The organism is Parablautia muri (assembly GCF_009917485.1).
GTDB classification, from domain to species: domain Bacteria; phylum Bacillota; class Clostridia; order Lachnospirales; family Lachnospiraceae; genus Suilimivivens; species Suilimivivens muri.
Genome location: NZ_QZDT01000010.1, coordinates 1 through 57,671 on the forward strand (window position 1 = coordinate 1; position 57,671 = coordinate 57,671).

Consider the following 57,671-nt stretch of genomic DNA (forward strand, 5'->3'; position numbering starts at 1 on the left):
ATCTCAGCGGCAAAATCGGTAAGATAATGAAGCTGAATGGACGCATACGCCGTATGGATTCCATGATGATAAAATCCGGTAAGCTTTATAGAGACTATGTAGCCAACCTGGAAGAAACCGTTGGCAAAAATGGCTCTGTAGTGACGGATTATCAGTTTGATAAAAATACACATACAGATAGCTATTTCCTTCAGGAATCGCTTTCACAAATGGAAAAATCCCAAGAAAAAATCATTCTGGTTACAGATGGCGGTTATGATGGCCAGGACAATGCAGCTCTCGCAAAAGAGAAGAATGTCAGGCTGGTAACTACCGCATTGATCGGTAAAGAAGCTCCGGATGCTTTGGCTGATGTGGAATTCAATGAAGATGGCACCCGTCTCTTGAAATGTACTGCAGGACATGAACCTATAAGCCAATCTTATACCAAAACAACAAGACAATGCAGAGTTTCATTTGACCGAAATCATTGTGTCGGCTGTCCATATCAGGATCAGTGCCGTCCCAAGATCTATAAAAAAGTTGCTACGTTTATCACCTCAAAAAATGCATCTAACAGAGCAAAAAGCCAGAGATATATGCAAAGCGAGAAATTCGGCAATTTAGCGAGGTTAAGAAATGGTGTGGAAACCATTCCTGCCAATATCCGAAAGAATTACCATCTTGACAAACTTCCAAGAGCGAAACAACGGGGTAAATTCTTCTTCGGCAGCAAAATAGCAGCTTTAAATTTCAGGAAACTCTTTGGATTCCGAAAGGGTTTAGGGAACTATGCCCAGAATCCGGTATTAGCGTAGATATAAGCCAGAAGTGCGCCAATGATTCTAAGCTAATGAAGCCTCTTATGGCATATATACTGTAAAATATTAAATTTTCAAGGTTCATGTGGAGGTTCAAACATAGAAAACACTATGTTTTGCCCCCAGCATCATGACATTGAGAATACATAGTAACCTGCATCAATATATTCCCCATTCACTTTTGAGTGATGGATAAAATACGTGTTGCTGTCTTCACCACGAATAAACCCAAATCCCCTATCATGGAAATATCTTGTAACCTTACCGTACATCATTTATCATCTCCCTTCGTGATTATGATCTGAAATTTGTTATGGCTATGAAATCGCTGTTTTAAGTTGGATAGGATTGTTGTTATGAGTTGCATTAGAATGCCCCTGTAAGGCTCTGTGAGGCTCATATAGGCGTTTTAGAAGTAGTTGTGCAGATTTATGTGATTATTGCTAAACCACATAAATAAGTCCTTTATCAATCATGTATTAATACGACTGATAAAGGACTTATTTAGATGTCCTAACAACATATTTACTTGTCACGATGTACAGAATTTCTCCTTTCTCCTACGATTTTAAATCGAACCATATGTTAGATTACTTTTTTGATTACTCACATTTAAAAATCCTGTAAAATCAAGACATAAAAACCTGCTAACAAAAGTCAAGACTTTTTAGCAGGTTTTTAAATAAATTTGGGGTATGAATTTTTCCCACGACAATTAGACCGGTGGAAAATCCGGTCTGCCATATCCTCTGTTTTAGTTCTTTTTACTTCTGGTATACTTCCATCACACGTGCATAATAAATCCTAAGGAATTTATTTAATCCCGCTATTTTTGCTGCACGTTTCGATTTTCCTTCTTTTTCTTTCTTCAAGATAAACCTATACACGGCTGCGTCTTCTGGCTCTTTATGTGTTTTCAGGCATCTCATCACTTCATATCCGATCTTTCGCCGGCTGGAAGATCCTCTCTTGGATATTTTCTCTCTGTTCCAATGAACTGCCCTGATTGATATGGGGGCGCGTTGATTCCTGCGTGGGCTATCAGGGCTTTTCCGCTATGGAATCTTCTCACATCCCCAATCTCTGCAATCAATTTGGGCGCAAGGACATTTCCAACACCTCCCATTGCCCTGACAACCGGATATTCCGGCAGACTCTTGGCTAATGCCTGCATCTGTGTTAGAATAGTCATTAGAGTGTTATCGACTTCTCGTAACACCCGTACTGCCTCCTGTACCAGCATTTTGGTCGATGGGGTATCGGAGGATACTGTGGGGATGCCTTCTTTATGCCAGCGCATAAATCTTGACGGCTTTATCCTGGCTCTGGTGGTATCCCTTCTCTTTTGCCCATTTCAGATAGCTCTCTATAAACTGTTCCTCCGGTTTCTTCGTGATATTGTCATAATGCCAGTATTCTTCCGCAAAATCCCCCAGCTTATCTTTCCCATTTGTTTCATTCCAGCCTTTCAGCAGCGTTTTGATCCCAGGCATCGTATAGTCCAGAAGATGAGTCAGTTCCAACACGCTTTCCACACGCATCCGCATAAAGTGACGGTACTGCCTTCCCAAAAGCTTCAGCTCCGCATAGACGCTTTCTTCTGCCTCATAGTTCTTCAGCCTGTACCAATGGTCAATCCCATAGTTAGAGATTGTAATGGCATCCTGCTTATCTGTTTTCACACGCCTTAGTCCCTGGCAACGGTATTCCTTCATTTCAAATGGATTGACCACTGCCACAAACAGCCCCTTTTCTTTCAGATAGCATAATACAGGCAGATGGTAGTTCCCGGTGGCTTCCATAACTACACGAACATCACCATTCAGACGCAGCAGCATAGAAGCCAGTTCGGATAATTCTTTCTCTGTATGATAGACTTCAAAAGGCCTGCTCACGATCTCACCATACGGTTTCAAGATACATATGGTACTTTTTTCTTTTGACACATCAATTCCTACACTTATCATCTGTAACCTCCAAAATAAATCTGTAATTGTCCCATCCACACTTATTACCACTCATTTTAGTTCGTTACACGAAAACACCTTACGGGTTTCAACCTGCTTAAACGACTGCTTATAATAAGGGGTGGTTGACGGTTTTTATGACGGATGTGGTTAATCCAAAAAGCGCCTCGCCAGACCAATTACTCCCTTATCATAAAAAAATAAGTGCAGAAGGTAAAGCACTGATGAAATGCTTTATCCCTTACACTTATATGGTACTAAAAAGCGCGAGACGGGACTCGAACCCTAAAGCGTCTGAAAAAGCCCATAAAATCAAGGAGGAATGCGCGTTGTCTTCAAACTGTCTTCAAAATGAAGACACCTTGAACAGGATATATAAGCCAACCGAGATTGTATGAATAAGACATAGCGTGTCAAGGGGCAAGCGAAGCGATACGCCGTAGGGCAACCCTTGACACAGCGGACGGGGGCAAGCAGAATGGAAAAAGAGGGAATGAAAAGACGCACCATCTTTCATTCCCTCTTGATTATATTTTTATGCCGCCTTGTTGTAATCAATAATCATAACTTCACTGATAATTTTTTCTGCCTGTTTGCTTAATTTTTCAATTTCTTTCATAGTTGCCATTGAAAAAAATTCCTCGCCGCATTGGGAACATTTTTTACATGGAACATTTTTCACAATCAAGATACCGTTTTCTAATTTTTCAACATAGATTGTTGTTGCTTCAATCATATGATTACTGCCACAAGTAAAACAATTCATATTTAACGCCCCTTTCTTGTTTTAAAGTCCGGCTCCCATTCGTCAATGCTTGGATAGTATGCGGTTATTATATGCAGATTGATATTATCGCTTGCAACAACTACATGTAAGTATTTGTCGTTTATTGACATTCCCAATAATAAGCAACTGGGGAACGGTTTATCATCTTCATATTGTTTTATGATTTCGCCTTGCATAATGACTTTTATAATACTGTCTGAATCAATATTTCTTTCCTTACACCGTTTTATAACATGTGCAGTCATTATAATAGTATCGTCTGTACACAGCTTTCTTAAATCGTTGATAAGCAGAGCCACTTTCTCACCTACTTTCTATAAAATATTATATCACATTTAAAATAGGAAAGTAAAAGAAAATTAAAGTCAGGATAAACGGTACAGTTTATTCTATTTGAAAAATATAACCCCTTGCTAATTTTATGCAGGGGCGGTATAATGAATAGCGAGATAGATAATAAAAGGCAGGATGTAGGGAACGCCAATTCCCTACACCCCTATGCAGGAGACCTAACCTCCCACACAGCATATAATGCGCCAAATCCAGTATAGCGAATTTTCCGAACTATTGCAAGGAAAATCTAATGCGTACTTGGGTTCGTGGTGCTGTATTTTCAGCGGTGTAGGAAAGAAAAATCCTGCACCGCTTTCTTATTGTTTATCTCGGCAGATTCACAGAGGGGCGTAAATATATGCCCCCTCTGCTGAACTGTTCGGGTACATGTCTGATCCAAAAACCAATCAGACTCATGCAAAGAATAAGGAGGAATAATGACAGGAAAAGAAAAACGATGAAAATGGCTGCTATGATGATGGCTATGACTATGGTAATGGGAAGTGCAATGACTGTACATGCGAGCGAGGACGGCTGTGCAAGAGATGAAGGCGCATCAGCGTGGGCAGAAAATGAAAGCGTAGGCTTTGACGACACAGATTCCAACGATTCCAGCTCCAGCTCTGACAGTGGCTACAGCGAGCCCAGCGAGTCCTACGACAATGGTTCCTACGACAACGGCTCCAGCGATTCTGGTAGTTACGACAGTGGTTCCAGCGACAACGGTAACAGTTCCAGCAACGGTGGAAACAACTCCGGCGCGTCCTACAGCGCACCTGCAAAGAGAGCTCCCGCCTCCAACACTGGCATGACCGGCAAAGAGCAGTTCAGGGCGCTTGCAAAGAGCGGCAAGGGCTCCTATAAGGTAACGCACAAGGGTCAGACCATCGCAACATTCTGGCTGGTGGACGCCGAGGGCAAGTCCGTGAGCTGCACGGCAGTAGCTTTGAAGCAGAGAACTGACGGCAAGTGGGCTATCGACTTCCAGGTAACCGGGAAAATGGCAGAGGGCACGAAAGCCGCTGACACTACCGGCTTGACCATCGGCGCACCCACAGACAGGACCTACATGTACACCGTGCTCGGCGTAAGCTATGTGACCATCAATGACGCGGTAATCATCGACATCGAAGCAGAAGCGGCGCAACAACAAAAAAGATAGAATAAAAAAAGAGAAGACTCTCACTATTATTAGCAATTTTTTCAACGGTTATCGGAATTTCTATTGCGAACACCGCGCCCAATCTTGGTTTTGCCCGCGCATTAGCAGGGATGATGTACCACATTACATTATTTTTCTTTGTGCTTGGCATACTGGCGGCGTTAGCCGCCCTATGGATAGCTGTAAAGCAGTCGGAAGCGGACAAGATTAGGATAATGATAAGGAAAAGGCTGTTTTCATCCGAATATGGAAATCCTTTGCACTTACAAGAGAGTGAACGGCTCCCGAAAATCAAATGCTGGGAAACCGAACAGGGGATATTTAAAATTACGATAACAACCACATGCTGTACAGCTAATGAAATCCGAGAAATATCTTCAAGCGTCAGCGCGGCATTAAACGGAAAATACGCGCAATATGCTGTGACAGAAACATATGTAGAAACGGCTTTCAATTTGGTTGGTTTCCGTATTGAGAATGTGAAGATTGACCGAAGCATCACTGTACATTCAGCAGATGCACTAAAACCGAATGAGCATACAAAGCTGATTGTACAAAAAGGCACATACATTGACCTTACAACGTCCGGCAGTATGCTTTTTGCGGGAAAAACCCGTTCAGGTAAAACAACGGGTGTTATTTCAATCCCAATGCAAGCCTTGACCGCGGGGCGTGACAATTACGGCTCTCAACTCTGCATTATCGACCCGAAACAGGCAGAATTAAGCCGCCTCCCCCATACGGCAACATTGGACGAAGACGGCGAAGCAAGAGGGATTTTGGAAGCATTGAAACAATTTGCAGATGCGATAAAAGAGCGTCAATGTGTGCTAAATGAATTATCAGAGGAAAAAAGGAGATGCTGTGCATTGGTGGGAAGCAAATTTCCATGTTTCATTCCTCTTTATAGATGAATATGTTGCGCTAAGAAGCATCTTCCCGAAACGTGCGGCAAAAGAGGACGGCGGCTACAATCTTGCTGAATTTGACGCACTAATTAAGCGGATTGTCACAATGGGGGCTTCGGCGGGCTGTTATGCGATTATATCCATAGCGGAAGCATCCGTTGACGAGGGCGGTCTTCCCGCAATGCTCCGCTCCGCTTGCAGTACTAAAATACTGTTTAAGCCCACTTTAAACGAAGGGCGTTTGCTCTGAGATTCCGAAAAGTTAAAGGATTTGCCACAGCGTGTTTATAACGCTGGTGATGCTTGGTTTTCAAGCACAGACGGCATACATGATAATGTGTCCTGTGTGCATTGCCCCCGGATGGACTTCCCTGTCTACCGCGAACTTGGCAGACTTTTAGAGGCATATTATAAAGGGTAGATAACCGCAATGCCCGCCGTATGAAATAAAGGCGGGCATTGCGTACAGTGTCAGTGCCAATTTATCCCCAACCCCTTTATTTTGCCGTGTTTGGGCTTGTTATACCACGGCAAACTGTGAGTGTCACAGTGCCAAAAAATAAAAAGAAACACTCAGAAATCAACAAAAGGAGTAACACCGTTATAAGCAAAAATCAAACCTTGCGTGTGATGTACGAACAACAGCTTGCACATCTGTCCGTAAATTCCATGGATGGGCTGATTAAACTTATCGAAAATAAGTTACGTCCTAAACGGTATGCGGTGATACTGCATGACAAGGACACGGACGAAAAAGGGAAGCCCGCCGAAGCCCATATACATCTGATGCTATCCTTTGAAAATGCCCGAAGCATTAACAGTGTAGCCAAACTCTTAGGCTATAAAGCACAGTATATCGAAGCATGGAAAGGCGATTCCAATAACGGATATGCGTACCTTATTCACGCTACGGATAACGCAAGGACAAAACACCAATATGCCATATCAGAAGTAACTGCAAATTTCGACTACTCCACACTTATGAAAAAAGTAACCGCCGAAGTCAAAAAAGCTGATACATACGGGGATGCTGCTAAAATAAAGACATTTCTTAATCTGCTATACATAGGCGCAATTTCAAAAAGCGAAGTCGAGAAGCAACTTAGCGGAGCACAGTACGCAAAAGCCAAAAAGCAGATAGAGGATGTATATGCAAAATATCTTAAAAACCACGCGGAAGAATGGCGCAAACAAATGATAGAAAGCGGTAAGGCAATTCGCGTCATATGGATGTACGGCAAAACGGGAACGGGAAAAACAAGTTTTGCCAAAGAATATGCTAAAAAAGCGGGTAACGGACAACCATTTTATGTTGCCGGAAGTAGCCGTGATATGTTCCAATCCTACAAAGGCGAACATATCATTATACTTGACGAGCTTCGCGCACAATCCATACCCTACAATGATTTGTTGCGGGTATTAGACCCTTTCGGCATAGGCGCACAGGTATACGCGCCCTCCCGCTTTTACGATAAAGCATTGGCGGCAGATTTGATTATTATTACTACCCCTACAACCCGATTAATTTTTACCATGAAGTTTTTGGGTATAAACCCAACCTTATAGATAGCTTTGACCAGTTACGCCGCCGGATAACACTAACAATCAATATGACAGATACGGAGATACTTGCGGCAACTTATGACAGTAACAAACAATGCTATGTTACAGACCCCACAAGCAGTCGCCCGAACCCATATTCAGAGAAAAACCGCCCGCCTATGGTAATTAGCGCAGAGGATATATATAAATCCATGTTTAAAGGAAAAGTTGTTATCACAAATGCACCCATATAAAATTACAGAGCCAAAGTCAGAAAATGGACGGTGGCAGACGTATTATAAGGATGCAGACGGGGAAAGAAAAATCCTCCGCGCACAAACAAAAGACGCGCTATTGGAAAAACTTATCCCGATTTATTTTCAGGAATCGCACCTTGACAAGTTTACTTTCTCTGATTTGTTTTTGGAATGGTTGGAATACAAGAAAACAGTTACCGACAGCCCTAACACGATTAAGCGGCACGAACAGCACTATAGGCGTTATTTTGAAAAGTCACAACTGCATACTATGCCAATCCGTCAGATTGATACGCTGTTACTGGAATCCGAATGCAACCGTCTTATGAAAGAATACAGTATTTCAAGAAAAGAATGGAACAATGTAAAAACCATTCTGATAGGCTGTTTTGAATATGCAGTTCGGAAAAATACATCACAGACAATCCAATGAATGATGTAAAAATTATCGTAAAGTATCGGCAAGTAGTGAAAAAAACAGGAAAGACCGAAACATATAATACGGAAGAACTGGAAAGCCTGAATAAATATCTTGATAAAATGTATGCGGAAACAGAAGATACGGTTTTCTTAGCCGTCAAAATAAATTTCCTGTTAGGCTTGCGGGTTGGCGAATTAGTAGCCCTCAAATGGGAAGACTGCAAGGAGCAATCACACCTCCATGTTGTTCGCGAAGAAGTCAGGAATCAGGAAACAAATCTTTATGATGTGGTGGAGCATACAAAGACTAACCGTGACCGTTATGTGATACTTGTTCCTAAAGCGGTAGCTATTTTGGAAAAAATACCGAAACAGGGCAGTTATATCTTCATGAGAAACGGGGAACGAATCACAGCAAGGCAGATAGCCTATGTGTTGGAAAAGTTTGCAGAGCGTCAGGGAATGACGACAAAAAGCACTCACAAAATGCGAAAGGCCTACGCAAGCAACCTGAACGCAAACGGAGTACCGCTTGACTGCATCCGTGAGATGCTCGGTCATAGCACTCTTTCAATCACACTTGGATATATATACAACCCGCTTACAGAATCAGAGACATACAACCTCATAACAAAGGCTTTATAGACTGTCTTCAAATTTGCAGACACAAAAAATAACGGAAACGCTGTATTTTCAACGTTCCCGCACTTTTAACAAGAGCGCGAGACGGGACTCGAACCCGCGGCCTCGACCTTGGCAAGGTCGCGCTCCACCAACTGAGCCACTCGCGCATTTATTTATCCGTTCGAACCGGACAAATATTACTATACACTATGCTACATATTTTGTCAACTCATTTTTCAATTTTTTTCAAAAACTTTTTTGACCGTTCAGCCTTCGGCTTCACTGTTATGAAATCTGCCCATTCCAAATCGCCTTCAGCAAGGGCAGATTTCCTCTTGGTCCAATTTACACATTCCATGGAATGTATTCTCACGGGCTTTGCGGCAAATGCAAAGCTCTGGGCCGAACTGTTACAAGACTTTTCTCTTTTTATTCTCCAACCCTGTCTCTGTATTTCACGCGGTAAATTCTTCTAAGCGATTCATTAATCCTTTCCTCTGACAGGGTGTTATCCTTTACCGCATCTAACACGCCATTATAAGCTGTTTCATAATCCTCCGGCATCAGAATCATGTCTACACCTGCCTGCAATGCCATAACTGCCGCCTGATCCGGCGTAAAATAATCTGTGATAGCTGTCATATTCATAGCATCTGTAATGACAATCCCCTGATATCCCAGCTGTCCTCTTAAGAGTTCTGTTACCATCTTTTCCGAAAGGGAAGCCGGCGTGGTATCTCCTGTAACCTGTTCCGCGGATAGGTGGCTAACCATCACAAAATCTGTCCCGGCTGAGATGCCTGCCTGGTACACAGGAAAATCTATCTGCGTGAAATCCTCTAATGTTTTTTCGGTACTGGCCATTCCATCATGGGTATCCTTGCTGGTATCACCCAGCCCCGGAAAATGCTTCAGGCAGGCGCTCACATTTTTACTTTGAAGTCCCTCCACCAAAGCTCCCACCATGGATGCTGTCGTATCCGTATCTGTTCCAAAAGAACGTTTTCCAATCGTTGTATTTCCATCCGTAATCACATCGGCTACCGGAGCAAAATCCATATTAAATCCATATTCTGCAAGATATCCCCCTATTGCCTCCCCGGCCTCCCGCGCTGCCGCCACATCTCCATTGCTTCCAATATCCGCCATATCCCCTACATTATCTGCAAGTCCACTACTCGCAACTCTGCTCACCGTTCCGCCTTCTTCATCCACACCCAAAAAGAGAGGATATGTGCTCCAATTCTTGGTATTTGTCAGCATTTCCGTAAGCTGGTCTGCACTTTGAATATTTTGGGCAAAATAAATAAGTCCTCCCACCGGACGTTCTATAAGCTTTTGCTTCGTGGTATCTCCCGCTTTCAGCACCTTGTTTGTATCTGTAAGGGCTTCCGGTGTGATCATAAAAAGCCCCGCCACCTTATCCTCAAGTGACATTGCAGCAATGCAGTTTTCAACGGTTTCGCTTAAATAATCTGTCTCCGCCTCAGGCTGTGTAAATTCCTCAGGTGCTTCCACCATTGGCTGTTCCTCCTCATCCTGCGCCAAATCTTCTATTTGCTGTTCTTCTTCCGCTTCCTTTTTATCATTGAGAACCGCTATCATTTTCTTTACCCCCAAAACACCTCCCATTACCAGCCCAATTAAGAAAATTGCAAGAACAATATAAGAAATAATCTGGTTTCTGACCCTTCGCTTATGCCTATATATTTTTCTCTCCATTTCTTCACTGCGTACTTCATTCTTTCCCATCTTTATACCCCCTGCATATCGCAAGCGCGGCTTGCGATACTGCCACTAATAAAGAGTTTGGAAGTTTACTTCCGAACTTATCCTGCATATACCGCAAACTACAACTTACAAATTATTCTCTATAAGCACCTAACCCGCGTTGCGTGACTGTGTTTGTTAACTTAAGGTAAGCCCGCACTGCGTACTGACCGTTGTCTCTCTATGATATCTCCGACAGCTTAATACATTTTATTATAATAACTTATTTATATCGCAATTTCTACCCAAATTTTAATAAATTTCCATTAGGGCCAATTATAGGCCTCTGTTCCAATATCCCGTCCGTTTTCTTACTGGCAGCACATGAAAGCGGGCATCAATTCCTCTGAATCAACACCCGCTTCTAAACTGCACTATCCAATGGCCTTTACCTCCTTTAATTTTTGGATAAATACCAATATTCAGTTTTACTTTTTTCTCTTTCGTACTTTTACCTTTTCTCTTTTGTACGGATGTACTGTAACGTCTGTTCTTTCTTCTTTTGAAATTCGCTACTTCTTCTTCTGTACTAAATACGAAATCGAAATTCGCTTTCTTTGGTACTTAACTCTTTTGTACTTTAAAAGCTTAACCTTTCACATTTCTGTTATCTAATTAGATAACACATCTTACGTTTTTGGCGGTCCGTACCTCCTTTTCTTAAGATTATCTATGTGAATTTGTTTTATGAGTTTATTATAGCATGTAATATTTATTTGTCAACACATTTTTTCAAATTTTTATATATTTTTTTATTTTTCTCTTATTAGCGCATTTTTATCTGATTAATTTACATATTTATCCAAATATTCTCATATTTTAACATCCTATGACAATCATTTCCTATTTTCATTTACCTATTCGTCAACAACCGTGTAGGCAACAGGGCATCAAACTTGCAGCGATGCAGAGCACACACTGCAAACGCTACACTGCTGCGGAGTATTCACCTTCGCGGCAGTCGCCAAATATCTATGAGATGCTTCGCATCTCTATAACCACATCTACTTGGCTCGTTGCGCGCGGGAATAAATATAGCTGGTTTCCATCCTTAATAGTAACCAGCCATACTGTACCCTTTCCTGAAAGTACTATTTAATAATTTCAAAATAAACTTTTTAAATCAAAGGATATTTATCTGTCAATTTCCTAACAATTTTTCTTGCTTCCGTAATTTTCTCCTCGCCGCCTTTGACAATCATTGCAATTGCCTCAGCAATCTGATCCATATCCTCCGTATTCATCCCACGGGAAGTCACTGCCGGTGTTCCAAGACGGATCCCGCTGGTTACAAAGGGAGACTTGGGGTCGTTCGGGATTGTATTTTTGTTTGCCGTAATATGTGCTTCGTCCAGCATTTTTTCAACTGCTTTCCCGGTAAGACCGTAGGTTGTAAGATCCATCAACATAAGATGATTATCCGTACCGCCAGAGACAATCTTAATTCCTCTGTTTATCAAGCCATTGCAAAGCGCCTGCGCATTATCAATAATATTTTTCTGATAGTTTTTAAACTCATCTGTAAGCGCCTCCTTAAAGCAGACGGCTTTCGCTGCAATCACATGCATCAAAGGCCCTCCCTGGATGCCTGGAAAGATTGCCTTGTTGAAATTGTACTTATCAGCTGCCTCCTGATTTGCAAGAATCAGGCCGCCTCTTGGTCCTCTTAAGGTTTTGTGGGTTGTTGTGGTAACAACATCTGCATAAGGAATCGGGCTTGGATGAAGGCCTGCTGCCACAAGACCTGCAATATGAGCCATATCCACCATCAGCACTGCCCCCACTGCATCTGCTGTTTCACGGAATTTCTTAAAGTCAATGGTTCTTGCATAAGCGGATGCCCCTGCTATAATCATTTTCGGCTTGCACTCAAGTGCAATTTCCATCAGCTTATCATAATCAATAAACCCATCATCATTCACGCCATAGGGCACAATCTTAAAATATTTACCGGAAATATTCACCGGGCTTCCATGGGTTAAGTGTCCGCCATGGTCTAAATTCATTCCCATAATTGTGTCCCCAGGGTTACAGATTGCAAACTGCACCGCCAAATTTGCCTGGGCCCCTGAGTGAGGCTGTACATTGGCATAGTCACATCCAAAAAGCTCTTTCGCTCTTTCAATAGCAAGGTTTTCCACCACATCAACACACTGGCAGCCTCCGTAATAACGTTTCCCCGGATAGCCTTCCGCATACTTATTTGTAAGTGGGCTTCCCATTGCCGCCATAACCGCTTTGCTTACCCAATTTTCAGATGCAATCAGCTCAATATGGCTGTTTTGCCTCTCCTGCTCCTCCACAATGGCCTGCGCAATCTCTCCGTCTACTTTTTTAACTTCATCAAGTGAATACATCCTTCTCCTCCTTGTATGATATTTCTAACCCTTCCTGTTCACTTTACAACGACATAAATCCGAATCATTATAGCATAGTCTTTAAAGAAATCAAACCTTTAACACCTTTTTTCTAAATCAATCCTATCCGATTCTGAAAAATATCCTAAGTAATCCTTAAGAATTACAAAATCTTGTAAAACTTCTTTACTCTAGCACAAAATACTGATAAAATAGGGAAAGATTTTTGAGGGGTAGAAAACAATGTATTATATTATCGTAAATCCGGCCTCTAAATCTGGTCAGGGTGCTAAAATCTGGTCTGATATTCAACCGATTTTAGAACAAAAAGAAATTGAATACAAGGTTTTCTTTTCAAAGGGAGTTGAACACATCATTAAGCTGGTGCGCGATTTGTCAACTTCCTTATTAAGGGCTGATTCTGATTTCATTTTAAAGCTGATTGTTCTTGGAGGGGATGGAACCTTAAACGAAACCCTTCAGGGAATATCTGATTTTACCCGTGTGCAAATCGGATACATTCCCACCGGATCTAGTAATGATATGGCAAGAGATTTAGGCCTTTGTCAAAATCCTTCCGAAAATCTGGAACGCATTTTATACTGCAATGAACCGCTTTTTATGGACTTAGGCTGTCTAACCTATAACCAGTCCGCCGAACAGTTATCTGACCGGCAATTCGACAAGCAGACTCTAAAACGTTATTTTTCTGTCAGCACCGGTATTGGATTTGATGCTGCTGTGTGTAAGGAAGCCCTTGCCTCTAAATTTAAAAATGTATTAAATAAAATAGGGCTTGGAAAGCTTACCTATCTTTCTATTGCACTCAAGCAGCTTTTACTTGCCAGAAAAATCGCGTGTACCATCACTTTAGATGACCATAAGCAGATTCATTTGCCTAAATTTTTGTTCATTGCCAGCATGATTCACCAATATGAAGGAGGCGGTTTTAAGTTTTGTCCGGGTGCTGATTTCAGTGATGGACAGATAGATATCTGTGCTGTGGGGAATATTCCAAAGTGGCTTATTCTTATAGCACTTCCGACTGCATTTTCCGGCAAGCATTATCGTTTTGAAGGAATTGACCATTATACTGCATCCAAAATTCATCTGGAAACTTCCGTCCCTCTTTGGGTGCACACAGATGGAGAGGTCAGTATGAAAAGCAGTTCCATCACCATAACCTGCGAACCAAAAAAAATACAGTTTTTGTTATAAACAGTTAAGGTTTACGTTAAATATATAATAAGGCAGGAATTAGGAGGGAATTTATTTATGAAAAAATATTATGAAAGGTACAAGCATGCTATACCGCTTATCATTTATGCAGCAATTTACTGCAGTTGGTTTGCCTATCTGGAGAAAAAGGTCGTCATACCTGAAACCATCATTCATATGAAAATGGATGATATCATACCTTTTTGTGAAGTGTTTATAGTACCTTATTTTTTGTGGTTTGCCTATGTATCGATAACCGTAGCGTATTGCTTTTTTAAAAACAAACAGGAATATTTCAAAACATGTGTATTTCTTTTTACCGGAATGACTGTTTTTTTGATTGTTTCCACGCTCTGGCCCAATGGACATCACCTTCGCCCTTACACAATGCCCAGAAACAATATTTTTACAGCTCTTATATCACATTTATATAGAATGGATACGCCTACCAACTTATGGCCCAGTATTCATGTTTATAATTCTATTGGCACCCACTTGGCGGTCATGCACACGCCATCTCTTGCCAGAAATAAAAAAATCCGCATAGGTTCCTTTATCCTGTGCAGTTCCATTATTCTTTCTACAGTATTCATCAAACAGCATTCTGTGTTTGATGTTCTGACTGCTTTTATAATGTCCGGCATTATGTATGTTATCGTATATCAGGCTGACATTGTTGCTGCCTGTCAGGCACACCGTCCAAGCTTAAAGCGTCGCAGAGTTGTTTAGCTGTTACGCTTTGCAGCACCGCAAAATGATACCCCGTTGCTTGCAGCGGTTGTTGACTAAATTACCCCCGCAGTTTTACTGCGGGGGATTTTTACGAAGCAAGATGCTGACCTCCAAAGCGTGGCAGCCTTGATGACACACATCTAATTAAAATTGAAAAAACGGCGGCATATCTTATATCCTTCCACTGAAATCCTCCTGCCGCTTCTGCCAGGCAGATTCATGCAGCTCCCTAAGAGTCCATATCTTAGCTTTCTATATAAAAGCCAATCCTTTTTCTTTAAATAATTCCACAGTTCTTTTTTCTTTTCCAGATTTTCTTTCATGCCCGAGCGTATCAATAATATAGAAGAAACCGTAGTTATAATATCCAGGTAGCTTGCCATATAATGATACATCTTTTTATTGGAGGTAATCTTGCTCTTATTTTCTATCATATAGTCAATCATCAGCTTATTCACCAGAATCTGCTGGTCAATCCTCCCAATCATAACATCCTCATTTACTGACTGGTCTACCCGGCCGATAAAATAGCGGTAAAAATTCACATCCAGATAGTACATATTTCTCACATAAGGCAATGGCTCAAACACATAGAGATTGTCCACATAAAAAGTATGCTCAGGCAGTTTAAGTCCACATTCCTTAAGCAGCTTCGTCCTAAAGATTACGGAATGCATCAAAATATACTGGCCTTTATGAAAGTGCTTGACATCCTCCCAGGTAAACATTTCATTCACCGGCAGTGCATGCTTATAGCGCATTACCTTATGCCTGTTTTGTCCGACCTTTTCATATACAAAATTACTCACAAGCATATCCAGTGTTTTTTCTCCGCCCGCAAGATTTCTAAGAACATCCAAAATCTGCACATAGGCCTCCTCTTTTACCCAATCGTCACTATCCACCACTTTAAAAAACAAGCCCTGCGCATTCTCAATTCCTGCATTGACTGCAGAACCATGTCCGCCATTTTCCTTATGGATTGCACGGATAATGGATGGATATTTTTCTGCATACCCGTCCGCAATTTTAGCTGTTTCATCCGTAGAGCCGTCATCCACAATCATAATCTCCACATCTTCCCCACCCTTTAGCAGTGATTCCACACATTTTTCCATATAAGCTGCTGAATTATAACAGGGCACCGTAAATGATAAAAGTTTCATCTCTTACTCCTTAAAATATAACTGTTCCGACAAGCAAAATCCTGCCTTACAGTTTCTTTTTTACACACATGTCAAAACTATTTCCACCTCCTATCATACCCAATTTACAGGAAAAATCAACTTAAGAAATTGTGAAGATAAACGCGATAGGCAGATGGAATCGGGTACTTGTCCCTTACCTGGTCTGGCTCTGCAAAAATCATACTGTCTTTATGCTTCTTTTCGGCCAGTTCATCCACTCTGACCGCATAACCAATCATATGCCATTCTTTATGTGTAAAAATATGTTTACTTGCCGGCAATTGTTCGATTTTAATAACGGATAAGCCTTCCTTTTTCAAATAAGCAAGTACCTGCTTATCTGAAAGGCAGCCCTCTAAGCAGGGAAATTCATACATACCTGCAAGTAAACCATGCTCCGGACGCTTTACAAGTGCAGCCCTCGTTTCATCTTTGATAATAAGAACCGTCTTTTCCTCCACCACTCTTGGCTTTTTGGGAGTTTTAAATGGAAATTCAAGTTCTCGCCTTTGTACATGCGCTGTGCAAAGCTTCTCCCAGGGACAACTCTCACAATAGGGCATGCCATTGGGGATACAGACAACTGCTCCTAATTCCATAAGTGCCTGATTAAAATCTCCCGGCCGCTCCTTTGGCATACTGCAAAGTAATTCCTGTTCAATCAAAACGCGGACAGCCGGCTGTGAAATATCCCTGTTGTCTCCCCTAAATCTTGACAACACGCGCAGTACATTGCCGTCTACTGCCGGCACCCTTTTGCCATAGGCAATCGAGCTCACTGCCCCAGCCGTATAGCTGCCTATCCCCGGAAGCTTGATTAGTTCGCTGTACTCTGCTGGCATTTCACCATCATATTCCTCCATAATAATACACGCTGCTTTTTTTAGATTCCTGACCCGATTATAATAACCAAGCCCTTCCCAGAGCTTTAAGAGTTCTTCTTCCCCGGCATCAGCCAAATGTGCTATATCAGGCAATGCCTCTATAAATCTGTCATAATAGGGCTTCACAGCTTCCACCCTTGTCTGCTGAAGCATAATTTCCGATATCCACACATGATACGGTGTTGCCTCCTCCCTCCAGGGTAAAACCCGTTTCCCTCTGTCATACCAGCTGATTAAAGGCTCCGCTGCAATTTCAAGCTCCGATAAGCGCACCGGTACCGGATTTTGAATTTCCATAGAATCAGGAGTAACTTTGCAATCATATGCAAGCACCTTGACACCAGCCTGCCTTGCTTCCATAAGAACATCTGCAAATTCTGGCTGGGTCATTCGGTTGGGTGTGAAATATTTAACATTTTCCATCTGAATTGCAAGAATAATACAGGCTCTATATCCTTCTTCAACAGCCTCCATAAGCTCTTTTACGTGCTTAACTGCGCGTTCAGAAGGCGCATCCGGAAACAATACCACATCCTCCTGCTCCAACGTAACGCCCTTGACCTCAATAAATACTTTGTCTTTTGGTGTTTCCACATAAAAATCAAAACGGGAATTATGATATTTTGTTTCTGGTTTAACCGATACAACATCTGGAAACAGACCGCCATCACGCAGCCATTCCTCCACTGCTTTATTGGGCGCCTGGGAATCCATATTAATTATTCTATTTCCTTTTTGGACGGCTACCAAATCATAGGCTGTGCTTCTGTCCGGATTAGGGCTTTTGTTTAAATAAACCTTTGCATCCTTTACCAGAAGCTCTTTACACCGTCCAGTGTTTTTCACATGCACTTTTTCACTTTTGCCACCTATATTTACATATGCTATAAATCTGTTTGGACGGCTCTCGAAGCGTCCTTCCCATATATCATCGTATCTCATTGTTCCCTCATGTTTTGAATTCCATAAAAAAGAAGCTTTTCGGTTGTCACCCTTGGACGCCAATTATTTCTTGCCTGCTCAAATTCAGAATACAGCGTGTACCACTGCCAGGTAATATCATATCCTCCATCTTCCTTTTGAAGCTTGTCTAATACTGCTTTCTCTGCATCTATCAGTGGCGCAATCTCAGGTGTGATAAACTCCAAATAGATGCCTGAGAAAATGTCAGATGGGACTGTTACATATTCGACACCATATTTAGCTATATCTTTGCAGATTATACTTCCAACTCTCTTTCTGATTAATTCCTCCAAATATCCAAGATCTATAATCTCGCCAATATTATTTTGAGTTAGCATCTCATACGCCAGTAAATAGCACTTTAATTCCTCTCCGCTTATATCTTCATGTTCCTCTAAATATTTCAGGCCTTCTTTTATAATATTCTTATACAATGTCGTTTCTTTCCCATAACAAACCATAAATGCAGCTAAGGATATAGTCGGATTAAATCCGCTGATTCCATCAGTATCATTTTTCTCCCACCAAATTGCATGTGGATAGTCCTTATTGCTTTCTATCGCAAACAGCCAGCGCTTTTTATCCTCATCAAAAGAATCATGGGAATCCAGATATTTTACGATTCCTTTTACCATTTCTGAATCTTTTATAAGAGCGCCCACACGAAAAAGAGTGATAATCGCATCATTGGTTGCAATTGGACTTGAATTTGGATTGAGGAAATCTGACTCAAGACCATTTCCGAACCCACCATCTTTATTTTGATAGTTTAATAGTTCAACACTTACCATTTGGTTTGATTGATTTTCAAAGTAATATTGATAGATAGCTAAATCGATCGGACGTGCATTTTGCAAAATAAACTGTTTTGCAGCTTTAATATTCATATCATCCTCCATACTTTTAGCAGCTCACAAATTATATATAAATGTATCTAAATATATATCAATTGCACTTTTATATTTTTAACGAACAGAAAATTATGGGTCCCGCTTATGCTCCTGCCTGTCATTCTGCTTATAAGGTACCCTTGCCGATAACACCACCTCTGAAGCAGGCGTTGTATGTACAGCCTGATCATCAAAAAAGATATGCGCACCAAAGGCCTTTAAAACATTGCGCTTCGTGATGCCTCCTAGGAAGAATGCTTCATCTATCCTCACATTCCACGCACGCAATGTCCTAATCACACGCTCATGGGCAGGCGCACTTCTTGCTGTGACAAGCGCTGTCCGTATAGGGGCCTGCTCCGGCGGAAATTCGTTTTGAATATCGGAGATGGTTTTTAAAAACTTAGCAAAGGGTCCTTGTTTTAATGGATTCTCCGCCTGCAGCCTTTCATTTTCTTCAAAGGCCTCCAAGCCCTTTTCCCTGAAAATCTGCTCTGATTCGTCCGAAAAAAGCACCGCATCCCCATCAAAGGCTATCCGTATCTGGGCAATCTCTTTCTGCTCGTGATAGCTTCTAATCTCATCACAGCAGATAATTCCCGCCGCGATCCCACAGTCAATGGCCGCCTGTACGTCCTCCTCGTCCGCCGATAAGTACAAATCTGTGTGAAAAGCCTCAAGGTAAGGGGTCAGGGATGCCCCGCTGGCTAATACCGCTCTTGAAATATTTAGCCCGTAATGCGCAATTGAATGAAAAACCCGCAGGGAAGTATCCGGACTGTTGTGGGACATAATGATAACCTCCACCCTCTCCTCCTGCCCTGGTATCTTATTGATATTAAGTAATGCTTCTATCAGGCGAAAACCATTCCCAGGCGCTAAAAGCTCTTTTTCGTGCTCCACCTGATATTTGCAGTAGGCTTCCACGCCCTGGGTGCGGAAAATCTCATTTTCCGTGCTCAGGTCAAATAACGCCCGTGAAGATACCCCTATAACCAGCCTGTTTTCTAAATGATATGCCATAATAATCCCCCATTCCTGCCAGCAATCTTCCCCCACAGTACAGGAACCATCATGGTATGTGCCAGTTTTGCTGCTGATAACATTACCGTTATCCAAATACCATTCTTTCATTTAAGAAATTCCGGATAAAGCCTAAATCATCTCAGACGTCTGCCCTCATATCTCTCATGGGTCATAAGGCAGTTTCTCAATTCCTCATAACGCTGCTCCACATCTCCATCTCCTACCTCTAAATCAGAAGCTATGGCCATGGTGGTAATCATTCCGTCTGTAATGCGGTGATGCAGCGCTGAAAGAATATTAAGGCGCTCCCGATAGGTTCCGGCATCCAAAAATTCCAGTACCAGTGGGTCAATATTAAATTCTTCCTGTTCCTCAGTATCATCTGTCACAGCATCCTCCGGCTTGTATACATCTTCTACGTCTTCCGTAACTGCTGTTATCGATTTTGTTTTTGTTTCTCTTTCTACTTCTTCCACTTCCATTGATGGTGTTATCGTTTCTTCTGCCTTTTCTCCTGCATTCCACGTTACTGCTACATTTTTTTCTATTGTTTCTTCTCTTTCCTCCAGAGGCTCGGGTTCAACATTCCCATGCGCAGGCATCCCAAGCAGTTCCTTTTGCAGCTCAAACCGGTATTCCTGCACTACATTCGGATATTGATTCCTGTCTACCTTTTCCACAAACATGGAAAGTGGTCTTACATAAACTTCATAATCTCCGTAAAGTGCCTGATAAACTACCATATTTTCCCCGGTTTCACTGTCTTTTGCCAGCGTTACTATTCTGTAGAGCTGTCCTTTAAAATGCCTGTAAAGCTGTCCAGGTACTGGAATATTCGACATAGTTCCCTCCTATTCTGCCGCACAAATATGTGTGTCTGTAAATGTTTTCTCATTTTGCACAACTATATCAATTATAATCCCAGATTTGCCTGTTGTCATGCTTCTTTTGTAATATCTGTCTAATGAAAATAAACGTTGCAATTTTCTACAAAGGCCCCTATACTCTGACACTCTGCCGCAAGCGCTCTTTTTTCTACATGACCCAAGACCTCTATTTTTTTATGATGAATTGCCACCGTATAACTTCAGACGCCGTCTTCCTGCACAATACTACTCATTGTGACGCCACTGTTGCAATAGCCCTTTTCTTCCAACAGCCCCCTTAACTCACTCTCATATTCCCGTTCCAGGATGCGGTAACTTAATTCCTCTGTTCTGTTTAACTTCTTATCAAGACAACGCACTGTACCGGAAATACAAAAAATTATCATGGCAGCCAACATAACAATAACAGCCGTTGTACCCAAAAATCTCCCTGTATTTTTCAAATGACTTTCCTCCTATCTTTTACTGTACGACCACTCTGCAAGGCTTATCTTTAGTATAAAGAATCATATGTACAATAAAAAGGACTCTGTCAATTCGGAGAATAAAATTATCCGCTCATAGTAACATTTGGGACGATATTCCAAGTTTCGCATCGCAAAAATCGCCCCTCACACCTGAATCACGTTCTCACGGAATGCACAGTAAATGTGCATTCCTGACCCGTGAAAAGTAACCTGAACTGTTGCAAATTGATTCCCGTGACTGCAAATATAATAGATTTTAAATTTTGATTGTGCTATACTGTTTATAACTTAATAACCAATTTCAAAAATGAAAGAGGCACCATTGCCAAACGATGCGGAGCAACATTTTCATATTTTAATCAGCAAGAGGTAAACATGGTACGTGAAGCTGAAAAAGAAGATTTAAAGGAAATATTGGAATTATATTTATGTCTGCATGAGGAATCTATCCCTGAGGAATCCGAACATTTATTTCATACCTGGGAACAAATTATACACGATGAAAACCACCATCTAATTGTTAATATAGTAGATGGCAAAATCGTATCTTCTTGTGTATGTGTGATTATCCCCAATTTAACGAGAAGCGTACGTCCATACGCTTTTATAGAAAATGTGGTTACCCACACTGCGTTCAGAGGACAGGGGCTGGCATCGGAATGTTTAGCGTATGCAAAGTTAATCGCAATTCAAAACAACTGTTATAAAATGATGCTGCTTACAGGGAGCAAGGATGAAAAAACATTAAATTTCTATAAGAATGCAGGATATAACAGCAGTGATAAAACCGCCTTTATTAGATGGCTTAACAAAACTTAACTTGATGGAGGTAATTGCAATGGCTATTACAGTGAATATTTATTATAGTGGTATAAATGGAAATGCAAAAAAATTTGCTAAGGAAATGGTTTCAAGTGGAATTGTTGGTAATATTCTTGCAGAAAATGGAAATCTTAAATATGAATACTTTTTTCCAATGAATGATGAAGAAACAGTGCTTTTAATTGATAGTTGGGAAGATCAACATTCCATTGACGTACACCATGCTTCACCTATGATGGCAAAGATCACTGAGCTTAGAGAAAAATATGATTTACATATGCGCGTAGAACGGTATGTATCTGATGAGGCCGGAATTTCCGAAACTGATAGGTCATTTATAAAGGAATAAATCCATAATTGGCAGGAATGGAGGATATTATGCTGCAAGCTCTACAATATGTACAAGAATATAAAGAAGAATTGATTTACCCCGCTGTCTGCAAGGCGCTGGACGCTCTTGACATTGCGAAGGATATGCGCCCTGACCTTAAAATAGTGATTAAACCCAATCTTATTATGGCCAAAAGTCCTGATTTTCCGGTTACTACACATCCCCTGGTGATCAAAGCCGTTGCCCGCTGGCTGAATGAGCACGGTGTCAAAGATATCACCCTTGCGGAAAGCTCAGGCGGCCTTTATAACGCCGAATACATGAAGAATATTTATCGCGTATGCGGTATGAGGGATTTGGAACCGGAGGTAAAGCTGAATATGGATTTTTCCGCACGGACGGTAAATTGTAAGGACGGCTTTGCCAATCATTCTTTCCATATTATAACACCCGTTTTGGATGCCGACTATGTGATAAATATCTGCAAATTGAAAACCCATTCTATGACCGGTTATTCCGGTGGAATCAAAAATCTTTTTGGGGTCATACCCGGACTTGAAAAGCCTCAAATTCACTATCGCTGGCCGGATATAGAAAATTTTTCCCGTATGCTGCTTGAACTGGCGCAGACCGTCAGTCCTCAGCTCACCATCATTGACGCGATTGATGCCATGGAAGGAAACGGTCCTACTGGAGGCACTTCCCATCCCCTGCATTTGCTTCTGGCGGCAAGAGATTTTTACACTCAGGATTACTTTGCGGCAGGGCTTATGGGACTTGACCCTATGAAGATTGAAATGATTCGGCAGGCTGTGGAAACCGGACTGGCAATTCCCGATACCATCACGGTTGTGGGCGATGCGATCCCCGAAGGCCTTACGCCTTTTCAGGTACCGGATACGAAAAGGCTGGACTTTTCCAGTTTTCTGCCTGGCTTTTTGAGAAAACCTTTTGCTAAAGCAGCAAACCTTCTGTTCAAATCTTATCCTCAGCTCAATAAGGATTTATGTGTAGGCTGCGGAAAATGTGCGGAGAGCTGCCCTTCACATGTAATCACGATTAAAGATAAAAAAGCTGTCTTTAAAAGAAAGGGCTGCATCTCCTGCTTTTGCTGTCAGGAAATGTGCCCTATGAAAGCTATTTCCGTAAAGAAGGCCCTGTAAACAGCATTTTTATGCCCTCCCACTAACAAATTTCCAGATTTTCATAAAGCTTCCATCCGATAAACAGCATTGGGCTGCGTGCTTATGCAGCTCCCAATGCCGTTTATGTTTCTCCAATTTCTTTTTGAAATAATAACTTTTATCACGTATTTGAATGATTCTGCCTTGATTACTTTATTTCTGTTACTTCGTATCCGGCCTCTGTCACTGCCGCCTTCAATGCGTCATCCGTCACCTGTCCGTCTAACACAACCTTCGCACTTTTCTCCTCAAGGCTCATGGTGACCTGTTTCACTCCTGCTACTTCCTCCAGCGCTTTCTGCACCCTTCCGGTACAATGTGCACACATCATACCTTCAATTATCATTGTTTTTTCCATTTTTTCTTCCTCCTTATTTTCCTGCTTTATTATGGTTGAAACTTCCTCTTTTTGAGTTTTCTGAGTTTCCCAACTTTCCTCGCTTATTTCGCCTTCCGCCTTAAAATTCCGCAGCCGCAAGGCATTTCCCACTACAAACAAGCTGCTAAGGCTCATAGCGGCAGCACCAAACATAGGATTTAACCTGATTCCAAATAAAGGATACCACACTCCTGCCGCTAAGGGAATCCCGATTGTGTTATAGAAAAAGGCCCAAAACAGATTTTCTTTGATATTCCTAATCACAGCCCTGCTAAGGCGAATCGCAGTGATAGCATCTGTCAGCCTGCTTTTCATCAAAATAATATCGGCGCTGTCTATGGCCACGTCTGTTCCTGCACCAATGGCAATACCGACATCTGCTGCTGCAAGAGCAGGCGCATCATTGATACCATCGCCAACCATAGCTACCTTTTTGCCCTCTCTTTGTAATCTTCGGATTTCCTTTTCCTTATCCTCTGGCAAAACCTCAGCTACTACCTGATTGATACCAAGCCTTTTTTGAACCGCCTGAGCAGTTCGCTTATTGTCACCGGTTAACATAACTACTTCTATTTTCATATCATGGAGCTCTCTGATTGCTTTCATTGAGGATGCCTTAACTGTATCGGCAACCGCTATCACCGCAGAAAGTTTCCCATCCATAGCAAATAAAAGTGGGGTTTTTCCGTCTTCTGAAAGCGCCTCTATCGCAGTCTGAATCTCCGAAGACAAAGTAATATCATTTTCATTCATAAATCCCACATTACCAGCCATACATTTTTTACCCTCACAAACTCCCATAACGCCTTTTCCAAAAACTGCCTGAAAATCCTCCACGTCAGGAATCAATGTTCCCCTTGCCAAAGCTTCATTCACAATAGCTTCTGCCAGAGGATGTTCGCTGGGCTTTTCAATTGCTGCCGCTATTAATATGATTTCATCTGAATTTAACCCTTTTTCATATACTATAACATCAGTTACTTTTGGTTTTCCTTCCGTAATAGTACCTGTCTTATCCAAAACCACAGTGTTGATATCCCTTGCAGATTGCAAGGCATCCCCGGATTTAATCAGGATACCGTTTTTAGCGCCCACGCCGGTTCCCACCATAATTGCCACCGGTGTAGCAAGACCCAGTGCACAAGGGCAGGAAATAACCAACACCGCGATAGCACTTGACATAGCCGCTTCAAAACCGCCTCCTAAAATCATCCATACCAGGAAGGTAAGTAAAGCAATTCCTATTACTGCCGGTACGAAAACACCTGCAATTTTATCAGCAAGCCTGGCAATAGGCGCTTTAGATGAGGATGCCTCCTCTACCAGACGGATAATCTGGGACAAGGTAGTATCTTCCCCCACCTTCACGGCTTTACAGATCAGGCGTCCCGCCTTATTCATAGTAGCCGACACCACCGCATCGCCGGGCTGTTTCTCCACAGGAATACTTTCTCCGGTAATTGCCGCCTCATTTATACTGGAGGTTCCCTCCACCACAACTCCATCCACCGGCACAAGACTGCCTGGCTTTACCACAAACAAATCATCTCTCATGAGCTGATGGGTAGGAATCTCTTTTTCTTCTCCATTTTCCATAAGAAGAATCGCGGTCTTAGGGGATAAGTCCATCAATTTCTCAATAGCCTGACTGGTTTTGCCCTTTGAACGGGTTTCCAGGTATTTTCCAACTGTAATCAGTGCCAGAATCATACCGGCCGACTCAAAATATAAGTCGGAAGCATAACGGCCAACCAGTGCATCATCTCCATGCCCCAGCCCATAGCCAATCCGATAAATGGCAAAAACCCCATATACAAGAGCTGCCCCGGAGCCAATCGCAATCAAACTGTCCATATTAGGACTTAAGTGGAACAATGTCTTAAAGCCAGTTTGAAAATATTTTCGGTTTACATAAAGGATCGGCAGTGTCAATAGAAACTGGGTAAAAGCAAAGGTTAAAGCATTCTCATTTCCGTGGAACAATTTTATAAAAAGCTCCGGCATTGGCAGGTGAAGCCACATAAAAAACATATGATGCATGGATACAATCATCAACAAAACCATAAAAACAATGGAAATGGTTAATCTTGTTTTCATTTCTTTATTTTCTTTTTTCCCTTTTAAGGCTTCCCTGCCGGCAATATCCCTGTTTTCAAAATCTCTGCCGGCAATCCCTCCATTATCGCCTTGCTGTCCCTTTAAATCCCTTTCGCTGCCTGCTTCCCTTCGGTCTGCTGCCCGCATGCTTCCCCTTCCTGCACCTTCAATGGTCATAGGACTGGCGCCATATCCCGCACGCTCCACCGCCTCTACAATTTTATTTTCATCGCAGACCGCTTCATCGTATTCTACCTGCATGCTGTTTGTCAAAAGATTTACTGTAACATCACCCATTCCCTGTAATTTTCTCACACTCTTTTCTACATGGGAGGAGCAGGCAGAACAGGTCATACCTGTTACCGCATATTTTTGTTTTTTCATAATGTTCAATTCCTCTCACTTTCTAATATAAAAAATTAGCTATTTCAATTTTTTAACCAGCTCAATAGCCTCCTCCATAATCTGTTCATTTCCATTTTTGATTTCTTCAACCACGCAGGTTTCCAAATGTTCCTTGAGAATAATATACCCAAATCCCTGCAATGCACTCTCCACAGCTGCAATTTGTGTCAAGATATCACCGCAATAACGATTCTCCTCCAACATTCTGCTGATACCATTTAACTGCCCAATCATACGGTTCAATCGATTCTGAAGCTGTTTTTCCTGTCCTTCGCTTCTTGGCGTATGTTTCGTTCTGCAACAATTACACATGTTTTCTTCTATGTTTTCTTCCACATTTTTTTCTATACTGCTTTTCTTATTATCTTCCATCTCCTACCTCATTTCCATACAAATTTTGCGGCTGTTCATTCTCCCGCCAGGCTGTTACCGGATTTTTATATTTTCCACGCCAAAATACCCATATGGGGTATCTGTTTTTGTTTTATATTATACCCCTATAGGGTATTTGTCAAGGATAAATTATGATGCAAAACAAAAAACTGCCGTCATTCTATTTTCAGACAACAGTTTTTATCGTTTTTTTATTTATTATATATGTTATTTTATATATCCAGGGCTGTGCCCCTTCTTGCATTTAAGTCAAGTTCCCTTCCATCAAGCACTGCCTGGATAAGAGCATAATTTTTGTCATAGCAAAGCTTTAAGGAAAAAAAGGGCGCCTTCTTTTGAATCAGTTCAAAAAATATAAAATCGCCTTCCCATAAGTTAAGGTTTCCTATCTTATCCTTATCCACCCATTCCAGCGTTCCTTCATCGCACTCTGCCAGTTCCCCCAAAAAACCATCTGCGGTATAAAGGCACATATATTCCGCGGGATAATTCTCAAAGCAAAAGGTGACGATTCCTCTAAACTGATAAGAAGTAAGGGTAAGTCCGCTCTCCTCCTTTACTTCACGCAGCAGACATTCTTCAGGACTTTCATTCTCCTCGAAATGCCCCCCTATCCCAATCCATTTATCCTTATTTACATCATTCTTTTTAGAAATCCTGTGTAACATCAGATATTGATTGTCCTTCTCAATGTAACACAAGGTTGTTAATTTACTTTTCATAATTTCTTATTTTTCAGTCTCTCCTTTAACTGCTGTAATTCACAATCAGCATCTCAACACTAATGCTATCGTTCATTTTCCCTGTCTTAACCGCTTCCTCCGCTTCCACGCAGGCCTCCACAGCCTCCCGTATCTTTTCTGTTTCAAAACGGGATGCCTGGGTTACATATTTGCCGGCAATAAATCCCGGCAGCCCTACCTTCTCCCCAATCGCTTTATTCTGGTATCCCTTTCCCCGAAGCTCCTTTACCTGCAAAAGCAAATTAAACTGTCTGGCAATCAAAAACAAAATCCTCATAGGCGGTTCCTTTTGCGCTAGCAGCTCATAATAAAGAGTCAGCGCCTGCTTTTGCTTTTTGTCTGCAATCGCGCTTACCATGTCGAATATATGATTGCCTATCCTTCTGGTACAAATATCCTCAATATCCTTTTCCGTGATGACTTCCTTTTCAAGGCAGTAGCAAAAAAGCTTCTCCGTTTCCCTGCGGATGTTTTCCATATCGGCGCCTGTTTTTTCTAAAAGGAAATCAAGAGCGGCACCTGATATATTCTTATTTTCTTTCTTGATCATTCCCAGAATCCATTTCTTTAAGGTAGCTTCATCCTGAATGGCAAACTCCACCGCACATCCCTTTGAAGATACTGTCTTATAAAGCCGGTTCCTTTTATCCACCTGGGCTTCTACAAACACAAAGCACACCGTATCCGCAGGATGCGCAAGGTAAGCTGCAAGTTCTTCTCCACCCCCCTTAAAAAAGCCACTGTTTTCCAAAACAATCAGTCGCCTTTCTGCAAAAAAAGGAAGCGTTTCCGCCTGGTCAATGACCGCCCCTATTGAGATGTCTTTTCCTTCATAATAATGATAATTCATATTATCATCACCAATCATGGCCTCCTTTAACTTGTCCCTGTACTGCTTTCTTAAATATCCTTCTTCGCCGTACAGAAGATAAATCCGGCCAAACTGCCCTGTCTTTATATCTTGAACCAAACGCTGCATTTTTCCCTGCCTCACCCCCTTGCAGATAAAGTATACCACAAACCGGGCGATTATTCATTTAAAAATTTTCTAAGCTTTACCTTTCTTCCATCCGTAGTAAAAGTGACAGCCCCGGTTTCATAAGTTATCAGTATTTTCGTCTCCTGTTTCCCAAGCCTTTCCATAAGCTCCCTGTGCGGATGCCCGTAAGAATTATTTTCCCCACAGGATATTACCGTGTACATCGGACTGGTACAATCCAGAAAATCCTCCGGTGTGGAATTTCTTGAGCCATGGTGCGCCGCCTTAAGCACCGTAATCTTATCTGTCTCCTGTTCCTCTTGCCAAAAACCTACCATCTCCTGTTCTCCTTCTCCTTCCACATCCCCCGTCAGCATTGCGATGAAATTTCCGTAAGTCAATTCAAGAACAATAGAATATGCATTGGCGTCCCCCGCCTGATACCCCCTGGAAGGATGAAGGCAGGTCAGCATAAGTCTGCCATCTGAAATCTTTTGCCCTCTGCTTATGTACGATACCACAATGCCAGCCGCACCGGCCGCCTGCTCTAACTCCTTGTAGCTTCCACCCCTTCCTTCTTTTGCGATATCCGGCAAAACCAGATGCTTTACCTTAATTCCCTGCAAAGCCCCTTCCTTTAGCAGTTCCATTATTCCGTTGCAATGATCTTCATCCGGGTGGGTCACAAACACAGCCTCCAGTTCACTAACTCCCTGGGATTTAAGAAAGGGAATTATTCGATATAATCCAACACTACTCACCGATGAGCTCCCCCCATCCACCAAATAACTACTTCTTCCTTCGTTTTCAATATAAATGCTATCCCCTTGCCCTACATCCAAAAAAATAACCTTTAGCCCTGCCCTTGGATGCAGTGTCAAGATCACCACAGCCACCGCCACAATTCCCCATTTCACCGCCATATGCAATTTCTTTTTATACATCACAAGAAATACCAGCACCATTACGTACACTACAACCTGCCACACCGCAGGTCTGCCCGTTGTCAGAAGCCGTCCCGGCAAATTATCGCACCCTCCACATGCTCCCTCATACAACATCAAAATAATCTTTATCACAAATCTAAAAGGCATAACCCCAAAAGGCCACAAAATCCCCAGCGCCAAAACAAAAAGCCCTGCTCCCATCAAAAAGCTCATAAGCGGAATTACCAATAGATTCAAAACCACGGAGTATACAGGAAACTGATAATAAAACCACAGATAAATAGGCAAAGTAATGACCACCACTCCCAGGCCGCCTGCAATCTCCTTTATCACCGGTTTCTTCACAAACTCTCCCTCCTCTATAAGGGAGGGAAGCACAAGACCGATTCCCAGCACACATCCAAAAGAAAACACAAAGCCGCTGTGATACAAATAAAGAGGCTGACTGAGCAAAATCAAAACCGCTGCTATCCCCAATGCTGTTAACATATCATAAGTACGCTTTGCTAATACTGCCGCCATCTGCAGACAAAACATCAAAACTGCCCTCACTGCCGACACAGAAAAACCCGTCATCACACAATAAAAAACCATTAACGCCATGGACACCGCCGCAGCCAGCTTCATAGGCACACCACATTTCCTAAGCAGCTTATACAGCCCCATTCCAAGCATAGATATATGCAGGCCGGAAATTGCCAATATATGGACAATCCCATTCCTCTGATAAAGAGCCTTAAGATCCCTGTCCAACCCTTCTTTTTCTCCAAGCAGTATCGTCTGCATCACAGAAGCCTCCTTCTCGGGAAGATTTTCTTCTAACACATGAGAAAGCAAGCGCCTGAGTCTGTAGACACCTTCCATAAACCCATTATATTTGGTTGTTTTTGCAAGAACTATCGCCTGATTGAGGCGGTAAGAAATTCCAGAAATCTGATAATAAGAATACGCGTCAAATTGACCCGGATTAGATGCCCTTTCAAAACATGCCATTTTTCCCTTAAGCTGCACCACACTGCCGATTTCCGGCTCCTGTTCCCCAGCTCTTAGGTAACATATCACTCTCTCCCCCGGCGGCCCGGTATCCGCTGCCTGTACGGCATCATCTTTCCCCGGTGAAAAGAGCTTCAAATATAAAACCAACGACTCCTTTGCTTTTTGCTCCCTAATCTCCTTCCTGTAAACCCTCCCCATCACAGTCACATTTTTCTTCTGAAAAACACTATAATCTGTGAAGGGTACAGGTTTTATGTGCACCAGCACAAACAAAAAGGCTGTAACCGCCAGACAACAAACCCCAAGCGGCCTTCTTCCCATACAACCCCTCCATTCTCATCAATCCTTTATCTTCATACCTATTCCACCAGCTCCAAATTTCTCTCAAACACAGTAGAAAGACTTGTATTCTCCTTGTAATTCACCGTACTGTCCCCATTAATGGACAACTGTACCTTATTCACATTAGAAAGCTCCACCAGCGAATTTGTGATAGAATAAATCGTCACATCAGAGGTCACATTATAAATCTGCGTCAAAAAAGTATTATCCAAATCCACGTAACAAATTCCATCCTTCACATTCACGCTGATAATCTTCGTATCTGGATTAATCGTAGGGAACGCCTTATCTCCCTCCGCCGGCCCTGCAATCAGCTGCTCCAGCACCAACCTTTCCATAGAAATATTACTACTGTAAACCACAGACCTGCTCACCGCCTTTAGTCCGTCTCCCTTTTCATTCGCCAGATATAAGTTAAGCTTCACCCTCTCATAGGTATTAATTTCATTCCCTGCATTGTCAAGAAATAAGTCCGCGCTCATGATACCTATCACGTTTCCGGACATATCCATTAAAGGCTCGGTCCTGATTTGAAAGGACACATACTGTATTCCCTCTATCTGAGTAAGCGTCCTGACAATTGCCGCTCGTATCAGCACCTCCGTGGTAACCGGAAGATGCCTGTAATTATCGTCAAAATTTAATGTAAGCTGATCTTCCGCAATGCTGTAATCCAGCAAAGTAATATTATCAGATAAAGGCGCCTTATATTCCAGCTTTTCGGAAACAGCCTGTAGCTGCTCCAAAAGCTCCGCAAGCAGCTGTTCCGTATCCGTACTTTCCGTATCCGTCACATATTCCTGGGGATAAATACCAGTCTCACCATAATTGATATAATATACCGCATATTGATTTCCCTGCTCCTGCTCAGCCTGATGGCTGCAGGCACAAGCTACAAATATGAGAAGCAACAGCAGGAAAAAGCCTTTTCCTTCTCTTCTTAAAATCATTCCTATTACCCCCTAATCGTAACAGGCAGCCTTAGACTTCCCTGTTACGGATTTACAGCAGCATACAAGTTCCTCTCTACTGTTACCTCTAATACCAGGCTTTAAACTAAAACCCTTGTAAGTGGTATTTTAACTGTAAATGTACTTCCTTCTCCCTCAATGCTTTCCAGTCTGATAGAACCACGATGCCGCAAAACAGCGCTTCTTGTAATGGCAAGTCCAAGGCCCGTGCCGCCGATTTCCCTGGAGTGAGACTTGTCCACCCGATAAAACCGTTCATAAATCTGCTCAAAGGATTCCTCCGGAATGCCGATTCCCGTATCCGCCACCTCTATCGTAAAAAACTGATGATCCGCATCTAATGTCACATCTACTTTGCCCTGTTCTTTGTTGTACTTGATTGCATTCTCTACCAGATTTGTCAGAATCAGCGACATTTTTACTTCATCAACCTCCGCCAGTACTTCACGTTTACTGATCAATGTCACTTCCACATTTTTCTTTCTTGCTATGGGACGGATTCTCTTTAAAATCGTTTCCGCCAATGTATTAATATCCACCACGCTGATATTCAGCTCTGTTGCCGGCTTATCCAGCTTAACCAGCGCCAGCAGATCATTGATAATTTTATTTTCCCGCTCAATCTCCTCCGCAATATCCACCATAAATTCACGATAAAGCTCCGCCGGCACATCCTGCTGGGCCAGCAGGGAATCTGCCAAAACCTTAACAGATGTCATAGGTGTTTTAAGCTCATGGGACACATTTGCCACAAATTCCTGCCTGGAGTCATCCAAAGTTTTCATCCTCACAAGAAGACTGTTAAAAGCGTTCACAATATGCTCTGTTTCCAGATAATCAGGCACCGAAATAGGCTCATTCGTATATCCTTCCTTCACTTCGCCGATGGCTTTGGATATCCTGTCAAAGGGACGAATCAAAACCTGTGCCAGTACAAGGGCAATGGCAAAAATACAAAATACCATGATAATTTCTACAATCTGCGCCTTCCGGTTTAAGATATTCATGGTCATAACAATACTGTCCGTAGAAACGCTGGTAAGCATTACCCCCCTTACAATCTCCGTCCCCTCCGGCATATCCTCCGTTGCCATCTGGGCTGAAACCGTCTCTACAATGGGAACCGTCATTTCAATAAATCCGTTTACCGCATCATAATTTACAGTATTGGTACCCTTCAGGCAGCGAATGACTTCCTCTGAGATAATCACCTTCCCCTCACTGATGCCGTAAGTATCCTTCACCACCTTTAAATTTCCATTAATAATAAGAACGCGTCCATTGTACAGATTCGAAAGCTGCTCTAACTCCGCCCCAATCATCTCCGATGAAGTGTCCTGCAAATAATTGTATGTAATAAGGTGATTTGCTATAATTCTGAGCTGGGTCTGCACATCGGAAGTACGCACATCCACCGCACGGCTTTCATAGTTTTCCAAAATGCCAACCCGCATAAAGATACTGGGAATCACACCCACAAGAAACATAATGATAAACAGGCGGACTTTAAGGCTCCGCCATATTTTCAGCTTTTTCAGATTTGTTTTTATCCCGTAAGCCATGCTCCGCACTGCCTTTCTCCAAATTAAGCTTCCTGCTATGCTCCGCATGCTTATGCTTTCAGATAAACCACACGGATATCATAACATGCAGGCGGCCTAAAGCAGCGTGCATAATTCATGCATAAAGCTGCGTTCGGCCAGCCATCCATACAGGCAGCCATCTATTATGCAAAATAATATCCGACTCCCCACTTTGTGTGCACGTACTTTGGCTCCGATGGATTTTTCTCTATTTTTTCCCGTAATCTTCTAATGTGAACGTCTACTGTCCGTACATCTCCCGGGTAATCATTACCCCACACCAGCTTTAAAAGCTTCTCTCTGCCATATACTTTATTGGCATTCACCACAAGCAGCTCTAAAAGCTCAAATTCCTTGGCTGTCAAATTGATTTCCTTTCCTGCCACATAAACTCTCCTGCCCTCGCAGTCAAGCTTCATATCTCCACTTTCAATCACCTTTGCCGCTTCCTTGGGCTTAGGAGAAGTACGTCTTATGATGGCTTTCAGCCTTGCTTTTACCTCCAAAATATTAAAAGGCTTGATAATGTAATCATCTGCACCGTATTCCAGACCTAAAATTTTATCCATATCCTCCCCTTTCGCCGTCAGCATAACGATAGGGACACTTGAAAATTCTCTTACCTGCTGGCAGACCTCAAAACCTGTAAGCTTAGGAAGCATCACATCCAGAAGAATGATATCATAGGTTTTATTCCTAATCATCTCCAGCGCTTCCTCCCCATCATAGGCGCAGTCCACTTCCATTCCATCCTGTTCTAAACTAAACCGGATTCCTTTTACAATCAGTTTTTCATCGTCCACTACCAGCACTTTCTTTGCCATATCAAAACACGTCCTCTCCCTGACCTGAAATTATAATCCCTCATGTTCTACTTCTACACCTTGACCGCAAATACACTCTAAGTGTCAAATACATCTTATTTTTCTAATAGTCCCCGGAATTTCTATACTGTAATCCCGTCCTTTATTTTCTGAAATAACCCGTCCTTTATCCCTTCCACATGCATGATATCTTCAATCTTTTGGAAGAATCCGTTCTTTTCACGATATGCAATGATACTCTTTGCCTTACTGCTCCCTATTCCCGGAAGCGTACACAAAAGCTCCTCGCTTGCAGTATTAATATTTATCAGGGAAGTATCCATCTTTTCATTTGTACTACCGCTGTTACCAGCCTGATTGGCGTTTTCGCCTGCCTCCTGCCACTTTGGCAGACCGCCTGCCTCCTCAACCTCCGCTTTGGTAGGCACGTATATTTTCATTCCATCCGAAAGAAAGTCCGCCTGATTTAAAAAATCCGCATCAGCATCCTCCATAAACCCACCAGACCTCTCAATCGCCTGATAAACCCTGCTCTCCCCTTCTAAGGTATAAACCCCCGGACGGGTCACCGCACCGCAGATATGTACAACGCACTCCTTCAGCCCCTGTCCTTCATCCTGCCCGGTTTCTTCTGTCGCCTGTTCCTCTCTTTGTGCACCTTCACCCTCTGCACCCTCCGTTAATAGAAACGAGACTTCTAAATCATTCACAGCCCCTTCTTCCCCAGACAAAGCATCCATCTCTGCATCTTCTACAGGCAAAAGCAGTTCCTCCTGCTCTTTCCCCAAATATCTCCCACACCCTGAGAAAATACCGGAAATCAAAGCAAGAATCCCTGCTATTATTTTTAATTTTTCTTTCATCGTTATCTCCTTTCTGCCAAAAACAGAAAGCCCCTTATAACGATACTATTTCATTTTAAATGAAATTTCCCCTATTGACAAGCCAGAAGTTCCCGTTTTATTTTGTATGAAAATCCGCAAAATGAATCCCCCGAATTATATTTTACAAAAATACGCCGCACGCGCTTACTCCCATTTAAAAAGAACAATCCCTACAATTGCCACTCCCATCCCAATCACTTTCTTCCACTGCAATGGCTGCTTTTCCACCCCGAATAGTCCTAACAGCTCTATCACATAAGCCACAAGCAGCTGCGCCACTACAATCAGCATTGCCGCTCTGGCCGGCCCTAAAAGTTCCATGCCCTTTATCACAGTATAAGTAATAAATGCCCCGATTGCCCCTCCTAACAGCATATACTTAGGCTCCACTTTAAATAAAGCCCCAAAAGACGATCTGTCCGCAAAAAACCACGCTGCCAGACAAACCAAAAGCGCCGTAAACTGCACAAACGCATTGGCCACCCAAATGCTGGAAGATTTCGTTACCTGTGTGTTAAACACTCCCTGAATACTCATAAGCGCACCGGAAATCAGCGCAATAAAAAATCCAATCATATGGATCCTCCTTAACAATTTTTGTAAGAAACAGTTTCATAGTGAACCATTCCTGTTAAAACACTTTACTAATATGTTTATTCATCATACCCATATGATTGGAAATTTATTCATTTGTATTTTAATCCTGCTGTTCGTCTAAAGTCTCCTGGATGTCATATTCTTCGTCCAAAAACTCATCATCTTCTTCCTGGGGCATTTCTTCCTCAATATACTGCTCCTCATAAGGACTGCCCGTCACCCGGCTCATAACCTGCTCCGATAGCAGCTTTAGCATTTCATTTGCATCCGCCCCATTCCATACCTGTGAAAACATGGATTCCAAACCCAGCCAAAAACCGCTGGTCTCAATCATTTTAGGCATGGATATGGATCTTTCATACTCCTGTGCAAAGCGGCTGAGAGGCTCATAGTCATAGGCCGTTCCCTTTGCCGCCGATACCTTACCGGCTCTCGCATACAAAATATCATTGTACTGGGAGGTCAAAAAATATGCAAAATCATTTGCCTCTCCTTTATTTCCCGAATAACCATTTACCACCACGCAGTTTGTCATAGAAAGAGACCGGCCTGTTTGGTTTTCGCTCACATCAGGCGCAAGGGTGACATCATATTCATAGTCAAAAAGCCCCTCCTCCTTCGCCTGTTCCAATCTAGAAACCGCATCGGTCGTTGCAATGGTAAAAACCATTTTTCCTTTTATAAATTCATCCAGAATGGTATCATAATCAATTTCATCGGTGTCAATGGAAAAGAACTGGTTCAAATCCTGATAAACCCGCATACTTTCAATGGCGTCCCGATTATAAATATCAACCTGCGAGGTATCCCATCCAGCCTCTCCGCCTATTTTGATTGAATTTCCCACAAAAAAATAGTTATAAAAAATATCGGTAACATCCCATTTAAAGACGCCCTCCACCTGTTCCGGCGCATCATAATTATCTGCAAAGGTCTCGATATCTTCTATAGTAGAAGGCAAAAGCTCCTGCAGTTTTTCGGCAATCTCCCCCTCGGTAAAGCTGCTTTCTTTGCTATTGGCTTCTTCTCCTTCCGCCTCCTGATCGCCTTCACCTTTCGAATTTTCTTCCTCCGCCATAAGTCTTTCTGCTTCCAGCCTGCCAGAAGCCATATCCTTTAAATAAGTCTTATTATAAAGAAGGGCGCTTGTCTCAAAATAAAAAGGATAGCCGATTACCTTGTCCTTATAAGTCGCTGCGTTAAGGCCAGTTCCTATATAGCCATCCTCCATCTGAACACCCTCGGGCGGCTTCACCTCGCTCGCAAGACCTGCCAGATACGCCTTTCCCAGTAAGTCATGGCTTAAAACATACAAATCTGCTCCGTTTTCCTCCGTAAGGGACGCGCTGTTGATCTCCTCCAGATACTCAAGCCCTGATTCCAGCACCGGTACCACCCGCACATCATGGGTCTCATTGTAGGTCACCGCAGCGCCGTTTAAATAAGAAGTAAGCGCTTCATCCGTATACCACAGATAAAGCGTTTCCTTCCTTCCTGAAAAAACCGTATCCTCCTGTTTATCTGTAATCACCTTGCCCGATTTGGCAATGCCAAATGTAATCAGCGCCGCCGCTGCAAGTACGCCTGCCGCTATTAGTCTTCCTTTCAGACTCATTTTTTACCCCATTTCTATTTCATCCAGACATGAACGCAGGATTGCCGCCATGTCATCTACATTTTCTTTTCTGATTATAAGCGGCGGTACAAAGCGAATCACATTGGCGCCTGCATTTACTACAAGCAGTCCCTTTTCAAGGGCTTTCGCAATGACACATCCTACCGGCCCCGTAAGCGCAAGCCCCTGCATCAGGCCCGCTCCGCGTCTTTCCTCGACAAAAGTATACTCGCTTACAAGCTTATCCAATGTTTCTTCCAGATAAGCTCCCACCTCTTTTACATTATCTATTATATGGTTCTCCTCAAATAAATCAAGTACAATATTGATTGCCGCCGCCGCTAATGGGTTTCCCCCATAGGTTGTGCCATGGTCGCCGCTTGTAAGAGAATGCTGCGCTGCCTTTTCCGTCATCAGAAAAGCACCCACCGGTACACCGCACCCCAGGGCCTTGGCCGTAACCATAATATCCGGCTTTACACCATATTTCTGCCATGCATACATATACCCGGTGCGTCCCATTCCACACTGAATCTCATCCAGAATCAGAAGAATATCTCTTTCCTCACAAAGGGCCTTCACCTGCTTCATAAAGCTTTCATCCGCAGGATAAATCCCTCCTTCTCCCTGTACTGTCTCAAACAAAATGGCACATGTTTTATCCGTCACATTAGAGAGCACGCTTTCAAAATCATTCATCCTTGCAAACCGGATATTCCCAATCATAGGCGCAAAGGCCTCCCTGTACTTAGGGTTTCCTGTTACCGACAAAGCCCCCATGGTGCGCCCGTGAAAAGAATGTTCCATGGCAATGATCTCATGGTCCGTAGCGCCATCCTTTAAGTATCCGTACTTACGCGCCGCCTTGATTGCGCCCTCCACTGCCTCCGCGCCGCTGTTGGTAAAAAATACCCTGTCCATACCGGAAACCTTTTTCAGCTTCTTGGCCGCCTCAATGGCCGGCACATTATAGTAATAATTGGAAGTGTGTATCACCTTGTCAATCTGCGCTTTTAATGCGTCATTGTACCTCTTATTATGATAGCCCAGCGCAAACACCGCAATCCCTGCACAGAAATCCAGATACTTTTTTCCGTTTAAATCATAAAGATATACATCTTCCCCTTTATCCAAAACAATCTGATAACGATTATAGGTATGCAGAAGCGCCCTCTCCGCATCCTCAATATATTCTTTCATGTCCATCTGCTTTTCCTCCTGTTATGATTCCTTACACTTATTCCCATCACCGCTTTGCAGCAGCATGAATCTGTACGGAGCATCCCCGTATTTGGGGCTATCTTATCTAAGAACAGTTTGCCTTGCAAAACTTAGAGTATGCCTAAATATCCCCCACAAGCTGCTTATCCTCATCCCGCAAAATCATAGTTCCCACACCTTCGTTTGTAAAAATTTCAAGCAGCAGGCAATGGGGGATTCTTCCGTCCAAAATGTGCACTCTGTTTACGCCATTTTTTACCGCCGAGGTACAGTTGCCAAGCTTCGGCAGCATGCCGCCTCCTATAATACCGCTGCCGATCAGCTCCTCCGCGTCCGAGACCGTAATCCTGGGTATAAAAGAACCCTTATCGTTAATGTCTATGTAAAGTCCTTCAATATCCGTTAAAAATACCAGTTTATCCGCTCCCACAGCCTTTGCAATAGCGCAGGCCGCATCATCCGCATTGATGTTGTAGGTCTTAAAGCCGTCATCCAACCCTATGGGCGCCACAATCGGCAGAAAATCCTTTTCTAAAAGGTCATAAAGGAGCTTGGGATTGACATCCGTAATCTCCCCCACATAACCGATATCCTGCCCGTCAGAATATTTCTTTTCCACATGAATCATGCCTCCGTCCTTACCGCTTACTCCCACCGCGCTTACGCCCAGCTCCTGCACCATGGACACAAGTCTTTTATTTACCTTGCCAAGAACCATCTCCGCAATTTCCATGGTTTCCTGGTCCGTGACCCGAAGACCGTTCACAAACTTTGATTCCTTGCCTACCTTTTCGGACCATTTGCTAATCTCCTTACCGCCGCCATGGACGATAATGGGCTTAAAGCCTACCAGTTTAAGCAGTGTTACATCCTTGATCACATTTTTTTGCAGCTCCTCATTGCTCATGGCGGAACCGCCATATTTTACCACAATAATTTTCCGGTTAAATTTCTGTATATAAGGTAAAGCTTCAATCAATACCTCCGCTTTTTTCAGTACTTCCTGCTCCATTTCTTTACCGTCCTCCCATGTCTTGTTTTTGTTTGTTTCTATTCCGTCCGGCATCCTAACCTCCATGCTGCAAGCAGCAACACAAATTCTGACGAAGAATGCCGCGCCCCTTTAGGGCCTTTGCAAGGCATTCTTCTTGTGAGAAACTTTTCACACTAACTTCCATGATTCCGCTCTGCGGAATCTCAAATCTGTGCGGAGAATGCCCGTCTTTTGGGCATTCTCTGGCGTGAGACTTAGAACTTCTTAGCGAAGCGTCCTATGGCGCAAGCTTTAGAAGTTCTTCTCACGCTAACTTCTATAGTCCGCATTGATCTTTACATAGTCATAGGTCAGGTCACAGCCCCATGCAGTCGCCGTCTCATTTCCCATCTTCATATCCACGATCACGCTCACATAAGGCTCTGACAAAATCCTGCCGGCCTCCTCCTCGCTGTAATCTGCCGCCACTCCATCCTTATAAATTAAAACCTTTCCCGCCTTGCTTTCAAAATAAAGAGCTATTTTTTCCGGGTCAAACATAACGCCCGAATACCCAAGGGCACAAAGAATCCTTCCCCAATTAGCGTCATGTCCGTAAATAGCGGCTTTCGTAAGGCTGGAACATATGACGGCTTTGCTTAAAATGCGTGCATCCTCCTTTGTGGTCGCATGAATTACCTTTGTCTCAAACAGGGCCGTTGCCCCCTCCCCATCTCCTGCCATCATTTTTGCAAGGGTTTCATTCACATAATGGAGAGCCTCCTTAAATACCCCATACTCCGGCGTCCCCTCCTTGATTTCCGAATTCCCCGCCATGCCGTTTGCCATCACAAGAAGGGTATCGTTGGTGGAAGTGTCCCCGTCCACGGAAATCATGTTAAAGGTGTCCTTCACATCCTCTTTAACCGCCTTAGTAAGCAGCTCCTTTGATATTACCGCATCACTGGTTACAAATGCAAGCATGGTACACATATTAGGATGAATCATACCAGAGCCTTTGCTCATGCCCCCTAAAGTCACTTTTACGCCTTTTACATCTATTTCCACTGCCACTTCCTTTGAACGGGTGTCCGTGGTCATGATTGCCTTAGCGGCCTGGGTCCCCGCCTCTATGGTATCCGACTTTGCATCAGCTAGCTTATCCACCCCCGCCTTAATCCTCTCAATGGGAAGCTGCATCCCAATCACACCCGTGGATGCAACCAGCACGGAATTTTCCGGTACCCCAAAGGCTTCGGCCGCTCTTATGGCAGTCTGCTTACAATAATCATAGCCTTCTTTTCCCGTGCAGGCATTGGCTATTCCTGCATTGATAATCACTGCCTGTCCAAAAGGAGATTCCTCCACTATCTTTTTATCCCACATAACCGGAGCCGCTTTCACCACATTGCTGGTGAAGGTTCCTGCTAAAACGCAGGGCTTCCTACTATAAATTGCAGCCATATCCTTTCTTTCCTTATATTTAATACCGGCCTCTACTCCTGCCGCCTCAAATCCCTTTGCTGCGGTCACACCGCCTGAAACTGCTTTCATCTTCTACCTCCTGCCTATCAAAGCTTTGCTGCACTTTTATTTGTTAAAATTAACGATGTTCTTCTCATCCAGTACAAAATCATAGTAATTCAAGTCTTCCCGTCTCGTCCATCCGATTTCCTTCCAAAAGGCATTTCCGATATCGTTGGCCGTAAACGCAATCAGGGACACCTTGCTGATTTGCTCCTTTTCCAGGGCCTTCATGCAGTGGACTACCATACTTTTCCCTATGCCTCTCATGCGATATGTCTCATGAACACACACGTGGTAAAGACATCCCCTCCTGCCGTCATGGCCGCACAGGATACTTCCCACGATTTTCCCATCCTCAACTGCTACCACACTATTTCCCGGATTTCTTTTTAAAAACCGCTCCACCCCTTTTCGGGAATCGTCCAGGCTTCTAATTGCAAATCCCTTAATGCTCATCCAAAGAGCATACACACCATCATAATCTTCAATCGTCATTGACCTGATTTCCATAATCTTCTCCCATTCTTACCGACAGTCGCAAGTCCCGCCGTTTAAGCAGCCGGTAAACATCTATTTCCCACACAAATCCTGTCACAAATTAAGCCCTTTATCCTCCTCACATCCCAGCATAATGTTCAGGCACTGGATTGCCGCGCCGGATGCTCCCTTTCCAAGGTTGTCAAACTGCGCCGTAAGCAGCATCCTCTCCTCATTGCCGGTGACAAAAATCTTAAGCCCGTCCCATCCGGAGCATCCGTTTCCTGCCATCATGCCCTTTAATGCATCCTCGCTGCCAAAGGGCATCACTTTGATGAACTTCTGCCCCTCATAAAAGTCTGCCAAAAAACCATGCAGCTTTTCCGGCGTAGTTCCTTCCTTTAGAAAATCACCATACAGTGGAACCGAAACCACCATACCGCTGTAATAGTCCGCCACAATAGGAGAAAACAATGGCTCCCGTAAAAGCCCCGTCACCTTTTTCATTTCCTTTAAATGTTTATGCTTCTGGGAAAGAGCATACTCCCTTGGCGCATCATATTCCACTGTGCGCTCTTTATCTTCATACTCTCCAATCATTTTTTTGCCGCCGCCGCTGTAGCCTGTCAGGGAAAAAGCGCTGATTGGATAATCTGCGGGAAGTATTTTTTCCCTCACAATCGGATACACCAGGGAAATGAAGCCTGTGGCATGGCATCCCGGTACGGCAATCCGCTTTCCTTCCATTATATTCTTCCTATGTGCCCCGGATATTTCGGGAAAGCCGTAAGCCCACCCCTCCTGGGTTCTATGGGCGGTGGATGTGTCAATTATTTTCACCTTATCATTCGCAACAAGTCCCACCGCTTCTTTAGCCGCCGCATCCGGCAGACAAAGAAAGGTAATATCAGACTGGTTCATCAGACGTTTTCTTTCTTCTATATCTTTACGCTTTTCCGGGTCTATAGGAAGAAGCTCAATGTCATCTCTGCCCGAAAAACGCTCATGTATCCTAAGCCCTGTAGTGCCTTCACTACCATCAATAAAAATTTTTGTTGCCATTTCTTTCTCTAAGCCTCCATCTCTCCAATCACCTGCAAATCTGCGCAGTTCGTATCAATCATACTATCTCTTTTCAAAAATCTCAATACAAATCTGCCGGTATTCTCCACTTTCGTGATAATTCGTGTTAATATGAACGGCCAGGGCCGCTTATCGTAACCTTCGGGGCGATATTCCGAGTTTTACTGCGCAAAGCTCGCCCCGTACACCTGAATCATATTCTCACCCAGTGCGCAGCCCGTACGCGCCCTCTGTCTGACCTACTAAAAAGCAGCAATAACTTCCGGCCAATCTTCATATTGCATTATTATACATATTTTGCGCATAATATGCAATAGCCTTTTGTTTTATTTGATTAAATCTAAAATTTATTTTTATTTATGCAAAAGTAAGTATTGCATTTCGGTTCAAACTGTTGTATATTGTCAGAGAGATGCAAGTCGAGGTTAACACGAACTTACACCCCAATTTACAGGCATTGAAAAGAATGGAGGATTATTTATGAAAGAAAAAGTCGTTTTAGCGTATTCAGGCGGTCTTGACACCACGGCAATCATCCCCTGGCTGAAAGAAAATTTTGATTATGAAGTAATCTGCGTCTGCATCGACTGCGGACAGGGTGAGGAACTGGACGGACTCGAGGAGAGAGCCAAATTCTGCGGCGCTGAAAAATTATACATATTAGATGTAACAGATGAGTTTTGCGATGAATACATTGTTCCCTGTGTACAGGCACACGCTGTATATGAAAACAAGTATCTTCTCGGCACTTCCATGGCAAGACCCCTTATCGCTAAGAAGCTGGTTGAAATTGCCCGCAAGGAAGGCGCTGCTGCCATCTGCCACGGCGCTACCGGCAAGGGAAATGACCAAATTCGTTTTGAGCTGGGCATCAAGGCCCTTGCACCGGATCTTAAAATCATTGCGGCATGGAGAAACGACAAGTGGACCATGGACTCCCGCGAATCTGAGATTGCATACTGTAAGGCTCACGGCATCGACCTTCCTTTTTCCGCCGATTCAAGCTACAGCCGCGACCGGAACCTTTGGCATATCAGCCATGAAGGCCTTGAGCTGGAAGACCCTGCAAACGAGCCCAACTTTGAGCATCTCTTAGTGCTGGGCGTTACTCCCGAAAGGGCCCCTGAGGAAGGCGAATATGTTACCCTTACTTTTGAAAAAGGTATCCCCACCTCTTTAAATGGCAGGAAGATGAAAGTTTCCGACATTATACGGGAATTAAATACCCTTGGAGGCAAACACGGCATTGGTATCGTTGACATTGTAGAGAACCGCGTTGTGGGCATGAAATCAAGGGGCGTTTATGAGACCCCTGGGGGAACCATCCTTTATGAAGCCCACCAGCAGCTGGAAGAATTGATCCTTGACCGTGATACCTACGCGGTGAAGAAAGACATGGGCAACAAACTCTCTCAAATTGTGTACGAGGGCAAATGGTTCACTCCGTTACGCGAAGCGGTTTCGGCCTTTATCGAATCCACCCAGCAGTACGTGACAGGCGAAGTTAAGTTAAAGCTTTACAAAGGCAACATCATGAAAGCCGGCACCACTTCTCCTTATTCATTATATAATGAAAGTATTGCCTCCTTTACCACAGGCAATTTGTACGATCACCACGATGCGGAGGGCTTTATCAACCTGTTTGGCCTTTCTACCAAGGTTCGCGCTATGAAGATGCAGGAGCTTGGAGAATTGGATTAACTCAATTGAAATACTTCAATCGAAATAATTCAATTGAAATAATCTCATTGAACAAATGAAGCTACTGATGGTTTGCCTTTCTGCCGCGGAGGTAAATGCCCATATGGATGTGATCACACTTTTATCTACTTATTTTGCAGCAATAAACCTGATTGGTTTCGCCCTTATGGGCATTGATAAATACAGAGCGAAAAAAAGGGCCTTCCGGATTCCGGAAGCAACCCTTTTTATCGTTGCAATCATTGGCGGCAGCATAGGCTCCATTGCGGGAATGTATATCTTCCGCCATAAAACACGGCACCGTTCCTTCGTTTACGGCATGCCTTTTATTCTTATTGTTCAAATTGCCCTGATTGTGGCTGTCATGCATGCACCTATCGAGATTTCTTTCCTGTAATGAAAGCAGAAACCATGTTTAATCACATAAGCTTGCGGAACAGGTCTTTCAAATCCTCCACGCTTGTGTCTCTTGGATTTCCCGGTCTGCATGCATCCGCGTAAGCGGACTCAGCTAAGAAATCCAAATCCTCCTCCTTCAAAGCCTCAAGCTTTGCCGGGATTCCAACATCTGCGGATAATTTCTTCACTGCTTCAATCGCAGCAGCCCGGTATTGCTCCTGGCTCATCTTATCCACATCCGCCACATTCATAGCCCTTGCAATCTCACGATACTTCTCCCCGCTGCAATCAGCATTATATTCCATAACGATTGGTAGCATCATTGCGCACGCCACTCCGTGGGGCGTATCATAAACCGCTCCCAAGGTATGCGCCATGGAGTGGGCAATTCCAAGGCCTACATTGGAAAATGCCATACCTGTCACATACTGTCCAAGAGCCATACCCTCGCGGCCTTCGGGTTTATTTTCCACCGCATCCCGCAGGTTTTTTGCAATCAGGCGGATTGCCTCTAAATTCAGGCAGTCGGCCAATGCCCATGCTGCCTTTGTGGTATACCCCTCAATGGCATGAGTCAGTGCATCCATACCTGTAGCGGCTGTGAGTCCTTTGGGCATTGTAGACATCATATCCGGGTCTATCACTGCGATATTGGGAATGTCATTGGTATCTACACAGACAAATTTACGTTTTTTCTCTACATCCGTAATTACATAATTGATGGTGGCTTCTGCGGCTGTTCCGGCAGTCGTGGGAACCGCAATTGTAAATACTGTGGGATTTTTGGTAGGAGCCACGCCCTCTAAAGAACGGACATCCTCAAATTCCGGGTTGTTGATGATAATACCGATTGCCTTACCGGTGTCCATGGAAGAACCGCCGCCCACCGTAATCATATAATCAGCCCCGGACGCCTTATAGGCGGCAACGCCGGCTTTTACATTTTCAATCGTTGGATTAGGCTTAATATCGGAATACACCTCATAAGCCATGCCCTCAGCGTCCAACAAATCCGTAATTTTCTTCGTAACATTGAACTTCACCAAATCCGGGTCGGATGCAACAAATGCCTTTTGGAGCCCTTTGCTTTTAATGATTCCCGGAATCTCCTGAATTGCTCCCTTTCCATGATAGGAAATACCATTGAGTACAAAACGATTTACCATTCTTATTCCTCCTTGTTTCGTTTTATTATTAACATAAAGTCAGGCCGCCAAGGGCGTTGATTGTTGTTACAATAAGCCGGCTGGCAAAATGCGGCAACGTTCGTTTAACATTAAACATGCCGCAGTTTGCAAGAAGCTCAAATTTGCAGCGGTTATTCTTCGTTGGGCCGGTTTTACTTTTCGTATAAAAACTTTTCCGGAAGCTCTACATGGAAGTCTACCGCTAAATCCCTAAAATTCTGGGGCGTAATTGTCTGCAGCTTATCAGGGCGCATGGACAGCATTTTTACCAGAATCTCCGCAGATTTCTCTACCGTATGCATCAGTCCGAAGGTCAGGTCGAAATCTTCTCCGGAGCAGAACATCCCATGGTGTGCCCAGATGCCCACATCATACTGCTTCATTAATTCGCTGGTTGCCACAGCAATATCCCTTCCGCCGGGAACCATCCAGTCCACAACCCCAATGCCCGAGGGGAATACAACCGGGCACTCGGTGGCCATCTCCCACAACTCCCTGGTAAACACCTCATCCTTAAGCGGAAGAACAAAGGTCAGCGCAATTACATTGGTCGTGTGGGCGTGATAAATTACCCGGTGGGTTCCGCCGGATGCCGCCTTTTTTACCTCATGGTTCATCAGGTGGCTGGGTAATTCGCTGGTAGGTCTGCCGCCGTTTACCAGTCCCCACAGTATGCGGTAATTCTCGCCTTTTTGGTCCAGTTCAATGATACATGTGCTGTCTTCCGGGTCCAGTATCACATTTCGGAAATATTTTCCGCTGCCGGTCACCATAAAATATTCCCCGGCAAGAGACGGAACCGTTGTTCCAATAGGTTTCCACTCATCCTTTGCCACCAGGCAGTCTTTTATTTCTCTGACTTCCTCCGGCTTAATGCGGTAGGACAGATTGCCGCCGTTTCTCTCATGCCAGCCCTGCTCCCAGCCGTCATTACACATGCGGATAAAACCCTGCACAAACTTTGCATCTGATATTTTCATAAAATTAGGTCCTTTCTATCAAAAAAGTAATTCATAAATCACAAAATTCATTGGTTAAAGAACTGTCACAGCCTATCTTGTAATGATATCCACCGGCACATGAAAAATCTTTGCAACTTTCAGGATCGTGTCAATGTGTCTGCCGGTGGCTGCCGCCATATGATGCGTGGGGCCTGCCTCACTCCACTTATTGCAGAACTCCCTGGCCCCACAGCGAAAGCGTGTCCGCATATTGGTATCGCCAAAGGTGAAAATCGGGCCGGGCTCATTTATCCCCTCGGCCACCACAAATTTGAAATGACCGTCCTTATCCTGTGTAATGCCCAGATAAGTAACCGGACCAAGGTGAGGATAGAACTGAGTCAGATAGCCGCCTCCCGTCTTGCCATGAAACACAGGCACGATTTTCATGGTAGGCTTTTTCTCCGAAATAGCAGCGTCACCGGAACCGCTGTGGCCAATAATGCAGATATCCTCCTCAAAGTCAATGGAATACATCTCGGAGAGCTGTCCCGTGCCGGAAATCGTCTTTAAGATGCTCATCGCCATGGCAACTTTGATGTCTCCCTCAACAGCACAGGCAACTCCCTGTTTGATCAGCATGGAAAAAGCGGGAATCAGCATACTGTCAAGGACACCTGCCTTGCCCTGTGCAAAACCGTCATAGTGGGATGCAATGAAGGCAATCTGTTCTTCTCTCACCCAACGTTCAAAGGCTACAACATACTTGGCCATCTCCCAGACCTTCTCAACCGTGCCACCGCCTTCTATCTCAAAGGTGTCAAGAATATCCTGGGCTTTTGCCCGAATGGCTTTTTCATCCGTAATATCATCCGCAATCGCCCACATCTTCTCCCAGTCAAACTGCTTGGTATAAAGAAACATCCTGTGATAAAGATTGGTTTCATCAATGTACAAATCCATCATGCCCGGGTATGGACGTCCAATCTGCGCCAGATTCGCGTCCCGGAAACGGCGGCGCACCTGGGCCGCCCTGCACCAGGCTTCTATTTCGGCCTGTACATAAGAATCTCCTCCCTCCACTACACCTGTGATAACCGCATGGCGCTTACCGGCCCGCTCCAAATCGGCAACCATCTCTCCCACAGCCCCGCAGGCATACAGCTCGCCTAACCATGTGGCGGTATCCGTATTTTCATAGTCAGGCGCTTTCTTTTTCTGGATGTTCACAAGTACCACCGGCACATCCAAATCCCGGACCGCAGGAAGCATGTTGTAAGAAGTTGCATATGTAAGCAGCTGCAAAATCACAAGGTCAACGTCCGCTGCCCGAAATTTGTCTCCGGCCGCCTGGGCCAGTTCCTTTGTGGTGACAAGGCCGCCGTCCACTATCTCCACCGTATCCGGAATCGTCTTCTTAAACCCTTCATACTGTCCCTCAAATTCCGGTAGCAGCGATGGAAACTGCGGCAGATATGCCCCAAGCGCAATTGAAAAGACACCGATTCTTGCTTTCGTGTTTACTAACATTGTAAGTCCTCCTTTTATTTTTAACGGTTCAAAACAAGTCCTTCCATACTCTCTACAAATATTTCTTGATTTCAAAAGATTCCCTTACACAGGCTCTCCCTTCCTTCAAATCAGCAAATTCATGGTTATAGAGCATTTGTACCAGAAGATTCCCGATTGCTGTGGCCTCCCCCGGCCCGGCATAAACCGCACGCCCCGTATACTTCGCCGTAATCTGGTTAAGGTACTCCGCATTAGAACCGCCGCCCACCACATGAATCCTGTCATATTTTCGCCCTGTCATCTGCTCAATCTGTTCAATGGTTTCCGCATAGCATTTACCAAGACTGTTATAGATGACCGCTGCAATCTCCCACTCATTTTCCGGCGTCTGCTGCCCTGTTTTCTCACAGTACGCTTTTACCGCATCAATCATATTTACCGGCGCTAAGAAACTATTATCATTACAATCCACAATGGAAGGAATCTTCTGTCCGGATGCCTGTTCGCAGATAGCAGCGTAAGAATATTCCTCTTTAAATTCCTTTCGCACAGACTGAATCATCCAAAGCCCCATGATATTTTTCAGATACCGGAAACGGTAGTCATAGCCGCCCTCGTTCGTCAGATTCCGCTTCATACTCTCCAGGCTGCAGTCAGCCGCTAAGAGCTCCGTTCCCATTAAAGACCAAGTGCCCGAGCTGATATACAGCGTGTGCTCCTTTGTGGTCGGTATGGCAGCCACCGCCGACCCCGTATCATGAGTGGCCGGCAGAATTACTTGACAGTCAAAACCAACCTCTCTGCTGATTTCTTCCCTGAAATTCCCTACATAAGTACCCGGCTTGCTGATTTTGCCAAAAATCTTTTTGGGATATCCCAGTCTGTCAATCAATTCATAATCCCACTCCTTCGTGGCGGGACTTACCAGCTGTGTTGTGGTGGCATTGGTGTACTCTGTCCGCTTCACCCCGGTCAAAAGGAAGTGAAAGTAGTCCGGAATGAGTAACAAGCTCTCCGCCCTCTCAAGCAGCTCCGGCTCCTTTTGTTTTGCAGCCATCAACTGATAAATCGTATTAAATATCTGCTTCTGAATACCCGTTCTGCCATACAGTTCTTCCTGGCATATGATTTCATATACTTTGTCGTCCATTCCGGCAGTCCTGTTATCTCTGTAACCATAGGTTTTACCCAAAACCTGTTCTCTATCATCCAGAAGCACATAATCCACCGCCCAGGTATCGATTCCCATAAAGGATGGAACTTTGCCTGCCTCCCTGCAGCGCTTTAGGCCCTCTTTGATTTCCAAAAATAACGTTTCCAGGTCCCAGCACAAAGAACCGTCCACAGTCTTCATGCCGTTAGGAAACCGGTAGATTTCCTCTAATGAAAGCTTACCATCCTTAAGCCTTCCAAGTATATGCCGTCCGCTGGACGCCCCAATATCAACTGCTAAATAGTACTTTTCCATCTGCATATCCCTTTTTATGAATTATCAAAATAATTTACAATCTCATAACTTATTGTCTTACAAATCTATCAAAAATGCAACTGTTTCCTTACAACCTTCACGGAAATCAATTTCCAGGGTTCTAGGCTGCCAGCAACAGTTCGGCGCTCTGCGATGAAGCTTTGCAATCATTCTTCATATATTACTTCATAACACCCTGATCCATAGCTGGCCCTTTGCCCTCCGGGAAGAATCAGGGTGGCGCTGGTATTAGCAGGAATTTCAAAACGATATACCGTCTTTTTTCCCTTCTTTTCCCATCCTGCACGGATGATGCCATAAGGACTGCTCACACCTCCCCTGGCATATGAAAGGGGCCCTGTCTCCGGTTTCAAAATAAAATGCCGGCCTTTTGGAGCATCTTTATCCTGTTGAATCCCTAATATCACGTGATACATCCAGGAAAGGACACTTCCCAGAGAATAATGGTTAAAAGAATTCATGGCATTCTGCCCCCCAAATCCTCTCTCCTTTGCAAAGGAATCCCATCTCTCCCAGATAGTTGTAGCCCCCTGCGTCACCGGGTAAAGCCAGGAAGGATACCGGGTCTGCAGAAGATTTTCATATGCATCCTGTGTGTATCCCTGATTTGTAAGAGCCTGATTTAAAAGCCCGGTTCCGAAAAAGCCTGTCCCCACCGTGTGTTCCAGCTCTCTGGTTTTGCGCACAAGATGCTCTCCAAACGCTTCTCTTACCTCGTCTGCTACCACCCCATATTCCAGCCCAAGCACATAAGAGCACTGGGTATCACAGAGTTTCCCATCTTCTCCTCTGGTCTTTTTTGTCCCTGGTTCCACAAATGTCTCATTCCAGTACGCTTTCATTCTCTTAGCCAGCTTTTCAAAATAAAGGGCATCCTCCTCTATCTGCAATATCCGGGCAAACTCTCCCATCAAAAACGCCTCCCGGAAGTAAAAAGCGTTCCACATCAGCTGCAAATCTGTCTCCTCCGGCGCCAGCCAGTCTCCTAAAGGCCCCACCAGCGAAAAATCTCCTTTTCCCGGCATTCCTGATTTTTCCGCCATATAGTCCATATATTTTTTCATTGCCGGATAAAAAGCCTTAAGCGTGCGTAAATCTCCATACTGCCGATATAACTCCCAATTCATAAAGATGGAGGCGCATTCATAAGTAACTCCGCCAAATCCACCCCCTATAGGGGCAATCTCCGGATATCTCCCCTCCGGCGTCTGCAAATCCTGTATGGCTCTTAAATTCCTCTCATAAAAAAGCTTTAAATTACTGTTTAACAATGCAGTGTGGCAGAAAACATGGGTGTCCCCTGCCCACCCCATACGTTCATTTCGCTGTGGACAATCTGTGGGGATATTGATAAAATTGCATTTCTGTGACCATTTTACATTTTGGACAAATCGGTTTAAAAGCTCATTGCTGCAGGTAAAATTTCCATCCATCTCCGTCACCGATGAATACTGGAGGCTTTTTACCTCTTTGGGCGCAGGCGGATTTTTAAGGCCGCGTAGCTCAATATAACGGTATCCGTGAAAGGTAAAACGGGGCTGATAAACCTCCCCCTCCTCGCCTTTACAGATATAAATATCCACACTGGAGGCATCCCGATAATTCTCCCGCATAATCCGCCCCACATTCCACTTGTATTCCGGTAAATCCGGATACAAAACCTCCGCAAACCGAATGGTTATCCGGGTGCCCTTTTCCTCATGGAACGCAATCCTCGGCACCCCCGCCATCTCCTGCTGCAAATCATAAACATAAATCCCCGGATCCGGTTCCACCATTGTTTTTGCACACAATTCATCCGTTATATAGATCGGCCCATGATAGCCGCCCAAAAGCGCAATATCCGGATTCTGATTTACTGCCGGCCAGCTGCGGCCGAATCCTGGCGGCATAGAGAAAAAACCATCAATGGGAACAGGCGTCACTTCCACAGGCCGTCCCCAGGTGCTATCGTCAAAGTCCCCCTCTGAATAGGTTTCATAGACAGAAGAACGCCTGGCGTCAAAAATCTCCCCCGCAAAAAAGCCGGAATAAAGCCAGGGACCTTCCCCATAATACTTCCAGCGCTCGGTATCACTGACCAATACTTCCCTGCTGCCGTCCTCATAGGTTAACACCAGCTTAGCCAGCACAGATTCTTTATCGCCAAAATAATTATAATTTCGCACCACAAAGGTAGATGCTTCACTCCACCATCCGGAGGCAATGGTTATACCGATTCCGTTTTTCCCCTTTTTCAGCCGCTGTGTGATATCATAGGTCTGATAGTCCATGCGCACATCATATTGAGTAAGCCCCGGATTCAGCCGGGAGGCTGTCAGCTCTTTCCCATTGATCCGGCAGTCATAGATTCCCCGGGCCGTAATGTAAAGGCGTGCTTTTTCCAGCTCTTTTTCTTTCTTCACATCAAAGGCAGCTCGCAGCATAGGTATGGAGGTATTGGAAGGATCCGCCGTAATCTGGGTGTTTTCCACTACAAAGCAATTCTCGATAGCAGAAAGCGCTCCTGCAAACAGACTTTTTTCTCCGTACAGATTTCCCGCAGGCGTTTCTCTGATAAATTCCCCAAAAGGCTGCCGCAGGTTTCTCACCGACAGATATCTGAAATATGCCCTGCCTCCCTGCCCCGCAAAAAATCCGATTTCATTTAATCTAGGATAGGTGAGCACATCATTGGTTCCCCGGGGATTCAGTCCCCGTCCGCTCTTTTTCTCTCCAAAGGGCAGCTTTTCAATGACTGCATCCACCAGAATACCGTCTATGTAGGTCCAGGCATTATTGCCATCTACCTCAATCCTCATTTTATGGAATTGCTCTGCGTTTTCAGCCGTAATAATTTTTTGCTTTTCTTCCCCATCGAAATTCACAATCGGCACAGATGCAAACGGCACATCCGCCAAATCTCCAGGCCCATAACCCACCCGATAGATATCCAGGCGCGGCTCTCCTTTTGTCAAGTTAATCTCATATCGGATATAATTTTCTCCCTGAAGCCCCAGCTCATTTCCGGTGCGCTCCAAAAGACTTGCGTCATTTGCCCCAAATACGACTCCGGCCCGTCCCTTTCCGCCTTCTATACGAAACTCACTTTCCAGTACAAACACGCCTCTATTGGCAGCGCATACCGTATAGCGGGGCGCCCCAATCCACTTTGCGCCCTCCCATGCATCAATAGACGGATTCATAAATCCTGTTTCAAAACCTGTGGTCTCCTCCGCCTTATTTCCGTGATTATCCCACACGGTCACCCTCACCATGTATTCTCTGCACGGTAGAAGCTCTGCGCTTTTTGAAAGCCCCGTATCCCCATATGCAATTCCCTGGGAATTATCCGTCTCAAGCCTGCCCGAATCCCACACTTCTTCCTCTTTCGTGCGCACACGGATCCTGCAGGCGGTCTGCACCGTATTCTTTTCCTTTGCCTCTATCTGCCATGAAAAACGCGGCTTTTTCTCGTCAAGCCCTATAGGCTCCTTCTGGTATTCCACAAAAATTCTGCTGATTCTCATATTCATCCCCCATTCTTGCCAGCAACTCGCAAATTGCGCGCATGCAAACCATGCTGTGTGTACGAAGTACACTATGCGAAAGCTCAAATTTGTTGTGTAAAAATTTTCAGAAATTTACTTCTGATGTTCCTTTCTATACTCCTGAGGCGTCTGATCCGTTATCTTCTTAAACATTTTAGAAAAATGGGAAAAATTATCATATCCCACCTTCGAGGCAATGATCCCCACAGAAAATTTTGATTGCCTCAGGAGCTTTTTAGCCTCCTCCATTTTTTCCATAAGAACATAGTCCTTAAAGGTTGCCCCGGTTCTCTGGCGAAACAGGCGGGAAAAGTATTCCTCATTCAGATAAACCTCCCGGGCCACCTCTGTCCTGGAAATGTTCTTGCTGAGATTCCTTTTTACATAGGCAATCGCCCTCTCTATCGGGTCCTCTCTCTTTTCTCCCATATCTGCATCTTCCACCGATGTTTCCCAGCAGATAAATGCCTTGTGTTCTCTGTTCTGCTGTGCCGCTTTGCACAGTCTTAGATATGTAAGATGAAACTTCTCCTGCATTTCTCCCGGATAAATACTGATCTTAAAATCCAGATTCGTGTTGACAAAATGAAAAAATAATTCCAGCTTTTCCCGTATCAGTTCTTCTAACTGCTCTACCTGTTCCATAATCAGTACAATCCAGTATCGGTTTTCAATCAAGGCTGAAATCCCTGCCTGACCATTTTGAGGCGCAAAAATTTCTTCTATCACATTGCATAACGCCATCTCAACCAGCTTCTTTTCCCATACATTGGTAATCCTGTTCCATCTCTCCAGTTGGATTAACAGTGGGAGGAAAAATGCATCCCTGTATTCCGCCTCCAGCATCTGCCGGGCGCTGACTACCATCTGGTCCGCTTCCTCATATTTCTCCTGAATCAATTTCAAAAAAGCCATTTCCAGCAGAGCGTTTCTTTGCTTCATTACCATCTTTTGGTTTCTCATAACATTTTCCATTTTCAAGTGTTCTTCTACCCTGGCAATGGCTTTAGCAATCGAATGCTCTACATCCTCATATCTCGCCGGCTGCAGAATATAATCAAAGCCTCCCATTCGAATCGCTTCCTTGGCATACTCAAATTCCGCATGAGAAGTAAGGAAAATACACTCAAGCAGCGGAAATTCTATCTTTGCCCAACGTCCCAAGGGCAAGCCGTCTTCTTCCGGCATCTCAATATCCGTCACCAGAATATCCACAGGAAAATTTCTCAAAATCAGTTTTGCCTCTTTCGCACTACAGGCCGTCAATACCTGGGAAACCTTCAGCCTTTCCCAGTAAATTCCTTTTTTCAGGCTCTCTACTACTGCTTTCTGATCATCTACAAGCAATACGTTCATTTCAATCTCCCAAGCTGCCTGGCACAATTATCTCACTGACTGCTCCCTGTTCTGTCTCAAAATGGTATTCCATCCCCTCTCCGTAAAGGAACTGACAGCGGCGTTTAATATTATTGATTCCCACACTCCGTATACCCACTTTGGAATCTCCGTTGATTTCTTCCAGAATATCCTCAGAATACCCCTGTCCGTTATCGCGGACAATAAGATCCAGATATTTCCCTATCTCTGTCTCCAGACATTCTGCCCTCACTTCGATTTTAAGCGGTATACCTCCTCCTTTCAGTTGCGCATACTTCACACTGTTCTCAACAAAAGTATGGACAATCAATGTGGGCACCATCCATCCCATGGTATTTTCATCCGCCCTGATCTGAATCTGCACCGGACGCCCGGTCATATGATTTTGCAGTTCCACATAATTTTTTACAAAATCAAGCTCCTGCTCTAAAGTCACTACTTCCCGTTCTGTCTGAAGCAGGTAACGCAGATGCTTCGAGAGTGCCAGTATAAGCTCCTGGATCTTATCGACCTGATTGCCGATTGCCAATGCATTGATTGTTTTCAGACCGTTTAAATAAAAGTGAGGCTTTAATTGCAGCTGCAGATATTGCATCTGAGCCTTTTGCTTCTCTATAATTTCCTCATACACCAATAGCTTTTGTTCTTCTAACTCCCGAACCATTTCCTCAAGGGTCTGGTTCATCTCCTGCAGTTCAAGGAAGTGGGTCTTTAGGGGCGGTATCTCCCTGCTTTCATGATTTTTGATGGTGTCCATGGTCCCTGTCAGCTGGTGGATAGGACGCACAATCTCCTTTTTCATAAATCCATACATAGCAATCATTCCCATCACAGAAAATGCCGTTATCAAGAGCAGTAATATCTGCTGCATATTCACCATGCTCCAGATTGTTCTGGGATAAAGCGTATATACCCACAGTTCCGTGCTGGGCACCCGCATCCCGCATATCTGATAATTGCGCATCGTAGTTTGAAAAGAATCCCCTTTTTCCTCAGCCAGCTTTACCAGCCCAAGCTCCCTGGCCAGCTCCTGGTCACCATAAACAATCCCCTTTTCCATGAGCAGCACCTTGGTTTGTCCGTTTGCAAGCGTATCCGCGTTTTCCATGCTGTAAACGCCAGCTACGGCGGCACGTCCCTTTTTATAAATGATCACCTGATAAAGCTGATTTTCCAGTGCAATGGTTACCCAGTGCCTGATCTGCTCTCCGTCCTGCAGATTTCCCCGGATAGCGCCGTTTAGAGGAATCCCGTTCCCCTCCCTGATCTTACTGCTCTTTGTATAATACCAGCTTGTCTCACAGTTATTGTAATAAATAAAAAACCCGTCCATATCCTCCTCTACAAACGAACGGTAACGCAGAGTCTCACGCAAATCGTAGGCATTTCCAAAGGCGGTCACTTCATCCGTTTCCTTCTGCAATACCTGGAAATTGGGATTGTTGTTATAAACCTCATACATCTCATGGTCAATATCCTTCATGGCTTCCGCCGTTCTGTCAATATACTCCTGCAGCGCCTCCTTTTCTTCCCTTCTTCCATTTGCCTAATAGTTCCTAATCAGATACCAATCCATCAAAAGCAGCAAAAACAGGATAGCCATATAGCCAATCATAAACATAATGACGATTGTTTTGTTTAATTGAATGAGTCTCCTTTTCATAAACAAATCCCCTGTTTTAACAGTTCAGATATTTGCCCCTTTCTGTTTCCCCACACTTTTATCCGGCACAAATTTGTTAACCTCTAATACCTTCAATATAGCATGATTCCACCCAATTCACAACGCCGACATACAGGCTCTTATCCCATATGCCGGCTTATTTATTATTTTACGGAAGGCACCCAACAGCATGCTTTGAGCCAATGGAATCCAGTGTAAAAACTTCTTTCATTATCCTTTAACGCCGCCGATCACAATTCCTTTCACAAAGTATTTCTGGAAGAAGGGATAAATACACAGCACCGGCAAAATACCGATTACCGCAATTGCCATGCGGGCGCTTACGCTGGGGAGCTTTGCCACATCCGCTGCCGAAGCAACTGAGCTCTGCCCGCTGGTTAGGAACTGAATATTTGTAATAATGGTATTTAGGATTGCCTGAATACTGTACAGCTTTTCATCCGTCACATAGTACATACTATTCATCCAGTCATTCCAGTAGCCCAGACCAGCCATCAGGGAGAGGGTAGCTAACATGGGTTTGGAAAGAGGAAGCACTATCTTCCACAGAATCATATATTCTCCCGCACCGTCAATTCTGGCAGCCTCTACCAATGCGTCCGGAATATTGGCAGTAAAGAAGGAACGCATCATAATAACATAAAATCCGCTCATCAAAAGCGAGGGAACTACCAGCGCCCACAAAGTATCCTTAATATGGAAAGTCTGCGTATACATCATATAAGTAGGTACCAGACCTCCGTTAAACAGCATGGTAAAAAATACAAAGAAGGAGAAACCATACCGGAAAAGCAGCTCTTTTCTGGACAGGGGATAAGCGAACATAATGGTCATCAAAACGCTTGCCAATGTCCCAATCAAAGTTACCAGAACTGTAATCCCATACCCTCTCACAATTTTCATGCTGCTCTTAAACAGGTAAGTGTAAGCCCCAAAGGACAAATCCTTCGGCCAGAAACTGTACCCGTACTGTGCCAGAGCTTCTTCACTGGATAGAGAGGAAGATACCAGCAATAGGAACGGTGCCAATGCTGCAATGGTCAGCAAAATAAAGATAATATTTAAGACAATCTGTCCTGTTTTATTTTTTGATACCATACTCTCCCCTCCTAGAATAATGCATTTTCTTCATCGTTCTTACGCACAATAGCATTGGCAGCAAGTACCAGAATAAAGCCAAGAACAGACTGCAAAAATCCTGCTGCCGAAGATCTTCCGATGTCATTTAACTGTGTTAGTCCCTTGTAAACAAACACGTCAATCGTATCCGTTACGGAAGAAATCATGCCGGAGCGCA

Annotated in this window: 50 protein-coding genes, 1 tRNA gene and 1 pseudogene (1 of these 52 running past the window's edge); 14 read left to right on the forward strand and 38 right to left on the reverse strand. The window is 43.9% G+C overall.

The window, feature by feature from the left end; translation table 11 throughout:
* The first annotated feature begins 53 nt into the window (after window positions 1–53).
* Window positions 54–797: a transposase gene (locus D5281_RS08325; protein ID WP_277935244.1), complete on the forward strand. Its 744-nt coding sequence runs from the start codon at window positions 54–56 to the stop codon at window positions 795–797.
* A 131-nt stretch (window positions 798–928) separates the two neighbouring features.
* Here the strand turns inward: D5281_RS08325 and D5281_RS08330 are convergent, their stop codons facing one another.
* From D5281_RS08330 to D5281_RS08345, 4 genes and pseudogenes are all read right to left on the reverse strand, one after another.
* On the reverse strand, window positions 929–1,075 hold the full coding sequence (locus D5281_RS08330) for a cold-shock protein (protein WP_277935245.1): 147 nt from the start codon (window positions 1,073–1,075) through the stop codon (window positions 929–931).
* Between the two features lie 489 nt (window positions 1,076–1,564).
* A pseudogene (locus D5281_RS26910) lies at window positions 1,565–2,767 on the reverse strand (IS110 family RNA-guided transposase).
* A 535-nt stretch (window positions 2,768–3,302) separates the two neighbouring features.
* Window positions 3,303–3,533 (reverse strand): type II toxin-antitoxin system MqsA family antitoxin, encoded by a 231-nt coding sequence (locus tag D5281_RS08340; protein WP_120435726.1) that lies wholly within the window; start codon window positions 3,531–3,533, stop codon window positions 3,303–3,305.
* A gap of 2 nt (window positions 3,534–3,535) precedes the next feature.
* A complete protein-coding gene (locus D5281_RS08345; protein ID WP_160559755.1) occupies window positions 3,536–3,799 on the reverse strand; it encodes a DUF4258 domain-containing protein in 264 nt (87 codons plus the stop codon).
* A gap of 446 nt (window positions 3,800–4,245) precedes the next feature.
* Here D5281_RS08345 and D5281_RS08350 point away from each other — a divergent pair, with 446 nt between their 5' ends.
* From D5281_RS08350 to D5281_RS08375, 6 genes are all read left to right on the forward strand, one after another.
* Window positions 4,246–5,049: a hypothetical protein gene (locus tag D5281_RS08350; RefSeq protein WP_160559709.1), complete on the forward strand. Its 804-nt coding sequence runs from the start codon at window positions 4,246–4,248 to the stop codon at window positions 5,047–5,049.
* A gap of 110 nt (window positions 5,050–5,159) precedes the next feature.
* Window positions 5,160–5,963 (forward strand): FtsK/SpoIIIE domain-containing protein, encoded by an 804-nt coding sequence (locus D5281_RS08355; protein ID WP_160559710.1) that lies wholly within the window; start codon window positions 5,160–5,162, stop codon window positions 5,961–5,963.
* Window positions 5,914–6,207, forward strand: coding sequence for a hypothetical protein (locus tag D5281_RS08360; protein WP_160559711.1), 294 nt, complete (start codon window positions 5,914–5,916; stop codon window positions 6,205–6,207). Before D5281_RS08355 ends, D5281_RS08360 begins: the two co-directional genes overlap by 50 nt.
* A gap of 299 nt (window positions 6,208–6,506) precedes the next feature.
* Window positions 6,507–7,523 carry a Rep family protein gene (locus tag D5281_RS08365; RefSeq protein WP_160559712.1) on the forward strand — a complete coding sequence of 339 codons (1,017 nt, stop codon included), beginning with the start codon at window positions 6,507–6,509 and terminating at the stop codon, window positions 7,521–7,523.
* A 216-nt stretch (window positions 7,524–7,739) separates the two neighbouring features.
* Window positions 7,740–8,189 (forward strand): hypothetical protein, encoded by a 450-nt coding sequence (locus tag D5281_RS08370; RefSeq protein ID WP_160559713.1) that lies wholly within the window; start codon window positions 7,740–7,742, stop codon window positions 8,187–8,189.
* The gene (locus D5281_RS08375; protein ID WP_160559714.1) at window positions 8,186–8,821 is read left to right on the forward strand and encodes a tyrosine-type recombinase/integrase; all 636 of its coding nucleotides are present in this window, start codon (window positions 8,186–8,188) and stop codon (window positions 8,819–8,821) included. The genes D5281_RS08370 and D5281_RS08375 overlap by 4 nt, the downstream gene beginning before the upstream one ends.
* A 73-nt stretch (window positions 8,822–8,894) precedes the next feature.
* On the opposite strand, the gene D5281_RS08380 is transcribed toward D5281_RS08375, so the two are convergent.
* The 3 genes from D5281_RS08380 to D5281_RS08390 all read right to left on the reverse strand — a co-directional run bounded on the left by D5281_RS08380 (window position 8,895) and on the right by D5281_RS08390 (window position 12,927).
* Window positions 8,895–8,967, reverse strand: a tRNA-Gly gene (locus D5281_RS08380).
* A 262-nt stretch (window positions 8,968–9,229) separates the two neighbouring features.
* Window positions 9,230–10,552, reverse strand: coding sequence for a glycoside hydrolase family 3 protein (locus D5281_RS08385; protein ID WP_277935246.1), 1,323 nt, complete (start codon window positions 10,550–10,552; stop codon window positions 9,230–9,232).
* A 1,136-nt stretch (window positions 10,553–11,688) separates the two neighbouring features.
* Window positions 11,689–12,927 carry a serine hydroxymethyltransferase gene (locus tag D5281_RS08390; RefSeq protein WP_160559715.1) on the reverse strand — a complete coding sequence of 413 codons (1,239 nt, stop codon included), beginning with the start codon at window positions 12,925–12,927 and terminating at the stop codon, window positions 11,689–11,691.
* Window positions 12,928–13,170: 243 nt separating this feature from the next.
* Here D5281_RS08390 and D5281_RS08395 point away from each other — a divergent pair, with 243 nt between their 5' ends.
* Both D5281_RS08395 and D5281_RS08400 read left to right on the forward strand, forming a co-directional pair.
* Entirely contained in the window at window positions 13,171–14,145 is a 975-nt protein-coding gene (locus D5281_RS08395; protein ID WP_160559716.1) for a diacylglycerol/lipid kinase family protein, read from the forward strand.
* Window positions 14,146–14,202: 57 nt separating this feature from the next.
* On the forward strand, window positions 14,203–14,874 hold the full coding sequence (locus D5281_RS08400) for a phosphatase PAP2 family protein (RefSeq protein WP_160559717.1): 672 nt from the start codon (window positions 14,203–14,205) through the stop codon (window positions 14,872–14,874).
* 143 nt (window positions 14,875–15,017) lie between these two features.
* Here D5281_RS08400 and D5281_RS08405 read toward each other — a convergent pair whose 3' ends face one another.
* The 6 genes from D5281_RS08405 to D5281_RS08430 form a co-directional block, all read right to left on the reverse strand.
* Window positions 15,018–16,043, reverse strand: a complete 1,026-nt coding sequence (locus D5281_RS08405) for a glycosyltransferase family 2 protein (RefSeq protein WP_160559718.1) — start codon at window positions 16,041–16,043, stop codon at window positions 15,018–15,020.
* Between the two features lie 116 nt (window positions 16,044–16,159).
* Window positions 16,160–17,890 carry an A/G-specific adenine glycosylase gene (gene mutY / locus D5281_RS08410; RefSeq protein WP_160559719.1) on the reverse strand — a complete coding sequence of 577 codons (1,731 nt, stop codon included), beginning with the start codon at window positions 17,888–17,890 and terminating at the stop codon, window positions 16,160–16,162.
* Window positions 17,887–18,798, reverse strand: coding sequence for a hypothetical protein (locus D5281_RS08415; protein ID WP_160559720.1), 912 nt, complete (start codon window positions 18,796–18,798; stop codon window positions 17,887–17,889). Before D5281_RS08415 ends, mutY begins: the two co-directional genes overlap by 4 nt.
* 93 nt (window positions 18,799–18,891) lie before the next feature.
* Window positions 18,892–19,935 carry a 5'-nucleotidase gene (locus tag D5281_RS08420; protein ID WP_277935247.1) on the reverse strand — a complete coding sequence of 348 codons (1,044 nt, stop codon included), beginning with the start codon at window positions 19,933–19,935 and terminating at the stop codon, window positions 18,892–18,894.
* Between the two features lie 26 nt (window positions 19,936–19,961).
* Window positions 19,962–20,669, reverse strand: a complete 708-nt coding sequence (locus tag D5281_RS25530) for a DUF1653 domain-containing protein (RefSeq protein WP_277935248.1) — start codon at window positions 20,667–20,669, stop codon at window positions 19,962–19,964.
* A gap of 245 nt (window positions 20,670–20,914) precedes the next feature.
* Window positions 20,915–21,157, reverse strand: a complete 243-nt coding sequence (locus tag D5281_RS08430; protein WP_160559721.1) for a hypothetical protein — start codon at window positions 21,155–21,157, stop codon at window positions 20,915–20,917.
* 399 nt (window positions 21,158–21,556) lie between these two features.
* On the opposite strand from D5281_RS08430, the gene D5281_RS08435 reads away from it, so the two are divergent.
* From D5281_RS08435 to D5281_RS08445, 3 genes are read left to right on the forward strand one after another with little or no spacing between them, the layout of a single operon-like run.
* Window positions 21,557–22,000 (forward strand): GNAT family N-acetyltransferase, encoded by a 444-nt coding sequence (locus D5281_RS08435; RefSeq protein WP_160559722.1) that lies wholly within the window; start codon window positions 21,557–21,559, stop codon window positions 21,998–22,000.
* A gap of 19 nt (window positions 22,001–22,019) precedes the next feature.
* Window positions 22,020–22,352, forward strand: a complete 333-nt coding sequence (locus D5281_RS08440; protein ID WP_160559723.1) for an antibiotic biosynthesis monooxygenase family protein — start codon at window positions 22,020–22,022, stop codon at window positions 22,350–22,352.
* 29 nt (window positions 22,353–22,381) lie between these two features.
* On the forward strand, window positions 22,382–23,497 hold the full coding sequence (locus tag D5281_RS08445) for a DUF362 domain-containing protein (RefSeq protein WP_160559724.1): 1,116 nt from the start codon (window positions 22,382–22,384) through the stop codon (window positions 23,495–23,497).
* A 169-nt stretch (window positions 23,498–23,666) separates the two neighbouring features.
* Here D5281_RS08445 and D5281_RS08450 read toward each other — a convergent pair whose 3' ends face one another.
* The 16 genes from D5281_RS08450 to argC all read right to left on the reverse strand — a co-directional run bounded on the left by D5281_RS08450 (window position 23,667) and on the right by argC (window position 42,533).
* Complete coding sequence (locus D5281_RS08450; protein ID WP_277935249.1) at window positions 23,667–26,378, reverse strand: heavy metal translocating P-type ATPase; 2,712 nt, start codon at window positions 26,376–26,378, stop codon at window positions 23,667–23,669.
* Window positions 26,379–26,417: 39 nt separating this feature from the next.
* Window positions 26,418–26,771 (reverse strand): metal-sensing transcriptional repressor, encoded by a 354-nt coding sequence (locus D5281_RS08455; protein WP_277935250.1) that lies wholly within the window; start codon window positions 26,769–26,771, stop codon window positions 26,418–26,420.
* A 233-nt stretch (window positions 26,772–27,004) separates the two neighbouring features.
* Window positions 27,005–27,514: an NUDIX hydrolase gene (locus D5281_RS08460; RefSeq protein ID WP_160559726.1), complete on the reverse strand. Its 510-nt coding sequence runs from the start codon at window positions 27,512–27,514 to the stop codon at window positions 27,005–27,007.
* Window positions 27,515–27,539: 25 nt separating this feature from the next.
* The gene (gene holA / locus D5281_RS08465) at window positions 27,540–28,514 is read right to left on the reverse strand and encodes a DNA polymerase III subunit delta (protein ID WP_160559727.1); all 975 of its coding nucleotides are present in this window, start codon (window positions 28,512–28,514) and stop codon (window positions 27,540–27,542) included.
* A 50-nt stretch (window positions 28,515–28,564) separates the two neighbouring features.
* Entirely contained in the window at window positions 28,565–30,778 is a 2,214-nt protein-coding gene (locus D5281_RS08470) for a DNA internalization-related competence protein ComEC/Rec2 (RefSeq protein ID WP_160559728.1), read from the reverse strand.
* Window positions 30,779–30,816: 38 nt separating this feature from the next.
* Window positions 30,817–31,749 carry a GerMN domain-containing protein gene (locus D5281_RS08475; RefSeq protein ID WP_160559729.1) on the reverse strand — a complete coding sequence of 311 codons (933 nt, stop codon included), beginning with the start codon at window positions 31,747–31,749 and terminating at the stop codon, window positions 30,817–30,819.
* 101 nt (window positions 31,750–31,850) lie between these two features.
* Window positions 31,851–33,332 (reverse strand): sensor histidine kinase, encoded by a 1,482-nt coding sequence (locus tag D5281_RS08480; RefSeq protein ID WP_160559730.1) that lies wholly within the window; start codon window positions 33,330–33,332, stop codon window positions 31,851–31,853.
* Window positions 33,333–33,496: 164 nt separating this feature from the next.
* On the reverse strand, window positions 33,497–34,177 hold the full coding sequence (locus D5281_RS08485; RefSeq protein WP_160559731.1) for a response regulator transcription factor: 681 nt from the start codon (window positions 34,175–34,177) through the stop codon (window positions 33,497–33,499).
* A gap of 122 nt (window positions 34,178–34,299) precedes the next feature.
* A complete protein-coding gene (locus D5281_RS08490) occupies window positions 34,300–35,040 on the reverse strand; it encodes a helix-hairpin-helix domain-containing protein (RefSeq protein ID WP_160559732.1) in 741 nt (246 codons plus the stop codon).
* 165 nt (window positions 35,041–35,205) lie between these two features.
* Window positions 35,206–35,637 carry a DMT family transporter gene (locus D5281_RS08495; RefSeq protein ID WP_160559733.1) on the reverse strand — a complete coding sequence of 144 codons (432 nt, stop codon included), beginning with the start codon at window positions 35,635–35,637 and terminating at the stop codon, window positions 35,206–35,208.
* A gap of 121 nt (window positions 35,638–35,758) precedes the next feature.
* Window positions 35,759–37,273, reverse strand: a complete 1,515-nt coding sequence (locus D5281_RS08500; protein ID WP_160559734.1) for a sugar ABC transporter substrate-binding protein — start codon at window positions 37,271–37,273, stop codon at window positions 35,759–35,761.
* 3 nt (window positions 37,274–37,276) lie between these two features.
* A complete protein-coding gene (locus tag D5281_RS08505; protein ID WP_160559735.1) occupies window positions 37,277–38,479 on the reverse strand; it encodes an aspartate aminotransferase family protein in 1,203 nt (400 codons plus the stop codon).
* A gap of 136 nt (window positions 38,480–38,615) precedes the next feature.
* Window positions 38,616–39,506 (reverse strand): acetylglutamate kinase, encoded by an 891-nt coding sequence (gene argB, locus D5281_RS08510; RefSeq protein WP_160559759.1) that lies wholly within the window; start codon window positions 39,504–39,506, stop codon window positions 38,616–38,618.
* 291 nt (window positions 39,507–39,797) lie between these two features.
* A complete protein-coding gene (gene argJ, locus D5281_RS08515; RefSeq protein ID WP_160559736.1) occupies window positions 39,798–41,021 on the reverse strand; it encodes a bifunctional glutamate N-acetyltransferase/amino-acid acetyltransferase ArgJ in 1,224 nt (407 codons plus the stop codon).
* A gap of 36 nt (window positions 41,022–41,057) precedes the next feature.
* Window positions 41,058–41,504 (reverse strand): GNAT family N-acetyltransferase, encoded by a 447-nt coding sequence (locus D5281_RS08520; protein WP_160559737.1) that lies wholly within the window; start codon window positions 41,502–41,504, stop codon window positions 41,058–41,060.
* Window positions 41,505–41,585: 81 nt separating this feature from the next.
* Window positions 41,586–42,533 carry an N-acetyl-gamma-glutamyl-phosphate reductase gene (gene argC, locus D5281_RS08525; protein WP_160559738.1) on the reverse strand — a complete coding sequence of 316 codons (948 nt, stop codon included), beginning with the start codon at window positions 42,531–42,533 and terminating at the stop codon, window positions 41,586–41,588.
* A gap of 501 nt (window positions 42,534–43,034) precedes the next feature.
* Here argC and D5281_RS08530 point away from each other — a divergent pair.
* Entirely contained in the window at window positions 43,035–44,255 is a 1,221-nt protein-coding gene (locus tag D5281_RS08530) for an argininosuccinate synthase (protein ID WP_160559739.1), read from the forward strand.
* A 103-nt stretch (window positions 44,256–44,358) separates the two neighbouring features.
* Window positions 44,359–44,652, forward strand: coding sequence for a DUF1294 domain-containing protein (locus D5281_RS08535; protein WP_160559740.1), 294 nt, complete (start codon window positions 44,359–44,361; stop codon window positions 44,650–44,652).
* Between the two features lie 22 nt (window positions 44,653–44,674).
* On the opposite strand, the gene fucO is transcribed toward D5281_RS08535, so the two are convergent.
* The 9 genes from fucO to D5281_RS08580 form a co-directional block, all read right to left on the reverse strand.
* On the reverse strand, window positions 44,675–45,820 hold the full coding sequence (fucO, locus tag D5281_RS08540) for a lactaldehyde reductase (RefSeq protein ID WP_160559741.1): 1,146 nt from the start codon (window positions 45,818–45,820) through the stop codon (window positions 44,675–44,677).
* Between the two features lie 173 nt (window positions 45,821–45,993).
* Window positions 45,994–46,821, reverse strand: coding sequence for a rhamnulose-1-phosphate aldolase (gene rhaD / locus D5281_RS08545; RefSeq protein WP_160559742.1), 828 nt, complete (start codon window positions 46,819–46,821; stop codon window positions 45,994–45,996).
* Window positions 46,822–46,893: 72 nt separating this feature from the next.
* Window positions 46,894–48,312: an arabinose isomerase gene (locus D5281_RS08550; RefSeq protein ID WP_160559743.1), complete on the reverse strand. Its 1,419-nt coding sequence runs from the start codon at window positions 48,310–48,312 to the stop codon at window positions 46,894–46,896.
* 52 nt (window positions 48,313–48,364) lie between these two features.
* Window positions 48,365–49,762 carry a rhamnulokinase gene (gene rhaB, locus D5281_RS08555; protein ID WP_160559744.1) on the reverse strand — a complete coding sequence of 466 codons (1,398 nt, stop codon included), beginning with the start codon at window positions 49,760–49,762 and terminating at the stop codon, window positions 48,365–48,367.
* A gap of 167 nt (window positions 49,763–49,929) precedes the next feature.
* On the reverse strand, window positions 49,930–53,292 hold the full coding sequence (locus D5281_RS08560) for an alpha-L-rhamnosidase (protein ID WP_160559745.1): 3,363 nt from the start codon (window positions 53,290–53,292) through the stop codon (window positions 49,930–49,932).
* 114 nt (window positions 53,293–53,406) lie between these two features.
* Window positions 53,407–54,669, reverse strand: coding sequence for a response regulator transcription factor (locus tag D5281_RS08565; protein ID WP_160559746.1), 1,263 nt, complete (start codon window positions 54,667–54,669; stop codon window positions 53,407–53,409).
* 1 nt (window position 54,670) lies between these two features.
* A complete protein-coding gene (locus D5281_RS08570; RefSeq protein WP_160559747.1) occupies window positions 54,671–56,173 on the reverse strand; it encodes a sensor histidine kinase in 1,503 nt (500 codons plus the stop codon).
* Between the two features lie 411 nt (window positions 56,174–56,584).
* The gene (locus tag D5281_RS08575) at window positions 56,585–57,472 is read right to left on the reverse strand and encodes a carbohydrate ABC transporter permease (RefSeq protein WP_160559748.1); all 888 of its coding nucleotides are present in this window, start codon (window positions 57,470–57,472) and stop codon (window positions 56,585–56,587) included.
* Between the two features lie 11 nt (window positions 57,473–57,483).
* Window positions 57,484–57,671 carry the 3' end of an ABC transporter permease gene (locus D5281_RS08580; RefSeq protein WP_160559749.1) on the reverse strand. 760 nt of this gene lie beyond the right edge of the window, so the window shows 188 of its 948 coding nt (coding positions 761–948); its start codon lies off the right edge, out of view; its stop codon occupies window positions 57,484–57,486.

Coding starts and splice junctions, on each gene's coding strand:
- D5281_RS08325 (WP_277935244.1), top strand. CDS start 54: ATGGATTCCATGATGATAAAATCCGGTAAGCTTTATAGAGACTATGTA.
- D5281_RS08330 (WP_277935245.1), bottom strand. CDS start 1,075: ATGATGTACGGTAAGGTTACAAGATATTTCCATGATAGGGGATTTGGG.
- D5281_RS08340 (WP_120435726.1), bottom strand. CDS start 3,533: ATGAATTGTTTTACTTGTGGCAGTAATCATATGATTGAAGCAACAACA.
- D5281_RS08345 (WP_160559755.1), bottom strand. CDS start 3,799: ATGACTGCACATGTTATAAAACGGTGTAAGGAAAGAAATATTGATTCA.
- D5281_RS08350 (WP_160559709.1), top strand. CDS start 4,246: ATGCCCCCTCTGCTGAACTGTTCGGGTACATGTCTGATCCAAAAACCA.
- D5281_RS08355 (WP_160559710.1), top strand. CDS start 5,160: ATGATGTACCACATTACATTATTTTTCTTTGTGCTTGGCATACTGGCG.
- D5281_RS08370 (WP_160559713.1), top strand. CDS start 7,740: ATGCACCCATATAAAATTACAGAGCCAAAGTCAGAAAATGGACGGTGG.
- D5281_RS08375 (WP_160559714.1), top strand. CDS start 8,186: ATGAATGATGTAAAAATTATCGTAAAGTATCGGCAAGTAGTGAAAAAA.
- D5281_RS08385 (WP_277935246.1), bottom strand. CDS start 10,552: ATGGGAAAGAATGAAGTACGCAGTGAAGAAATGGAGAGAAAAATATAT.
- D5281_RS08390 (WP_160559715.1), bottom strand. CDS start 12,927: ATGTATTCACTTGATGAAGTTAAAAAAGTAGACGGAGAGATTGCGCAG.
- D5281_RS08395 (WP_160559716.1), top strand. CDS start 13,171: ATGTATTATATTATCGTAAATCCGGCCTCTAAATCTGGTCAGGGTGCT.
- D5281_RS08400 (WP_160559717.1), top strand. CDS start 14,203: ATGAAAAAATATTATGAAAGGTACAAGCATGCTATACCGCTTATCATT.
- D5281_RS08405 (WP_160559718.1), bottom strand. CDS start 16,043: ATGAAACTTTTATCATTTACGGTGCCCTGTTATAATTCAGCAGCTTAT.
- mutY (WP_160559719.1), bottom strand. CDS start 17,890: ATGAGATACGATGATATATGGGAAGGACGCTTCGAGAGCCGTCCAAAC.
- D5281_RS08415 (WP_160559720.1), bottom strand. CDS start 18,798: ATGAATATTAAAGCTGCAAAACAGTTTATTTTGCAAAATGCACGTCCG.
- D5281_RS08420 (WP_277935247.1), bottom strand. CDS start 19,935: ATGAAAGAATGGTATTTGGATAACGGTAATGTTATCAGCAGCAAAACT.
- D5281_RS25530 (WP_277935248.1), bottom strand. CDS start 20,669: ATGTCGAATATTCCAGTACCTGGACAGCTTTACAGGCATTTTAAAGGA.
- D5281_RS08435 (WP_160559722.1), top strand. CDS start 21,557: ATGGTACGTGAAGCTGAAAAAGAAGATTTAAAGGAAATATTGGAATTA.
- D5281_RS08440 (WP_160559723.1), top strand. CDS start 22,020: ATGGCTATTACAGTGAATATTTATTATAGTGGTATAAATGGAAATGCA.
- D5281_RS08445 (WP_160559724.1), top strand. CDS start 22,382: ATGCTGCAAGCTCTACAATATGTACAAGAATATAAAGAAGAATTGATT.
- D5281_RS08450 (WP_277935249.1), bottom strand. CDS start 26,378: ATGAAAAAACAAAAATATGCGGTAACAGGTATGACCTGTTCTGCCTGC.
- D5281_RS08455 (WP_277935250.1), bottom strand. CDS start 26,771: ATGGAAGATAATAAGAAAAGCAGTATAGAAAAAAATGTGGAAGAAAAC.
- D5281_RS08460 (WP_160559726.1), bottom strand. CDS start 27,514: ATGAAAAGTAAATTAACAACCTTGTGTTACATTGAGAAGGACAATCAA.
- holA (WP_160559727.1), bottom strand. CDS start 28,514: ATGCAGCGTTTGGTTCAAGATATAAAGACAGGGCAGTTTGGCCGGATT.
- D5281_RS08470 (WP_160559728.1), bottom strand. CDS start 30,778: ATGGGAAGAAGGCCGCTTGGGGTTTGTTGTCTGGCGGTTACAGCCTTT.
- D5281_RS08475 (WP_160559729.1), bottom strand. CDS start 31,749: ATGATTTTAAGAAGAGAAGGAAAAGGCTTTTTCCTGCTGTTGCTTCTC.
- D5281_RS08480 (WP_160559730.1), bottom strand. CDS start 33,332: ATGGCTTACGGGATAAAAACAAATCTGAAAAAGCTGAAAATATGGCGG.
- D5281_RS08485 (WP_160559731.1), bottom strand. CDS start 34,177: ATGGCAAAGAAAGTGCTGGTAGTGGACGATGAAAAACTGATTGTAAAA.
- D5281_RS08490 (WP_160559732.1), bottom strand. CDS start 35,040: ATGAAAGAAAAATTAAAAATAATAGCAGGGATTCTTGCTTTGATTTCC.
- D5281_RS08495 (WP_160559733.1), bottom strand. CDS start 35,637: ATGATTGGATTTTTTATTGCGCTGATTTCCGGTGCGCTTATGAGTATT.
- D5281_RS08500 (WP_160559734.1), bottom strand. CDS start 37,273: ATGAGTCTGAAAGGAAGACTAATAGCGGCAGGCGTACTTGCAGCGGCG.
- D5281_RS08505 (WP_160559735.1), bottom strand. CDS start 38,479: ATGGACATGAAAGAATATATTGAGGATGCGGAGAGGGCGCTTCTGCAT.
- argB (WP_160559759.1), bottom strand. CDS start 39,506: ATGGAGCAGGAAGTACTGAAAAAAGCGGAGGTATTGATTGAAGCTTTA.
- argJ (WP_160559736.1), bottom strand. CDS start 41,021: ATGAAAGCAGTTTCAGGCGGTGTGACCGCAGCAAAGGGATTTGAGGCG.
- D5281_RS08520 (WP_160559737.1), bottom strand. CDS start 41,504: ATGGAAATCAGGTCAATGACGATTGAAGATTATGATGGTGTGTATGCT.
- argC (WP_160559738.1), bottom strand. CDS start 42,533: ATGGCAACAAAAATTTTTATTGATGGTAGTGAAGGCACTACAGGGCTT.
- D5281_RS08530 (WP_160559739.1), top strand. CDS start 43,035: ATGAAAGAAAAAGTCGTTTTAGCGTATTCAGGCGGTCTTGACACCACG.
- D5281_RS08535 (WP_160559740.1), top strand. CDS start 44,359: ATGGATGTGATCACACTTTTATCTACTTATTTTGCAGCAATAAACCTG.
- fucO (WP_160559741.1), bottom strand. CDS start 45,820: ATGGTAAATCGTTTTGTACTCAATGGTATTTCCTATCATGGAAAGGGA.
- rhaD (WP_160559742.1), bottom strand. CDS start 46,821: ATGAAAATATCAGATGCAAAGTTTGTGCAGGGTTTTATCCGCATGTGT.
- D5281_RS08550 (WP_160559743.1), bottom strand. CDS start 48,312: ATGTTAGTAAACACGAAAGCAAGAATCGGTGTCTTTTCAATTGCGCTT.
- rhaB (WP_160559744.1), bottom strand. CDS start 49,762: ATGGAAAAGTACTATTTAGCAGTTGATATTGGGGCGTCCAGCGGACGG.
- D5281_RS08560 (WP_160559745.1), bottom strand. CDS start 53,292: ATGAGAATCAGCAGAATTTTTGTGGAATACCAGAAGGAGCCTATAGGG.
- D5281_RS08565 (WP_160559746.1), bottom strand. CDS start 54,669: ATGAACGTATTGCTTGTAGATGATCAGAAAGCAGTAGTAGAGAGCCTG.
- D5281_RS08570 (WP_160559747.1), bottom strand. CDS start 56,173: ATGAAGGATATTGACCATGAGATGTATGAGGTTTATAACAACAATCCC.
- D5281_RS08575 (WP_160559748.1), bottom strand. CDS start 57,472: ATGGTATCAAAAAATAAAACAGGACAGATTGTCTTAAATATTATCTTT.